Origin of the sequence: Kitasatospora sp. NPDC058046, from assembly GCF_042885595.1 — a bacterium.
Lineage (GTDB): Bacteria > Actinomycetota > Actinomycetes > Streptomycetales > Streptomycetaceae > Kitasatospora.
The window spans coordinates 270341-328011 of the sequence record NZ_JBHVRS010000005.1; the positions used below are offsets into that span (position 1 = coordinate 270341).

General features: G+C 74.0%; 48 protein-coding genes (2 of these 48 running past the window's edge). 21 read left to right on the top strand and 27 right to left on the bottom strand.

Going from position 1 to position 57671, the window contains the following annotated elements:
* Positions 1-197, top strand: the 3' end of a protein-coding gene (locus ACFVU7_RS13485; protein WP_388045098.1) for a heavy metal translocating P-type ATPase. Its footprint begins 2050 nt before the window's first position; only the last 197 of its 2247 coding nucleotides appear in the window; its start codon lies beyond the left edge, outside the window; it ends in the stop codon at positions 195-197.
* Positions 198-365: 168 nt separating this feature from the next.
* Positions 366-908 (top strand): hypothetical protein, encoded by a 543-nt coding sequence (locus tag ACFVU7_RS13490; RefSeq protein WP_388045099.1) that lies wholly within the window; start codon positions 366-368, stop codon positions 906-908.
* A gap of 46 nt (positions 909-954) precedes the next feature.
* Here the strand turns inward: ACFVU7_RS13490 and ACFVU7_RS13495 are convergent, their stop codons facing one another.
* Complete coding sequence (locus tag ACFVU7_RS13495) at positions 955-2751, bottom strand: hypothetical protein (protein WP_380744667.1); 1797 nt, start codon at positions 2749-2751, stop codon at positions 955-957.
* Between the two features lie 292 nt (positions 2752-3043).
* Here ACFVU7_RS13495 and ACFVU7_RS13500 point away from each other — a divergent pair, with 292 nt between their 5' ends.
* The 8 genes from ACFVU7_RS13500 (at position 3044) to ACFVU7_RS13535 (ending at position 14141) form a co-directional block, all read left to right on the top strand.
* Positions 3044-7240, top strand: coding sequence for a hypothetical protein (locus ACFVU7_RS13500; protein WP_388045100.1), 4197 nt, complete (start codon positions 3044-3046; stop codon positions 7238-7240).
* A 134-nt stretch (positions 7241-7374) separates the two neighbouring features.
* A complete protein-coding gene (locus tag ACFVU7_RS13505; RefSeq protein WP_049656716.1) occupies positions 7375-7797 on the top strand; it encodes a hypothetical protein in 423 nt (140 codons plus the stop codon).
* Complete coding sequence (locus ACFVU7_RS13510) at positions 7794-8570, top strand: nucleotide exchange factor GrpE (RefSeq protein ID WP_388045101.1); 777 nt, start codon at positions 7794-7796, stop codon at positions 8568-8570. Before ACFVU7_RS13505 ends, ACFVU7_RS13510 begins: the two co-directional genes overlap by 4 nt.
* A gap of 31 nt (positions 8571-8601) precedes the next feature.
* Positions 8602-11172, top strand: a complete 2571-nt coding sequence (locus ACFVU7_RS13515) for an Hsp70 family protein (protein ID WP_117487068.1) — start codon at positions 8602-8604, stop codon at positions 11170-11172.
* Complete coding sequence (locus tag ACFVU7_RS13520; RefSeq protein WP_388045102.1) at positions 11169-11534, top strand: hypothetical protein; 366 nt, start codon at positions 11169-11171, stop codon at positions 11532-11534. Before ACFVU7_RS13515 ends, ACFVU7_RS13520 begins: the two co-directional genes overlap by 4 nt.
* Positions 11535-11632: 98 nt before the next feature.
* Positions 11633-11872, top strand: coding sequence for a chaplin (locus ACFVU7_RS13525; RefSeq protein ID WP_079272115.1), 240 nt, complete (start codon positions 11633-11635; stop codon positions 11870-11872).
* Between the two features lie 141 nt (positions 11873-12013).
* Complete coding sequence (locus tag ACFVU7_RS13530) at positions 12014-13645, top strand: AMP-binding protein (RefSeq protein ID WP_388045103.1); 1632 nt, start codon at positions 12014-12016, stop codon at positions 13643-13645.
* 64 nt (positions 13646-13709) lie between these two features.
* Entirely contained in the window at positions 13710-14141 is a 432-nt protein-coding gene (locus tag ACFVU7_RS13535; RefSeq protein ID WP_049656735.1) for an SRPBCC family protein, read from the top strand.
* 78 nt (positions 14142-14219) lie between these two features.
* Here the strand turns inward: ACFVU7_RS13535 and ACFVU7_RS13540 are convergent, their stop codons facing one another.
* A complete protein-coding gene (locus tag ACFVU7_RS13540) occupies positions 14220-14621 on the bottom strand; it encodes a YccF domain-containing protein (RefSeq protein ID WP_388045104.1) in 402 nt (133 codons plus the stop codon).
* Between the two features lie 777 nt (positions 14622-15398).
* Between ACFVU7_RS13540 and ACFVU7_RS13545 the strand changes: the two genes are divergently transcribed.
* Positions 15399-16178 carry an AraC family transcriptional regulator gene (locus ACFVU7_RS13545; RefSeq protein ID WP_388045105.1) on the top strand — a complete coding sequence of 260 codons (780 nt, stop codon included), beginning with the start codon at positions 15399-15401 and terminating at the stop codon, positions 16176-16178.
* 223 nt (positions 16179-16401) lie between these two features.
* On the opposite strand, the gene ACFVU7_RS13550 is transcribed toward ACFVU7_RS13545, so the two are convergent.
* From ACFVU7_RS13550 to ACFVU7_RS13590, 9 genes are all read right to left on the bottom strand, one after another.
* Positions 16402-19161 carry an AAA family ATPase gene (locus ACFVU7_RS13550; protein ID WP_388045106.1) on the bottom strand — a complete coding sequence of 920 codons (2760 nt, stop codon included), beginning with the start codon at positions 19159-19161 and terminating at the stop codon, positions 16402-16404.
* Between the two features lie 214 nt (positions 19162-19375).
* Entirely contained in the window at positions 19376-20302 is a 927-nt protein-coding gene (locus ACFVU7_RS13555) for a ribosome-inactivating family protein (RefSeq protein WP_388045107.1), read from the bottom strand.
* Positions 20303-20734: 432 nt separating this feature from the next.
* Entirely contained in the window at positions 20735-21691 is a 957-nt protein-coding gene (locus ACFVU7_RS13560; protein WP_388045108.1) for a helix-turn-helix domain-containing protein, read from the bottom strand.
* 119 nt (positions 21692-21810) lie between these two features.
* Positions 21811-22629, bottom strand: coding sequence for a carbohydrate ABC transporter permease (locus ACFVU7_RS13565; protein ID WP_388045109.1), 819 nt, complete (start codon positions 22627-22629; stop codon positions 21811-21813).
* Positions 22630-22648: 19 nt separating this feature from the next.
* Positions 22649-23572 carry a carbohydrate ABC transporter permease gene (locus ACFVU7_RS13570; protein ID WP_388045110.1) on the bottom strand — a complete coding sequence of 308 codons (924 nt, stop codon included), beginning with the start codon at positions 23570-23572 and terminating at the stop codon, positions 22649-22651.
* A complete protein-coding gene (locus ACFVU7_RS13575; RefSeq protein WP_388045111.1) occupies positions 23544-24797 on the bottom strand; it encodes an extracellular solute-binding protein in 1254 nt (417 codons plus the stop codon). The genes ACFVU7_RS13570 and ACFVU7_RS13575 overlap by 29 nt, the downstream gene beginning before the upstream one ends.
* A 63-nt stretch (positions 24798-24860) precedes the next feature.
* The gene (locus tag ACFVU7_RS13580) at positions 24861-25598 is read right to left on the bottom strand and encodes an alpha/beta fold hydrolase (protein ID WP_388045112.1); all 738 of its coding nucleotides are present in this window, start codon (positions 25596-25598) and stop codon (positions 24861-24863) included.
* A 418-nt stretch (positions 25599-26016) separates the two neighbouring features.
* Positions 26017-28767, bottom strand: coding sequence for an AAA family ATPase (locus ACFVU7_RS13585; protein WP_388045113.1), 2751 nt, complete (start codon positions 28765-28767; stop codon positions 26017-26019).
* 139 nt (positions 28768-28906) lie between these two features.
* Complete coding sequence (locus ACFVU7_RS13590) at positions 28907-29365, bottom strand: SsgA family sporulation/cell division regulator (protein ID WP_388045114.1); 459 nt, start codon at positions 29363-29365, stop codon at positions 28907-28909.
* Positions 29366-30014: 649 nt separating this feature from the next.
* Between ACFVU7_RS13590 and ACFVU7_RS13595 the strand changes: the two genes are divergently transcribed.
* Complete coding sequence (locus ACFVU7_RS13595; protein WP_388045115.1) at positions 30015-30878, top strand: helix-turn-helix domain-containing protein; 864 nt, start codon at positions 30015-30017, stop codon at positions 30876-30878.
* Positions 30879-31159: 281 nt separating this feature from the next.
* On the opposite strand, the gene ACFVU7_RS13600 is transcribed toward ACFVU7_RS13595, so the two are convergent.
* Positions 31160-31996 (bottom strand): alpha/beta fold hydrolase, encoded by an 837-nt coding sequence (locus ACFVU7_RS13600; RefSeq protein ID WP_388045116.1) that lies wholly within the window; start codon positions 31994-31996, stop codon positions 31160-31162.
* Between the two features lie 251 nt (positions 31997-32247).
* Between ACFVU7_RS13600 and ACFVU7_RS13605 the strand changes: the two genes are divergently transcribed.
* A complete protein-coding gene (locus tag ACFVU7_RS13605) occupies positions 32248-32802 on the top strand; it encodes a Dps family protein (protein WP_388045117.1) in 555 nt (184 codons plus the stop codon).
* A 185-nt stretch (positions 32803-32987) separates the two neighbouring features.
* Here the strand turns inward: ACFVU7_RS13605 and ACFVU7_RS13610 are convergent, their stop codons facing one another.
* From ACFVU7_RS13610 to ACFVU7_RS13620, 3 genes are all read right to left on the bottom strand, one after another.
* Entirely contained in the window at positions 32988-33752 is a 765-nt protein-coding gene (locus ACFVU7_RS13610; RefSeq protein WP_388045118.1) for a GPR1/FUN34/YaaH family transporter, read from the bottom strand.
* 182 nt (positions 33753-33934) lie between these two features.
* Positions 33935-34417 (bottom strand): DoxX family protein, encoded by a 483-nt coding sequence (locus ACFVU7_RS13615; protein ID WP_380462156.1) that lies wholly within the window; start codon positions 34415-34417, stop codon positions 33935-33937.
* A 29-nt stretch (positions 34418-34446) separates the two neighbouring features.
* Positions 34447-35109 (bottom strand): hydrolase, encoded by a 663-nt coding sequence (locus tag ACFVU7_RS13620; RefSeq protein WP_388045119.1) that lies wholly within the window; start codon positions 35107-35109, stop codon positions 34447-34449.
* A 476-nt stretch (positions 35110-35585) separates the two neighbouring features.
* Between ACFVU7_RS13620 and ACFVU7_RS13625 the strand changes: the two genes are divergently transcribed.
* The 3 genes from ACFVU7_RS13625 (at position 35586) to ACFVU7_RS13635 (ending at position 39423) form a co-directional block, all read left to right on the top strand.
* Positions 35586-37466, top strand: coding sequence for an amidohydrolase (locus ACFVU7_RS13625; RefSeq protein ID WP_388045233.1), 1881 nt, complete (start codon positions 35586-35588; stop codon positions 37464-37466).
* Positions 37467-37562: 96 nt separating this feature from the next.
* Positions 37563-38264: a YoaK family protein gene (locus tag ACFVU7_RS13630; protein WP_388045120.1), complete on the top strand. Its 702-nt coding sequence runs from the start codon at positions 37563-37565 to the stop codon at positions 38262-38264.
* 181 nt (positions 38265-38445) lie between these two features.
* A complete protein-coding gene (locus ACFVU7_RS13635) occupies positions 38446-39423 on the top strand; it encodes a helix-turn-helix transcriptional regulator (RefSeq protein WP_049656999.1) in 978 nt (325 codons plus the stop codon).
* 64 nt (positions 39424-39487) lie between these two features.
* Here ACFVU7_RS13635 and ACFVU7_RS13640 read toward each other — a convergent pair whose 3' ends face one another.
* From ACFVU7_RS13640 to ACFVU7_RS13685, 10 genes are all read right to left on the bottom strand, one after another.
* A complete protein-coding gene (locus tag ACFVU7_RS13640) occupies positions 39488-40447 on the bottom strand; it encodes an aldo/keto reductase (protein ID WP_387966861.1) in 960 nt (319 codons plus the stop codon).
* Positions 40422-41480, bottom strand: a complete 1059-nt coding sequence (locus ACFVU7_RS13645) for a lysylphosphatidylglycerol synthase domain-containing protein (protein ID WP_388045121.1) — start codon at positions 41478-41480, stop codon at positions 40422-40424. Before ACFVU7_RS13645 ends, ACFVU7_RS13640 begins: the two co-directional genes overlap by 26 nt.
* The gene (locus ACFVU7_RS13650; protein ID WP_388045122.1) at positions 41477-42496 is read right to left on the bottom strand and encodes a glycosyltransferase family 2 protein; all 1020 of its coding nucleotides are present in this window, start codon (positions 42494-42496) and stop codon (positions 41477-41479) included. Before ACFVU7_RS13650 ends, ACFVU7_RS13645 begins: the two co-directional genes overlap by 4 nt.
* The gene (locus ACFVU7_RS13655; protein ID WP_388045123.1) at positions 42489-43652 is read right to left on the bottom strand and encodes an endonuclease/exonuclease/phosphatase family protein; all 1164 of its coding nucleotides are present in this window, start codon (positions 43650-43652) and stop codon (positions 42489-42491) included. Before ACFVU7_RS13655 ends, ACFVU7_RS13650 begins: the two co-directional genes overlap by 8 nt.
* On the bottom strand, positions 43646-44665 hold the full coding sequence (locus ACFVU7_RS13660; RefSeq protein ID WP_375877123.1) for a decaprenyl-phosphate phosphoribosyltransferase: 1020 nt from the start codon (positions 44663-44665) through the stop codon (positions 43646-43648). The genes ACFVU7_RS13655 and ACFVU7_RS13660 overlap by 7 nt, the downstream gene beginning before the upstream one ends.
* A gap of 20 nt (positions 44666-44685) precedes the next feature.
* Positions 44686-45783: an NAD-dependent epimerase/dehydratase family protein gene (locus ACFVU7_RS13665; RefSeq protein WP_388045124.1), complete on the bottom strand. Its 1098-nt coding sequence runs from the start codon at positions 45781-45783 to the stop codon at positions 44686-44688.
* Positions 45780-46850: a glycosyltransferase family A protein gene (locus ACFVU7_RS13670; protein ID WP_388045125.1), complete on the bottom strand. Its 1071-nt coding sequence runs from the start codon at positions 46848-46850 to the stop codon at positions 45780-45782. The genes ACFVU7_RS13665 and ACFVU7_RS13670 overlap by 4 nt, the downstream gene beginning before the upstream one ends.
* A gap of 11 nt (positions 46851-46861) precedes the next feature.
* Entirely contained in the window at positions 46862-48502 is a 1641-nt protein-coding gene (locus ACFVU7_RS13675) for a Rieske 2Fe-2S domain-containing protein (RefSeq protein ID WP_387823211.1), read from the bottom strand.
* 173 nt (positions 48503-48675) lie between these two features.
* Entirely contained in the window at positions 48676-48993 is a 318-nt protein-coding gene (locus tag ACFVU7_RS13680; RefSeq protein WP_387823214.1) for a hypothetical protein, read from the bottom strand.
* A 35-nt stretch (positions 48994-49028) separates the two neighbouring features.
* Positions 49029-49169, bottom strand: coding sequence for a hypothetical protein (locus ACFVU7_RS13685; protein ID WP_388045126.1), 141 nt, complete (start codon positions 49167-49169; stop codon positions 49029-49031).
* Between the two features lie 401 nt (positions 49170-49570).
* Between ACFVU7_RS13685 and ACFVU7_RS13690 the strand changes: the two genes are divergently transcribed.
* Positions 49571-50617 carry a VanZ family protein gene (locus ACFVU7_RS13690; protein ID WP_388045127.1) on the top strand — a complete coding sequence of 349 codons (1047 nt, stop codon included), beginning with the start codon at positions 49571-49573 and terminating at the stop codon, positions 50615-50617.
* A 37-nt stretch (positions 50618-50654) separates the two neighbouring features.
* Here the strand turns inward: ACFVU7_RS13690 and ACFVU7_RS13695 are convergent, their stop codons facing one another.
* Positions 50655-51728, bottom strand: coding sequence for a YncE family protein (locus ACFVU7_RS13695; protein WP_388045128.1), 1074 nt, complete (start codon positions 51726-51728; stop codon positions 50655-50657).
* Between the two features lie 135 nt (positions 51729-51863).
* On the opposite strand from ACFVU7_RS13695, the gene ACFVU7_RS13700 reads away from it, so the two are divergent.
* The 4 genes from ACFVU7_RS13700 (at position 51864) to ACFVU7_RS13715 (ending at position 57425) form a co-directional block, all read left to right on the top strand.
* Positions 51864-52757, top strand: a complete 894-nt coding sequence (locus ACFVU7_RS13700) for a LysR family transcriptional regulator (RefSeq protein ID WP_049657470.1) — start codon at positions 51864-51866, stop codon at positions 52755-52757.
* Positions 52758-52851: 94 nt separating this feature from the next.
* Entirely contained in the window at positions 52852-53364 is a 513-nt protein-coding gene (locus ACFVU7_RS13705) for a hypothetical protein (RefSeq protein ID WP_388045129.1), read from the top strand.
* A gap of 146 nt (positions 53365-53510) precedes the next feature.
* The gene (locus ACFVU7_RS13710) at positions 53511-55154 is read left to right on the top strand and encodes a multicopper oxidase family protein (RefSeq protein ID WP_388045130.1); all 1644 of its coding nucleotides are present in this window, start codon (positions 53511-53513) and stop codon (positions 55152-55154) included.
* A gap of 249 nt (positions 55155-55403) precedes the next feature.
* Positions 55404-57425, top strand: a complete 2022-nt coding sequence (locus tag ACFVU7_RS13715) for an amino acid transporter (RefSeq protein ID WP_375877115.1) — start codon at positions 55404-55406, stop codon at positions 57423-57425.
* Between the two features lie 136 nt (positions 57426-57561).
* Here the strand turns inward: ACFVU7_RS13715 and ACFVU7_RS13720 are convergent, their stop codons facing one another.
* Positions 57562-57671: the end of a transglycosylase family protein gene (locus ACFVU7_RS13720; protein WP_117487051.1), read on the bottom strand. It continues 508 nt past the right edge of the window; only the last 110 of its 618 coding nucleotides appear in the window; its start codon lies off the right edge, out of view; it ends in the stop codon at positions 57562-57564.

Sequence of the window (57671 nt, forward strand, 5' to 3'; positions counted from 1 at the left end):
CGGCGGACGCCATCCGGCTCTCCCGCCGCACCCTGGCCACCATCAAGAGCAACCTGTTCTGGGCCTTCGGCTACAACGTCGCCGCCCTGCCGCTGGCCGCGGCGGGTCTGCTCAACCCGATGATCGCGGGGGCCGCGATGGCCTTCTCCTCGGTCTTCGTGGTCGGCAACAGCCTCCGGCTGCGCCGCTTCCGCTGAGCAGCTGGGCAGCTGAGCCGCGGAGCCACCGAGCCGCTCCGCGCCACCGAGCCGCTCCGCACCGCCGGGCCGAGGCCCCGGAACCCCACCAGGGTTCCGGGGCCTCGGTGCGCGCCGCCGCAGACCCTGGCCGACCAGCGCGGATCACCCGCGACTAGAGTCCGACCCATGGACGAAGACACCGCGCTCTGGCACCGGATCGCCGACCTCCTGCCCGCCGACGCCGCCCAGGGCGTCAAGGACTGCCGGGCGGTCGGCGAGCAGGAGAGCGGGCTCGGCCTGCTGGTCGAGGGCCTGCTCGCCCGCCAGATCCCGATCGGCGGTACGGACCGGGCGCAGATCTCCGTGCTCACCGAGGAGTGGGGGGAGCGCGAGCGGCTCGCCCCCGGCCTGCTGCGCTGCCCGGGCGACGGCGCGCCCGCCCCGGTACGGCTGCTGGACGGCGAGCGCGACGAGGCCGAGGTGGTCACGGGCTGGAGCGAACCGGAGCTGGCCGACCTGGTCCTCGTCCCGTGGATCGGCTGCACCCGCTGCGGCCGGACCCTGCTGCGCGCCCACACCTGGGAGCCCTGGGACGACTTCTCGTACCACGCCGAGCGCTATGTGATCAGCACGCCGGACGGCCGCCGGGCGGAACGGATCCTCCCGCGGGACGCCGCCGGGGCGGCCTTCGCCGAGCTCCTCCACGGCTGCCCGGAAGCCACGGCCTGACCCCCTCCGACGAACTGCTCCAGGGCTGCCCGGAAGCGCACTGACGCTAACCCTCCTCCGGCAGCTCCACCGCCTGCCAGCGGTACGCCGCGTCCTCCTGCCACACCTGCAACTCGCCCTCCACCACCGCCGCCAGGCACAGCCGCCAGTCGTCGCCGATGGCCAGCGCGACCCGGGTGGCCGGGCGCAGCGTCGGCCGCCACCAGCGCGGCCGGCGGGACGCGCCGCCGGCCGGCAGCCGCAGCCGTACGCCGCCCGCTCCGGCCAGTGCGACGGTCGGGCCGCCGCGGTGGCCCACCATGGCGAGGCCGAGCGAGGGCTCGCCGTCGCCGATCTCCGTTCCGGCCTCCGTTCCCGCCCCGGCTGCCCCCGCCCCCGCGCCCAGCGTGTGCAGCTGGACGGAGCCGTCCGCCCGCAGCACGGCGGCCTGCGGTCCGGCGGAGGTGCGGGCCAGCGCCCCGGCGCGCAGCGGGCCGGCCGGGCCCACCGGGACGGGCGGTCGGGCGGCGCCGGGCCGCCAGCTCAGCAGCCGTTCGCGGTGCTCGACCAGCAGCAGCCAGCTGCCTGGCCGCTCCTCCTCGGCGGCGAGCACCCGGTCGGCCGGGCAGCCGGGGTGCTCCTGGCCGGTGAGGGTGCGTCCGGGCGCCCAGCGGTACGAGCGCAGCGCGCCGCCGACGGCCGCCCACACCGTCATCTCCCCGGCCGAACCGACCGCGCCCGCCAGGCCGTTGACCCCGCGCGCGGCCTCCCACCAGCCCGCGGCCGTACCGACCCACAGGGTGCCGCCGCGGTCCTCGGCGCAGACCACCAGCTCGCCCGGGTGTCCGGCCCAGCCAGCCGTCAACTCCCGTACGGCGGAGAGGCCCTGGCCTGCCGGGAGGGCCCGGCCGGGGCTGCCGGGCCCGGTCAGCGCGGTGCCGTCGGCGCCGCCGGTGACCACCAGCGGGCGCCCGGCCGGGTCGGGCAGCACGGCCAGGCCCGCGGTACGGGCCACCGGCCGGTGGGCGCGCAGCAGTTCACGGCCCCGGGCGGCCCACGGGCCGAGCGGGGCGGGGCGGCGGTCGGGGTCGCGGGCCAGCGGCTCGCAGGCCCAGCGCGCCAACTCCTCGCCGTAGCCCGCCGCCAGCAGTTCGGCGCGGGCCTGTTCGGCGGCCAGCCGGTGGTCCAGGCGGCCGTGGTCGGGCAGCAGCAGGGTGCGGGCGAGGGTGCCGACCGCGAACAGGTCCTTGGCGGTGGTCGGGAAGCCGCCGACCTGCTCGGCCTCCGGCGGGACGTGCCCGGGGGTGAACACCGCGACGGTCAGGGCGTGGTCCAGCGGGGCGAGGAAGGTCAGGTCGATCAGCTTGACCTGCCCCTGGCCGTCCACCAGGACGTTGGCGGGGGAGATGTCGCGGTGCACCCAGCGCTTGCGGTGCAGCTCGTCGACGATCCGGCAGAGCCGGGCCAGCACCTCGGCCACCGCCGGCGGGCCGCCGCGCTGGCCGCGCGCCCAGGTGTGCAGCGGCACGCCCTCGACCCAGGGCGAGATCTGGTAGCCCAGCAGCGCGCCGCCGGGCGGGGTGCCGGGCCGGTGCGGGGAGGGGCCGAGCAGGAAGCTGGGCACGACCAGGTCGGTGACGCCCAGCCGGTGCGCGTTGTGCGAGACGTCGTCCCAGCGGCCGAGCCAGCGCCGCACCTCGCCCGGGTCGCGCTCCAGCATGATCTTCGCGGCGACCAGTTCCTTGCGCCCGTTGTGCCCGGTGCGGACCGCCCGCCATACCTCGGCCTCGCCGCCCCGGTGGTGGAACTCCAGGAGTTCGTACTGCTCGGGGTCGAACTCCGGCCCGAACCGGAGCCCGGGCACCCAACGCGACTCCGACACTCGACCCCCGACGGTTGACCGCTGTTGACGCGCCGGTTCAGGTACCGCCGGCGCGCTGCTGGCTGTGCTGCCGTTCCGCTCCCGACGAGCTGCTGCTGTGCTGCTGTCGTACGGCTGCCGCGCTGCCCAGGATAGTGCGCTTTCCTGTTCGGCTGTCCGATCGAGGGCCTATTCTGATGGCGCCCGAGCAACATCACGACACGACGTCAACTCATGATCTCCAGAAGCCAGTTGGTCATGGGGTGGATGGTGTCCGAACCCAGGGGGACGGTGCATGGCGCTGTTAGCGGTGCTGCTGGTCGTGGTGGCGCTGGCCGGTGCGGCGGCCGCCGTCGTGCTGGCCCGCCGCCGTCGGGCCCTGGACGCCGCGACGGTGGCGAGGGAACTGGCCGCCGCCGCCGCCCGGCTCGCCGCCGGCCGGGACGCCCAGGCCCGCCGCCGCTACGCCCGGCTGGCCCGCCGACTCGCCGACGCACCCGGGGAGTTGGGCCCGCAGCGCGGCCTCGCCCTGCTCGGCCAGGCCGAGGCCACCGTCCCCACCGGCGACCAGGAGGCCACCCTCGCCCTGCACCGCGAGGCCTACCCGCTGCTCGCCGACCCGGCCCGGCAACTGCCCCGGTGGAGCCTGCGCCAGCTCGCCGAGGAGCGGCTGCGGGCCCCCGACGGCGACCTCGGCCCGCTGTTCGCCCACCTCCAGGCCACCGCCGCCGGCCCCGAGCCCGGCGCGGAGGCCGAGACCGTCGCCCGCACCGTCGACTGGCTCCAGCACCGCTGCCGCGACGGCGCCCCCGAGCAGCGCGAGGACACCACCGCCCGCGCCCTCGCCGCCCTGCCCGGCCGGGACTGGCCGGTGCTCGCCCGGGCCGCCCTGCTGCGCGCCACCGACCGGGCCGCCGAGGCCGAGGTCCTGCTCGCCGCCGCGGCCCCCTCCGGCAGCGCCGAACTCTGGTTCCGCTGGGGCGCCCAGCTCTACACCCTGCACCGCGACGAACCCGCCGTCGCCGCCTTCGACGAGGCGCTGCGCCGCGGCCCCGGCGAACCCTCCCCGTGGGGGCGCGGCCCGGCCCTGCGCACCGACGGCCTGCTCTTCCGCGGGCTGGCCCGCCAGCGCCTCGGCGCCACCGAGGCGGCCTGGGCCGACCTCGCGGCCGCCGCCGGCGAGAGCCCGACCGACCCCCGCCCCCGCTACGCCCTCGGCCGGCTCGCCCTGCTGCTCGGCGCCGACGAGCGGGCCCGGGAGCAGTTCACCGCCGCCCTGACCGTCCGGCCCGGCTTCGCCCCGGCCCGGTTCGGCCTCGCCCTGGTGCACGAGCGCGCCGAACGCCCCGCCGAGGCCGCCGCCGACTACCGGGCCGGCCTCGGCGCGGCCCCCGACTGGCGCCCCGCCCGGGTCCGGCTCGGCGCCGCCCTGCTCGCCGCCGGGCGGGCCGAGGAGGCCGAGCCGCTCCTGCGCGCCGAGGCCGACAGCGAGGCCGCCGCCGGGGCCGAATCCGGTACCCGGGCCGGCACCGAACCGGGCACCCGCTGGACCGCCGTCGCCGCCTTCCACCACGGCCTCGCCCTCGCCCGAACCGGCGACCCGGCCGGCGCCCTCGCCCGCTGGGAGGCGCTGGACGACGAGGACCTGCGCCCCCGCCGGGCCCTGGCCCGCGACCGGCTCGCCCGCACCCGGCTGGACGCCGACCCGACGGCCGCCCGCGAACTCTGGCAGCGGGCCACCGCCGAGCACCCGGAGGCCCCCGGCTACCGCGCCGCGCTGCGCGAAGCCGCCCTGCGCGAGGCCGCCCACCTGCTGGTCACCGGCCGCGACCACGCCGAACCGCGCCGCCGCGCCGCCGCCGCGCTCGCCCTCGCCGACACCCTGCCCGGCGCCCTCACCCACCGCCAGGCCCGGCTGCGCGCCGCCCTCGCCCTGGCCGAGGGCACCCCGGAGCCGGTCGCCGCCCTGCTCGACGCCGGCCACGGCCCGCGCGACCGCTACCACCTGGCCGCCGTCGCCCTGCTGGCCGGCCGCCCGGCCCGGACGATCGCCCTGCTCGGCCCGCCCGACCCGGCCGGCGACCCGGCGACCGCCCGGCTGCGCGCCCTGCTCGCCGAACGGGCCGGCAACTGGGCCGCCGCCCTGGACTGGTACCGGCACTTCCTCACCTCCGGCACGGCCGTGGCGGAGCCGGCCGGCGACTGCGCGCTCTGCGACCGCCCCGCCACCGGTACCTGCGGCGGCTGCGGCCGCGAGGCCTGCCCCGACCACCAGCACGCCCCCGAGGCCGCCGCCCCGCCCCGCTGTGTTCGCTGCTCCGCCCCCGCGCTGCGCGCCGTCCTCGACTGCGCCCGCCGGGCCGGCACCCCCGAGCAGGCCGAACCGGTGCTCGCCCGCTGGGCCGTGGCGCTCGGCGACGGCGCCGCGGCCGTGCCCGTCCGGACCGACCTCGCCCTGCTGCGCGCCGAACTCGGCCGCCTGGACGAGGCCCTGGCCGGGGTGCCCGCCGAGGCCGGGGCGGCCCGCGCGGCCGTCCTGGTCCGCCGGGCCGGCGCCGCCCTCGCCGCCGGTCGGCTCGGCCAGGCCGCCGTCGACCTGCGCCAGGCGCTCCAGCCCGTCCCCGGCGACGGGGTGCCGGGGCGCGAGGTGCCGGGCCGTGAGCGGGTGGCCGGCGCGCTCGCCCTGCTCGCCGAGCACGAGGCGCACCAGGCCGTCCTCGACGGCCGCCACCGCGAAGCCTGGGAGGCCTACCGCGAGCTGCTGCTCAGGGACCCGGCCCACCCCCGGGTGCTGCACGCGCTCGGCCTGGCCGGCTACCGGCTCGCGGCCGGTGCCTCCGATGCCGCCGAAACCGCCGACGGTCCCGACAGCCCAGGCGAGGAGGTCTGGGCCTGGACGATCGGCAGCCTCGTCGCCGCCCTGCACCAGCCCGAGCTGTGGGCCGAGTCCGCCCGGACCACCGGCCGCACCGCCGAGCCCCAGCGGCTGGCCGCCGCCCGCGCCGGACTGCTCGACCGCCTCCGCGACGACCTGCGCGCCCTGGACCGGGCCGCCGGGCGCAGCGGGGACGAGGTCACCGCCTGGACGCTGCGCCTCGGCCTGGAGACCCACTGCGCGGACGCGCTCGCCCAGGAGGACGTCCGGATCACCCTGCCAGGCCGCCCGGCCCGCCGCCTCGCGCTCGGCCCGACCCTCGACCGGCTGCTGCGCGCCGAGCCCGGAGCGGACGGCTGGGCCGAGGCCTTCGAGCAGGCCGTCCGGCCCTGGCGGCAGCGCCCGGCCGGCCCCGACGCGCCCGCTCCCACCCGGGCGCTCGGCCTGTTCGGCGAACTCGGCCCGCAGCGCTACCTGCAGCTCCAGGGCCGGCAGGCCGCCGCCGTCGCCGCCCTGGACGCGGTGCCCGAGCAGCGGCGCGGCGAGGACTGGCAGGAACTGCTCGGCGAGTCCCTGGTCAGCCAGGCCCGCGAGCACCACCGCAACCAGGACTGGCGCGAGGCCCTGGACAGCCTCTCCCGCGCCCGGGCCGTCCCCGGCGCCCGGCTGCCCGCCGACGCCGCCGCGATCGCCGCCGAGTCCGGGGTCCGGGCCGCCCGCGCGCTGCTCAAGAACAGCCTGGACGACCAGGCCGGAGCCGCCGAACTCCTGGAGAAGGCCCTGGCGTTGGCCCCCGACGACCCCGAGGTGCGGGGCGACCTCGGCGCCACCTACGCGCAGTGGGCACGCAAGATCAACAACGAGGACAAGGACTACTCCCGCGCCCTCGGGCTGCTGGAGAAGAGCCTGGAGCTGGTCCCCGGCGACCCGACCGCCCGGCACTTCCTGGAGGCCGCCCTCGGCAACCGGGCCGGCCAGCTCAGCCACCCCGACGCCACCGACGCGGAACTGGAGGAGGCCGCCGGCGCCTGGCGGGCGCTCGTCGAACTCAACCCCGACCCCGACCACCGGATCGGCCTGATCTTCGTCCTGCGCCAGCTCGCCCGCTCGGCCGCCTTCGCCGACGACCACCGCCGCGCCGTCGCCTGGATGGCCGAGGCGCTGCGCGCCGACCCGGAGTGGGAGGGCGGGGTCGAGCACGAGGCCCCGCGCCGGGTCTCGGTGCTGATCGCCAACCACGTGGTGGACGCGATGCAGGACAAGCCGTTCGCGGACCAGGCCGCGATGCTCGAGAGGGCCAGGTCCTACGACGACTCGACCGACATCCGCCGCCTGATGGTCAGCCTCTGGCGCGGCAAGGCCATCAGCCACTACGAGGCCCGCCGCTACCGGGCGGCGATCAAGCTGCTGGAGGAGGCGCTCGAACTGTCCGGCACCCAGGAGGACACCGACAAGCTGTGCCGCGAACTCGGCATCGTCTACGGCTCGTTCGCCGTCCAGCAGGCCAACGCCCGGAAACTGCGCGAGGCCAAGGAGCTGGCCCGCACGGCCGTCGAGTACAGCCCGGACGACCCTGAGCTGCACGCCATGCAGATGCGGATCAGGTCGCTCTACTGACGGCAACCGCACGGCAGTCGGGAGCGTCCTGGACCGTACGCCGCAGACCGCAGGCCGATCCCCGTCGCCCCGGGCCGTCACCCGAAGCGCCGACCGAACCGCCACCGCCACCGTGAGGAGAGAGACCTCCCGCCATGCCACTGCACGAACCGTCGCCGTACGAGGTCCTGGGCATCCCGCTCACGGCCGGCGTGCGCGAGATCAACCTCGCCGTCGGACCGGCGATGCGGGCCGGCCGGTACACCCGGCAGCAGATCCAGGAGGCCGCCGCGCTGCTGCGCAACCCGGACCGGCGCTTGGAGGCGGACCTCCAGCGGCCCCTCCCGCCGGAGCCGGTCGACCAGGCCGCCGAGCTGCTCGCCCCCGCACTCGTCGAGCCGCTCCTGGTGATCGAGCGCCCGCCGCTGCCGCCCGCCGCCCTGCCCGCCCTCCACCGGGCCGAGCTGGCCGCCGACTTCACCGAGCCCGCCCCCGGCGGCGCCGACCCCGAACCGCCCGTCCCCGCCCGCTACGCGGCGGACCTGTCCGTGCTGCCGCAGATCGAGGTCCCAGAATGACCGACGCACCCACCGACGCACCTGCCGAAGCCCTGGCCGATGGGCACCGGCCGTTGGAGATCCCGCCCGGCGTCGAGGACGTCGACCTGGAGCAGGCGTTCGGCCGACTGCTCTTCCGGGCGTCCCTGCTGGGGAGCAAGCTGACGGAGCAGAAGCAGGAAGCCCGGGCCGAGCAGCGCGAACTGCTGGGCATCCTGGTCGAGGTGGACGACGCGCTCGCCGCCCTCGGCCTGGACCGCGAGCTGGTGGCGCTCGGGCGCGGCGCCGGCCTGGAGGCCACCCGGCGCCGGCTGCTCGGGCAGCTCGCCAAGGCCAGGGTGCGGCCGATGCGGCTGGAGGGCATGACGGCCGACCCGGACCTGACCGAGATCGTGGGCACCGAGGCCCGGTCCGGGGTGGCGCCGGAGACGGTGGTGCGGACGGTGGTGACCGGGTTCTTCTGGGGGGACGAGGTGCTGCGCCGGGCCCAAGTGGTGGTCGCCGCACCGGAGTCGGAGCCGTACCCGGACCCGTACCCGGAGCCCGCGGTCGCCGAGCCGGAGGCGCCCGGGGCCGCCGGGGCCGCCGAGGCCGCCGAGACCGTCGAAGCCTTCGAGACAACGGAAGCCACCGAGGCCGTCAAGCCTGAGACACCCGAGACACCCGAGGCGGACGACGCACCCGAAGCCGCCACGCCGGTCACCCGGGCCCAGCCCAAGGCGGCCCCGCCCCGGGCCCGCCGCAGGGCCAAGGCCGTGGCCGAGCAGGCCAGGCAGATGAAGCGCAAGAAGTAGCCAGGACCACGAGGGGCAAGAGGGGAACGACATGTACCGCACACTCGGCATCGACCTGGGCACCACCAACTCCGTGGTCGCCCACCTGCGCCGGGGCGAGCCGGAGATCATCTTCAACCGGCAGAACCAGGAGGCGACGCCCTCCGTGGTCGGCAGCGGCCGCAAGGGCGAGCTGCTGGTGGGTTCCACCGCGCGCAGCCGGATCGCCGTCGACGGCGCCAACGTGATCCGCTCGGTCAAGCGCTTCATGGGCCGCAAGTTCAAGGACCCGCAGGTCCAGGCGGCCCTGAAGGAGGTGGACTACAAGGTCACCGCGGGCACCGACGGCGACGTCAACGTCTGGTTCAACGGCCGCTCGTACACCCCGATCGAGATCTCCGCGATCATCCTGCACCGCCTCAAGGAGGACGCCGAGCAGCGCTTCGGCGAGCCCTTCCACCGCGCCGTCATCACCGTCCCCGCGTACTTCGGCGAGCGGCAGGTCGCGGCCACCCAGGAGGCGGGCCGGATGGCGGGCCTGCACGTGCTGCGGATCATCAACGAGCCGACCGCCGCCGCCCTCGCCTACGGGATCACCTCCGAGGCGGGCGAGGAGGGGAAGACCGTCCTGGTCTACGACCTCGGCGGCGGCACCTTCGACATCTCCATCCTGCTGCTGGTGCCTGGCTCGGTCTCGGTGCTCGGCATCGAGGGCGACAACCTGCTCGGCGGCGACGACTTCGACCGGGGGATCACCACCGCGCTGCTGGAGGACATCCGCGAGGAGTACGGCGCGGAGTACCAGCCCGACCTGCGCGACCGTCCGAAGATCGCCGCCACCGCCGAGACCATCAAGATCGAGCTCTCCCATCAGGAGTCCTCCGAGGTCATCCTGCCGGGCCTGGGCGCCGGACAGCTGGTGCTGGAGACGGAGTTCGAGCGGGCCCGCTTCGAGGAGCTGATCGAGGCCCGGATCGAGCGCACCATCGAGCTGACCCACAAGGCCATCATGCAGGCCAACCTGACCGTCGGGGACATCGACGAGGTGGTGCTGGTCGGCGGCTCGACCGCGATCCCGCTGGTCGCCCGCCGGCTCGGCGAGGTCTTCGGCCCCCGCCGGATCCGGCGCGGCGTCAACCCGATGCAGTGCGTGGCGCTCGGCGCGGCCGTGCAGTCCGCGCTGGTCGGCGAGGTGGAGTGCCCCGAGTGCCGGGCCCCCGGCGACCTGTCCGCCTCCAACTGCGCCAACTGCGCCGCCGGCCTGCTCGGCGGCGACCGGGTCTCCTGCCCGACCTGCCACCTCCCGGTCGACGCCGGGGCGGCCTCCTGCCCCAAGTGCGAGCAGGCGCTGGACGGTTCGGGCGGCGGCGGGACGGTCCCGCGGCAGGCCACCCGGGCCACCGCCGTGGTGCACGGCGGCAACTGCCCGCGCTGCGGCACCCCGGCCGCCCCCGGCGTCACCGCCTGCGAGCTGTGCGGCGAGCCGCTCAACTCGGCCGCCCCGGGCCACACCAGGGTGGCCACCACCGCCGCCGAGGACGTCGGCCTGCGCTGCGCCTCCTGTGGCCTGGTGAACCCGCCGGGCTGCGAGGTCTGCCCGGGCTGCGGCGAACTGGCGCAGGTCACCAACCCGTTCGACATCACCCCGAAGAACCTCGGCATCGAGCTGAACGACGGCCGCCTCGCCGTCATCATCCCCAAGAACACCAGCTACCCGACGAGTTCGCCGGTCAGCCGGGAGTTCGTGGTCTCCGGCAGCGGCCGGCAGCGGCTGGAGGTCGCGGTCTACGAGGGCGAGCACGAGATCGCCCAGCAGAACGAGCTGATCGGCCACCTCACCCTGCGGCTGCCCGAGGGCCTGGGCGGCCGTACCCCGGTGGAGGTCGCCTTCGGCCTCGACCGGGACCGCACCATCACGCTGTCGGTGCGGATCCAGGGCGGCGCCGAGAAGACCGTCAAGCTGGAGCGGGTCACCCTCGACCCGGAGCTGAAGGTGCAGGTGGAGGAGCAGCAGCGGCAGATCGAGTCCTTCACCGACCGCTGGGGCGGCGAGCTGACCGAGGCCGAGATGCGCGAGGCGCAGCGGCTGATGGACACCCTGGACGACCTGGCGGCCGGGCAGACCCGCGGCCAGTCGGTGGACGCGGCGCTGGAGCGGGCCCAGCAGCAGCTCAAGGCCCAGCGCTGGGTGCGCGGCTCCGAGGCGTACCTGAGCCTGTTCATCCACTACTGCGAGAAGCTCCTCGACCCGAGCGACCTGGACCGGCTGCGGTCGGTGGCCGCCGAGCTGCGGCTGCGCCGGGAGGCCGCCGACTGGGACGGCGCGGTGCGCTCGGCCCGCAAGGCGGACGAGCTGTGCGACTCGCTCGGGCACACCATGCGGATGCTGACCATGTGCAACATCTACGTGACCCAGAGCATGGTCTCGCCCGCCCTGGCCCAGCTGATCATGGCCGAGCTGCGCGGCCTGGACGAGGCCGTGGAGGCGCCCAACATGGCGGACGTGAACACCCACATGTCGAACCTGCTGGCCCTGTACGCGCAGGCGCAGCGGGAGCTGGGCAGCGAGCCGGCCCAGGAGTCGCTCGGCCCGGTCCGGCCGGAGGAGGCGGGGCCGCGATGAGCGCCGTGGACGCCGTGGACGCCGTGTCCGTCCCGGGCGCCGGGGGCGCTGTCGCGGCCCTTGAGGCCCCGCCGGTGCCGTGCCCGCTGTGCAGGGTTCCGGCGGACCCGGTGACCCTGCGCTGCCCGTCCTGCCGGGAGGACCTGTCCGTGCTGTTCCGGCTGCGTTACGCCGGACGGATCGACTACAACCGCGCACTGGAGGCCCTGGCGGCCGGGGAGGGGCCGCTCGCCCTCGGGCTGCTGCACCGCGCGGTGGCGGCCGAGCCGGGCCTTCGTCCGGCCCGGGACCTGCTGGAATCGCTCGGTGGCGCCGGCCCCGAGGCCGGGGAGCCGGTGGGTCGGGAGGGCGACACGCCCTAGACGGGCGAATCCGGCGTGCGGAGGAGCGCATCCCTTGTGATCGTGGGCGAGGTGTGATCGTCACACTTCGACCCGCTCTGCTCACAAGGAGTGACGCAATGCGTATGCGTACCACCTTCGCCGCCACCGCCCTCGCCGCGGTGACGGTCCTCGCCGGGGCCGGCACCGCGTCCGCCGGCGACGCCACCGCCAACGGGGCCGCCATCGGTTCGCCCGGCATCCTGTCCGGCAACGTGATCCAGGTCCCGATCAACCTGGAGGCCAACGTCTGCGGGAACTCGATCGACATCATCGGGCTCCTCAACCCGGCGTTCGGCAACACCTGCATCAACAAGTGACCCCGCGCGCTGGGGCCGTCCGTCGACCGTGACGGGCGGCCCCAGCGCCGTGTCCGTACCCCCGTTCGGGGGTGGCGGCGCGGGGCCGGCGCCCGCGACCATGGACCCCGTCCCGCACCGCCGTCCCCAGGGAGCCCGCCCGTGCCGACCACGCCGACCCCGCGCAGCTACGCCTCCGGCACCTCGGACGTCCCGCTGCTCGGCGACACCATCGGGGAGAACCTCGACCGCGCGGTGCGCGCCTTCCCCGGGCGCGACGCCCTGGTCGACCGGGCCACCGCCCGCCGTTGGACGTACGCCGAACTCGCCGCCGACGTCGACGCCCTGGCGCTCGGCCTGCTGGAACTCGGGATCGCGAAGGGGGACCGGGTCGGCATCTGGGCCCCCAACTGCGCCGAGTGGACGCTCACCCAGTACGCCACCGCCAAGCTCGGCGCGATCCTGGTCACGGTCAACCCGGCCTACCGCGCCCACGAGTTGGAGTACGTGCTGAACCAGGCCGGCATCCGGCTACTGGTCGCCGCCGAGCGCTTCAAGACCTCCGACTATGCCGGGATGATCTCTGAAGTGCGGCCCCGCTGTCCGGAGTTGGAGCACGTCCTGCTGCTCGGCGGCCCCGACTGGGACGCGGTGACCGCCGCCGGACGGCGCGCCGACCCGGCCCGACTCGCCGAACGGCAGGGCGAGTTGGCCCCCGACGACCCGATCAACATCCAGTACACCTCCGGGACGACCGGCTTCCCCAAGGGCGCGACGCTCTCCCACCACAACATCCTCAACAACGGATACTTCGTCGGGGAGTTGCTCGCCTACACCGAGCAGGACCGGATCTGCATCCCGGTCCCGTTCTACCACTGCTTCGGCATGGTGATGGGCAATCTCGCCGCCACCTCGCACGGCGCCTGCGTGGTCATCCCCGCCCCCTCCTTCGAGCCCGGCGCCACCCTGGCCGCCGTCGCCGCCGAGCGCTGCACCTCGCTGTACGGCGTGCCGACCATGTTCATCGCCGAGCTGGCCGACCCGGACTTCGAGCGCTACGACCTCGGCAGCCTGCGCACCGGCATCATGGCCGGCTCGCCCTGCCCGAGCGAGGTGATGAAGGAGGTCATCGGGCGGATGGGCATGGCGCAGGTCTCCATCTGCTACGGCATGACCGAGACCTCGCCGGTCTCCACCCAGACCCGGGTCGACGACCCGGTCGAGCGGAGGGTCGCCACGGTGGGCCGGGTCGGCCCGCACCTGGAGGTCAAGGTGGTCGACCCGGCCACCGGTCGGACCGTCCCGCGCGGCGAAACCGGCGAGCTCTGCACCCGCGGCTACTCCGTCATGCTCGGCTACTGGGGCGAGCCGGAGCGCACCGCCGAGGCCGTCGACGCCGCCCGCTGGATGCACACCGGGGACCTCGCGGTGATGGACGAGGACGGCTACCTCGCCATCACCGGCCGGATCAAGGACATGGTGATCCGCGGCGGCGAGAACCTCTACCCGCGCGAGATCGAGGAGTTCCTCCACACCCACCCGGACATCCTCGACGTCCAGGTCATCGGCGTCCCCGACGCCAAGTACGGGGAGGAGCTGATGGCCTGGATCCGGATGCGGGAGGGCGCCGAGCCGCTCACCGCCGAGGCCGTCCGCGGGTACTGCGCCGGCCGGCTCGCCCACGTCAAGATCCCGCGCTACGTGCACGTGGTCGAGGAGTTCCCGATGACGGTCACCGGGAAGATCCGCAAGGTCGAGATGCGGGCGCAGGCCCAGCGGATCCTGGGGCTCTGACCGGGGCGCGCCTCCGCCCGGGCGAGTCCGGGGAGCGCGTCGGCCCGCCCGGCGGGAGAGTGTGATCATGCTCGACGTCACAGTGGAACGCCTGATCCCCCTCCCGCCCGCCACGGTCGCCGCCTACGCGATGGACTGGCGCCACGACTCCGAGTGGACCCGGGGCATCCGCAGCGCCACCCTCACCCGGGAGGCCGACACCGGCGGCTTCGGCGCGGGCGCCGAGGTCACCCGGACCGCGCACTTCCTGGGCCGGTCCTTCTCGTACGTGCTGCGCGTGTCGCGCCACGACCCGCCGACGGTGCTCGACATGGTCTCCGTCGCCGGGCCGATGCCCATGCGCGTCACCTACACCTTCGAGCCCACCCGGACCGGCACCTTCGCCCGCATCCGGGTCCGCGGCGGCCTCCGCCTGGCCGGCCCGCTGATGTCCCGCCCGGTGCGGTCCGCCCTCACCGCGGACCTGCGCGCCCTGGAGTCCCGCCTCGGCCGCTGACGCTCGCCCCCCCCGTGCGCGAACGCGGACGGCCGGCGAGGGTTGCTGCCCTTCGCCGGCCGTCGAGGTCCGTTCCGGTTACCGCGCGCCCCACTCCCGGTCCGTCGGCACGATCTCGCGGCCGAGCGGCATCAGCGAGATCGGGATCATCTTCAGGTTGGCCCACCCGAAGGGGATGCCGATGATCGACAGGAACAGCGGGATGCTGGTGATCAGGTGCCCGATCGCCAGCCACCAGCCGGCGAAGACCAGCCAGATCACGTTCCCGACGCACGACGCCGGCCCGGCGTCCGGCCGCTCCACCGCCGTCCGCCCGAACGGCCACAGGATGAAGCCGGCGATCCGGAAGGAGGCGATCCCGAACGGGATGGTAATGATCAGTACGCAGCAGATGATTCCGGCGAGCACGTAGGCAAGAGCCATCCAAATGCCGCAGAAAATCAACCAGATGACATTGAGGATGAACTTCACTGCACTCATGCTCGGTACCTTCTCACGGCTGATGACGTTGCACTGCAACCGTGCCATGCCCGCCGGTGCGCGTGTCTACGCCCTTAGGGGTCGTTCCTCAGGGACCGGTCCGGGTGGCAGTCCCAGCGGCTGCCGCCTCGGGAGACGGTGACGGACCGCACGACCGCGTGGCCCCTGGCGATGAGGCGGCGCGCGAGCCCTCGCCGGGTAGGGCTTCGCGTGCCGCACCCGGTCTTCCCGCCGGGGACCCTCTCCGGCCGGGGCCCGGCCGCGGTCGGCGCAGGGCCGTCGGAGTTCGTCGTGGCTCCGGTCCCCGTTGTCGGCCTGGGGGACGCCCGAGGAGTTCGGCAGGAGTCGGCCCACAAGGCTGGAACCCGAACCTGCCAACCCGCGCCGGAACGCCGAGCCTCGCCGCCGCACGTCCACCACCGTGCGGGACCCGCACAGCCGAGGACGCTGACGGTCGAGTCGGTGCGGGCCGGTGAGTTCGCGAAGGGCCACGACGGCGTCGGGCCGGCTGCCGTCGGGGGGCGCGCCCGCCAGGCGGCCGGGCGCATCGTCGTGTCGACGGTCATGTGACGCATGCCTGTGCGCAAGGCTCCCTGCCACAGTGAGGTGCATGAGGCCGCCTGCGGCGGCATGTCCTGACGCCGGGAACGGCCGTGTGCCCTGCCCGCCGTCGCACTCGCTCGCGACCGAGCCGTCGAGGCGGGTGCCGGCCTCGACCGCGCGATGGATGCGCGGGTCCTGCTGCTTTCCGGGCCGTGATTCGACGGGAGAAACTCGATGACGACGATGTCCTGGCACACCCAGGCCGTCTCCCCGATGCCTCTGAGGAATGAGGAGTTCCTCCATCTGGCACTGACCATCGACGCTTCGGTGATGATCAGCAGGGATGGTGACGAGATCCCCTTGAAGGCGGGCGACCTGGTTTTCTGTGATCCGGGCCGGTCTCGCTCCCCGAGGTTCGCCGATGGCGGCCGGATCGCCTTCCTTCGCCTGCCCCGTTGCCTTCTGGAGCTGTCGGAAACGGACTGCGACCGCCTCACGGGAATGGTCTCGGGAGGCGGCAGCGGCTTGGGTGCACTGGTGTCGAGTTGTCTGGCCGAGCTCACCAGCGGGGGGCGGGACCACAGGCCCGAGACCCTCCACCGGCTCACCCGCACCACCGTGGATCTGCTCGTCGTCCTTGTCATGGAACTTCTCCAGACGGAGGGAGGAGACCTTTCGACGGTTCCCCGTGGCGAACTGCTCGCGCAGATCCAGAACCACATCGAGAAGCACCTGACGGATCCGGACCTGTCGCCGTATTCGATCGCCCGCGCCCACCACATATCGGTCCGCTACCTGCACAAGATCTTCCAGCACGAGGGCATCACGGTGGGTCAGTGGCTGCGGCAGCGCCGGTTGGAATCCTGCAGGAACGACCTGAGGCGCACACCGAACCGCAGGATCGCCGTCTCGGCGGTGGCGAACCGTTGGGGCTTCGTCAGCGCATCGCACTTCAGCCGCATTTTCCGGGAGGAGTACGGCATGAGCCCCAGCGAATGGCAGGCCCTGTCGTGACCACGGACCGTCGCCGCGGGTGCGGGCCGCAAACGTCCTGGCAGGAGCCCCGATCGGCGTGTGCGCTGTGGGGGCGGGCGTGTGCACTTCTGGCACAGCGCCCCACGTCCGGCGACATAGCGTGGCAACAAGGTACGGCTCCGATGCCCTCCTGAGGGTCGGACGCCATCACGCCTGCCGCCGACATTCTTCGCGCCGTCCTCCACAACGTCTGACGGGGTCGCTATTCGCCGCCGAGGTCGGTCAGGTGGAGCCGGCCGCGGGAGGTGATGTCGAGTTTCTGGAAGATGCTGCGCAGGTGCTGGCCCACCGTGCGGTGGGAGATGAACAGTCGGGTTCCGATCTCGCGGTTGGTCATCCCGGTCGCCGCCATCCTGGCGATCTGGAGTTCCTGCGGGGTGAGGGTGTCCGCGGTGGACGGTGCGGCCCGGCGGACGGCTTCGCCCGCCGCGCGCAGTTCGGACCGCGCGTCCTGGGCGAAGACGGTGGCACCCAGCGCGTCGAAGCTCTCCACGGCCGCCCGCAGGGGCCGTCGGGCCTCCAGGATGCGGCGCCGGCGGCGCAGCCATCGACCGTAGGACAGCTGCAACTGTGCTCGGTGGAAAGGCCAGTTGACCAGCGTCCTGTCGTCAAGGGCCTGTACGTAGGAGGCCTCCGTCAGGTCGGGGGCGACGACCAGGGGCCGGGTGCGGGTGACCATGGCCTTCAGGAGCGGGGCGGTCGTCTTCTCGGCCAGCGCGCTGAGCCGGGCGTGATGGTGCGCGGCCTCGTCGGTGTGGTCGGTGCGGACCGCGGCCTCGATGAGGTCCGCGGCGCCGAAGAGGCCCAGGACCGGGTGGTAGGTGATGTCGGCCGGATCCAGCACCCGCGTCAACTGCTCGTAGGCGTCGTTGTACAGCTTGTCGGCCATGGCGTGACGCCCCTTGGCGAACTGGGCGAATCCGAGCATCGAGTGCGCTCCGGCGGAGAGCAGTTCCGCCTCGGCCCCCCGGATGAGTTCGTCCGCGGTGTCGGACTCCCCGCGTTCGCTCGCCAGGGTGGCCAGTACGAGGTCGGCGGCGCACGCCCACAGGGATCGGCCGGTGTCGCGGGAGAGCCGCCGGGACTCGTCCGCCGCGGTGTGCGCCAGCCGGTGTTTGCCGAGGTGGAGCGCGGCCCAGGCCTGGCACACCAGGGCTTCGCCGAGCAGTCCCAGGCGTCCCTGCCGGCGCAGGCCGTCGACGGCGGCGTCATGGTAGGGCCAGGACAGGTCGAGCGCCCAGATCCCGGTGAGCGACGAGCCCAGGGCGTGCTGTTCGGCCGGGTCGTCCACGGCCCCCGGGGCGATCCGGGTGGTCGTGTCGATGATCCGGGCCGCTTGACCGACGGGGTCGCCCAGGGCGGCGACGGACAGGGCCATCGGGTCGCTGTCGTGCCGCTGCAGCCGCCGTGCCGCCTGGACGAAGAGGTCGCGGGTCTCCTGCGTCGGGTTGTCGTGCCAGCACCTGATGGACAGGGGCCACAGCGCGTTGAGCGCGAGTGCGGCGCCCTCACTGTCGGTGCCGGCCAGCTGGTCCGCCACGTCGGCGAATGCCCTCACCCGCTCGGGCCCGAGCCAGCTCTCGTGGTTCAGCACCTCGCTCCACAGGGTGAGGCGCAGCCTCTCCGCGGTCCGGAGCTCCGCGGACTGTGCCTCGGCGAGCTGCCGGCGTGCCGTGGCGGCCTCGCCGAGTTCGAAGTTGATCTCTGCCGCGCGCAGGAGGAGCCGGCCCCGGTGGGTGTGGGGGAGGCTGCGGAGGGCGGCCTGCCGCAGCGCCTCGGCCGCGGCCCGCGGGGCGCCCCGGGTCAGTGCTCTGAGGGCGGCCTGTTCGAGGTCGAGTGCCACGTCGTCGTTGGCCCCGGGGGTCGCGGCCGCACGGTGCCAGGCCCTGCGTTCGGGCTGCCCCGCCATGGCCTTCGCCAGTGCCGCGTGCGCGCTCAGCCGACGGGACGGGTTGGCGGCATGGTAGAGGGCCGAGCGGACCAGGGGGTGGCGGAAGTGCACCTCGTGCCCGCGGAGCTCGAGCAGCCCCGCGTCGACGGCGGGCTCCAGGGCGGTGACCGAGAGGTCGCCGCCGACCAGGACCTTCGCGCTCTCGATGATCTCCGCGAGGTCGGCGCCGTCGTCGGCGGCGGCGACCAGCAGGACGGTCCGGGTGAGCTCGGGCAGGTCCGAGGCGCGGGCGAGGAAGGACCGCTCCAGGCGGCGGGTGGTCGGCACCAGCGGCAGCAGTGCCGGCGGGACGCTCCCGTCCCCGCGCGGCACCGTCGGCAGTTCGACCAGGGCCAGCGGATTGCCGGCGGCCTCGGCCAGGATCCGTTGACCGAGGGAAGGGTCGATCCCGGGCGTGCGTGCCCGCAGGAGCGCCGCCGCCGCGTCGTCGTCGAGCCGGTGGAGCTGCATCTCGGTCAGGCCGGCGTCGTTCAGCACGCTCTCCTGGCCCTCGCGGACGGCCGTGAGCAGGGCGACCCGCTCGCCTTCGAGCCGTCGGGCGACGAAGGCGAGCACCTCGCTGCTCGCCCGGTCGATCCACTGCACGTCGTCGATCAGCAGGACGACGGGGGCTTCGTCGGCGAGGCTGCTGATCAGCTCCAACGAGGCCAGCCCCACGGAGAACATCCCCGGCGCGGCGCCGTCGTTCATGCCGAAGGCCGCGTACAGGGCCTGCCGCTGGGGCTCCAGGAGGGACGGAGCGTGGTCGGGCAGGACCGGAGCGAGCAGCTGGTGCAGTCCGGCGTAGGGAACGGAGGCTTCGGACTGCACGCCGAGTGCCGACAGGACCCGGCCGCCACGGGCGAGGGCGGCTTCCCGGGCCGCGCCGAGGAGGGCGGTCTTCCCGATGCCGGCCTCGCCGCGCAGCAGCAGGGCGTCGCCGGCCCCGTCGAAGCAGCGGGAGAGGAAGTCGGACAGGAACCGCAGTTCGCCGTCACGCCCGTACAACACGTCCCCGTCCGGAGTCACCACCGCGAGAGCGTCGGCTCACTCGGGTGCGGATGACTTCACCCCGGGGACCAGCGTCCCGACATGCCTTCACTCGGCTGAGAACAACCCTCGCCTTACGGCCCGAAGGTAACATAACCCCAGGTCAAGGAAGGAACCGTGCCCGCCGGAGCTCCACCCGGTCGTGGACCGCGGTACGGATGGAGGCGGCGGGCGGGTCGACAGGCCGGCGGGCCTGTCAGAGTTCGTCGTGGTTCCAGTCCCCGTTGTCGGTGTGGGGGCCGCCCATGGTCATCTGCACGTACCGGCGCAGGGTGCCGAGGTTGTCGACCCATCCGACGGTCGGAACCTCGACCGCGGTCGCGTTCTGACCCGACGAGACACGGGTGTAGAAGCGGGACAGGGCGTCCCAGTTGTTCTCCAGCGCCTGCTGCTGGATCGGCAGGGTCCGCACGCTCCAGTCGGTCATCGCCGCGCGGAAGGTGCCCTCGACGTCGTTGAACCGGGCGGCCTCGGACAGGGTCTGGATCATCAGGCTCAGTGACCGGGCGGTCGCCTGGCGCTGTTCCCAAGGGTTGGTCACGATCGCCAGCTGCAGGATGGAGCCCCGCACGTCGCGCCAGCTGATGGGCGTGTTCTCCCGGTTCCGGTTGGCCGCCCCGGCCAGCGAGTTGTAGTTCGAGCCGAAGTTCAGGGTCTGGACGTTGTGGCTGACCGGCGGCGCCGGGGCGGTGGTCTCCGAGATCCGAGCCTGCAGGGCACCGTTGAGGTCGCCGAACTGGTAGGTGTCGCCGTGCTCGTTGGAGAAGCCCCACACGTAGAGGTTGGAGGGGTTGATCCAGATGTCGGTGCGGTGGCGCTGGTCGTGGTCGTCGAGTGCGCTCAGCGAGACCTGGACGAGACCGACGTCCTCGAGCTGGGTCTCCTGCACGTTGTAACCCGCCACCGCCGCCCGCAGGCTGCCCAGGAAGTTGGAGTACCGCATCCGCTCGTTGTCGCTGGGGCTGTCCGACAGGTCGAACCACACGTGGGACATGTGGCGCCACTCGGTGCGGGCCTCGGCGGTTCCGGCCGCGCCGAGCACGCCGGTGAGCGCCATGCCCAGGCCCACGCCTGCCAGGAGGACCGAACGGAGCCGTGCGCGGACGGTGGTGTGCCTCTTCATCGTCTTCTCTCTCGCTTGCCGGACCCACGGACTGACGGTCCGTCCGGTCCGGGAGCGGCGCCGTTCGGGCGCCGCGGTTCTTCTTCCGGACAGCACTGTGCCACGCGGCGGGGCGCGCCCGGGGCGGGTCGATCGGCCCGTACGGGCGGCCTTCGGCCGGACGGGCCGGGCGTCCGGCCGGGTCGACGGTGGGGATGCGGGGGAGCGCCACGGCGCGGCGCTTCGGCCGTCAACTCGCTTGGTGTCAAAGGTATATGACGTACAGTCAAGTCCTTTCGACGTGAGGGAGGTGGGGCGGAAGTCCGGGTCCGTCGTTCGGAGAGAACACCCACGCCCGAACGCGCGCGTTCGGCATCGGGCCTCCGGAGAGGTGCAGAGTCGGCACAGTGATGGGCACTGACGGTCAAGCCCGGTGGAGCGGCCGGCGGGGGGTCACCGTGCCGGGTTGTTGCCGAGCTGCCAGTCCCTGGGGGGCATGCCGTAGGCGGCGCGGAAGGCGCGGCTGAAGTGGCTGGAGTTGGCGAAGCCCCAGCGGCGGGCGATGCCCGCGATGCCGAGTTCCGCGGCGACCGGGCGCAGGAGGTCGCGGCTGCAGCGCTCCAGGCGTTGGGCGCGGATCCAGCTGCTGACCGTGGTGCCTTCGAGGTGGAAGAGCTTGTGGAGGAACCGGACCGACATGAAGTTGGCCTCCGCGATGGTGGACGGGCGGAGGTCCGGGTCGTGGAGGTTGCGCAGGATGTGGTCCTTGACCCGTTCCAGGGAGGCCGTACTCCGCGGGGCCTGCCGGCGGGAGCGGACGGAGCGGTCGTCGACGAGGAGGGCCAGCAGGTCGAGTGCGGTGGTCGCGGCCCGGCGGCCGACGGCCTCGTCCAGGACCCGCGCCTCGCGCGCCATCCGGGAGAGGTAGGTGGCGACCAGGGCGGCGCTGCCCTCGGCGCCGCTGAAGGAGGTGGCGGTCAGTGCCCGGAGGTCCCGTTCCGAGACGTCCAGTTCCGCGCGGGGGAAGTGGAAGGAGGTGAAGACGAACCCCTCCTCGATCTTCTTGCGGAAGACCCGGGAGGTGTCGGTGAAGGAGAACTCGCCCGGCCGGATGACGGACTCCCTGCCGTCCTGCTCCTTGAGTGCCCTGCCGCGCTCCTGCAGGCTGAGGATCAGCGACGGGGGACCGTCGTCGGCGAGCATGCGCCGGGTGCGCGTCACCACCTGCGGCCCCGCCTGGACCCGCAGTATCCGGATCGGGCCGAGTTGGTGGCCGACGATCGCCCCGGGCGACGGAACCTCCTCCAGGAGGTCCACGGCCATCGGCACGAAGGCGTGGGACACCGCCTCGTGCCAGCTCTCCGCCCGGTCGGAGGCGGACAGTCGCGCGGTGGAGAGAGATGCGGGCACCGGGTTCCTCTCGGGTCGGTCGGCCACCGGTGGCCCCGTCCACCGCTGCGCCGTCCGGACCACCATGCCAGCGGGCCCGGGGCGGGACATCGCGTGAACCTAGTAGATCGGGGGTGGCCTCACTTCTCGGCCGCACCGGTGGCGGCGCCGGTGACGTGGCGCTGGGCGGCGACGAGCAGGACGGCGGCGGGCACGGAGGCCAGGACGGCGGTGGCCATGACGGCGTTCCAGCGGTCGGTGTGGGCGCCGAGGTACTGGTAGACGCCCAGGGTGATCGGCCGGACGGTGTCCGTGGTGGTCAGGGTGAGGGCGAAGAGGAAGTCGCTCCAGGCGAGGAGGAAGGTGAAGACGCCGGCCGTGATCAGCGCGTTCCGGCTCAACGGGAGCACCACGGAGCGGAAGACGCGCAGTCGGCCGGCGCCGTCCACCCGCGCGGCGTCGACGATCTCCTCGGGGATGCTCCGCATGAACGAGTGCAGGACAAGGATCGCGAAGGGGACGCCGGCGGTGGAGTCGGCGAGGACCAGCCCGAGGCGGGAGTTCAGGAGCCCCAGGTCGTTGTAGGCGCCGTAGAGCGCGTTGGCCACCACGATGCCCGGCACCGCCTGGGTGGTCAGGACGCCCAGGAGCACGACCCTGGTGCCGCGCAGGCGGAACCGGGCCAGCGCGTGGGCCGCCGGTGCGGCGAGCAGCAGGCTGAGCAGCGCGCTGCCGAGGGCCACCGTGAGGCTGGTGACGAGGTTGCGCCCCTGGTCGCGCAGTGCGGTGGCGTATCCGCCGAGGTCCGGGTGGAGCGGGAACCAACCTCCGCGCAGGGTGTTGCCGGCCGGCTGGAGGGAGGCGTTCACCATCCAGTAGACGGGGAACAGCATCAGCGCGAGCAGGACGATCCCGACGAGGGTGGACAGCGGGCCGCCACGGCCGGGTGGGCGTTTCACGGGAGCGACTCTCCGACGGTCAGACGGTCCGGGCGCGACGGTCGGCGCGCAGGTGGAGGACGGCGAACGCCAGCGAGAGGACGATGAGCAGGTTGCCCATCGCCGCGCCGCGCCCGAAGTCGAACTGCCGGAAGGACAGTTCGTAGGCCTGGGTGGCGATGGTCTCGGTGGCGCCGGCCGGCCCGCCGCCCGTGACCACCAGGATGACGTCCAGGGCCTTGACGGTGTAGACGACGCCCAGCACGAGCACCACGCGGACCACCGGCCGCAGCAGCGGCCAGGTGATGTGGCGGAACGAGGCCAGCGGACCGGCGCCGTCCAGCCTCGCCGCCTCGTACAGGTGCGGAGGGATGTCCTGCAGACCGCCGTACAGGATCGCGGTGTTGAAGGGGACGCCGACCCAGATGTTGACCAGGACCACCGACAGCAGCGCCTGGGAGGTGCCGGTGAGCCAGGGAACGCCGGACGACGTGAGGTGGAGGCCGCGCAGCACCGTGTTGACGACTCCGGTGTCGGGCTCGAGCATCCACTTCCAGACGGTTCCGGAGGCGACCAGCGGCAGCAGCCACGGCAGGAGCAGGAGTGACCGCAGCACGCCGCCGAGCGGGAAGCGGCGCCGGAAGAACAGGGCGAAGGCCAGGCCGAGGGCGAACTGCCCCAGGACCGAGCCCGCCGTGAACACGGCCGTGGTCAGCAGGGTCCGGGGGAAGGCGGAGGAGGAGAGGACCGCCGCGTAGTTCCGCAGGCCCGTGAACGGGGCGTCACCGGTGTAGAAGCTCGTGACGGTGTACTGCTGGAAGCCCGTCACGAGGTTGTCGACGATCGGGTAGCCGAAGAACAGCAGCAGGTACGCCGCGGCGGGCGCGATGAAGAGCCACCGGGTCCATCGCTCCCCGCGCCGGACCGGCGACGGGTCAGCGGCCCGCGGCGGTCTGCTGCGCATGGCCGAGGGCTTCCTCCGGTGTCTGTTCGCCTGTCAGCGCGGACTGGATCGCGGTGTAGATCCCCGTCGCCGCCCTGGGCCACTCGACGCCGAGCTCGCTGGTACGGGCGCGCGCCGCCGTCACGCTCTGGGCGAAGGCGGCCACCGACGGGTTCTCCTCGGCGTGCTGTGCGGCCACCGCGGTGCGGGAGGGCACGGTGTGGTGATCCCGGGCCACGGTGAGCATGTTCGAGGGGGAGTTCAGGCAGGCGAGGACCTGGGCGGCCTTCTCCTGCCGGGCCTTGGAGGGGTTCTGCGGCACCGTCCATACCTCTCCGCCGAGCGGGGTGACCAGGGTCTGCCCCGGACGGGGGACGGGTACGGGTGCCACTCCCCAGTGCAGGCCCGCATCCTGTTCCAGGGCGGGGACGCGCCACGGGCCGTTGATCATCATGGCCGTCCGTCCGGCGATGAACTGGTCGTGGACGTCGGCCTGGGTCCAGTTCAGCACCGACTTCGACATGGACCCGCTCTTCACCAGGTCGACCCAGAGCTGGAGCGCCTGCGCGGCCTCGGGAGTGTCCAACCGCCGCTCGTCACCGCCGTTGGACCACAGGAAGGGCAGGAACTGCCAGGTGCCCTCGAAGGTGGCGTTCGCGTCGACCGCCATGCCGTAGCGCCCGGGACGGGTCAGCGCGGCCGCGGCGGCCTTCAGTTCGTCCCAGGTCCGCGGGACGGCGAGGCCGGCCTCGGCGAGCATGTCCTTGTTGTAGATCAGGGCGACGGTGCTGACGTTGGGGGCCAGCCCGTACAGCCTGCCCTGGTAGCTGCCCGCGGACGCGATGCCCGGGGCGAAGCCGTCGGCGTCGATGCCGTAGCCGTCCAGCGGGGTCAGCGCGCCGGCCCGGGCGATCTGCTGCAGGTCGGGGTTGTCGAGCATCAGCAGGTCGGGGAGGGTCCGCGAGGACGCCTGCTGCAGGACCTTGGGGATCAGGGACGCCCCCGGGACGCTCGTCTGCTCGACCCGGACCCCGACCGTCCGCCCGCACGCGGTGAGCAGGTCGCCCCACTGGGCGTGCTCGGTCCGGTCGGTGTAGTAGTCGAGCGCGGTGATGGCGGTGACCTCGCCCCCGGCTTGCCCGGAGCCGGTGGGGCCACCGCACCCGGTGACGGCCGGCACCAGGAGGAGGAGCCCGGTCAGGAGGGCGGCGATCCGCCGGGCCGACGATCTGGCCGGTGAGATCATGCTGGTGCCTTTGCCGGGTGCTCGGGGGCGGGGTCCGATCGGACTCCTCCGTTCGAACGAACATTAAACACCCCCCGGAGTACCCGTGGCGTGCCCGGTGGCCTCCCGGATCATCGCCACCACGGCTTCGGGCCGCGAGAGCGGGAGGGCGTGCGAGGCGTCCAGCACGTACTCGGTGGCCGCCATGCGCTGGGCCATGAAGCGCTGGGCGGCGGGGTTGAGCATCCGGTCGGCGGTCGCGATGGCGTACCAGGACGGCTTGTCCGCCCAGGCCGGCGAGCCCGACCGGTCGGTCAGCGCGCCGCGGGCCATCGGGCGTTGTGCCGCGGCGAGCGCCTGCCCGGCCGCGGGTGACAGGTCGTCGGCGTACAGCTGCCGGAACCGTTCCGGGTGGATGGACACCTCGCTGCCGGCCCCGGAGGGGAGGGTGGTGGTGACGGTCGCGTCGGCCAGCGGGGAGGGGGCGAAGCGGTCGGTGATGTCCAGCACGCACTCGCCGGCGTCGAGGCCGAACGCGGCGGCGTAGCACAGGGCCACCACCTGGTCGGAGTCGTCGGCCGCCTGGGTGATGACCGCGCCGCCGTACCCGTGGCCGACCAGGACGACGGGGGTGCCGAGCCGGCGCAGCAGGCTCCGGACGCACGCGGCGTCCTGCGCCAGGCCGCGCAGCGGGTTGGCGGGGGCATGCACCGTCAGACCGGCGGCGCGCAGCGGCCCGATGACCTCCGACCAGGTCGAGGCGTCGGTGAACGCCCCGTGCACCAGGACGACGGTCGGTGGAACGGGGGTGGGTCTGTGCATGCCGATGGCCTTCGACTGGGCGGCGGAGCGGGACAGGGGGAGTCCCAGCCAAGCCGGTCCGGCCGTGGCGGGGCATCGCGTGAACGTACCAAGGAGGCGTGCCGAGCCCTGGCGGACCGTCCGGCGGCCGAGCGCGGGCTGCTCGACGATCCCGGGCGACGACCGGGACGGCCTGTGCGCTCTCGGGCGAACGGCGGTGCGCGGTCGGACGAACCCGGCGGCGGGGCGGCTCTAGCCTCGTGCCGCGAGTGACCTGAGCGACCACTACTCCGGAGACGCCGAGAAGACCGTGCCGAAACGACTCAGCTCCGCCCCGCCGACCCCGGCCCCGTCTCCAGGGGCCGCGACGGCGCCCGGGGCGGCCCACCGGCTCCCGCCGCGACGCCGCCCCCGCTGTCCGTGACCCACCTGATGCCCCTCAGGCCTCGGGGAGGGACGCGACCAGGTTGGCGAGCTGGACCCGGGAGCCGATGGAGAGCTTGCGGAACACGGACGTCAGATGGGTGTTGACGGTGTGCGGGGACACCACCAGCACGTCGGCGGCCGACCTGTTGGTGTGGCCCTGGGCGACGAGGCGGGCGACCTTCTCCTCCGAGGCCGTGAGGGCACCCCAGCCCTGGACGGGGCGCCGCACGGTCGCCGTCCGGCGGGTGTCGGCCCCGTCGCCCTCCAGGACGCGTCGGACCTGCGCCGCCGCGGCGTGGGCGCCCGACTCGGCGAACGCGTCCCGCGCCTGCGCCAGCGCGGCCACCGCCCGGCGTCGTCGCCCCGCGGCAAGGAGGGCCCGGCCGAGATCGGCGTGGGCGGCGGCCCGGGTCAGCGGGCGGGGGCTCGCCCCGAGCAGGTCCACGGCCTGTTCGAGCACGGCGGGGTCGTTCCGTACGAGCCCGCGGGCCTGTGCCGCGACGCCGGTGGCGGTGGGCACGGACGGGTTGCGTCCGGCGTGGGCCTCGGCCTGCGCGGTCAGGTCCTCGGCGAGCCGCTGCTCCCCGCCGCGCAGGGACATCCGGACCGCGGCGTCGACCCAGTCGCGCAGCAGCCGCCACCGCATGAAGGGCCCCTGCTCCTGCACCCGGCGGATCCGGTCGACGGCGAGTGCGACGTCCCCGTCGGCCTCGGCGTGGACGGCCTCCAGGAAGCGCACCGCGGCCGTGTTGCCCGGGTTCGGCTTGACGGCCAGGTGCTCCCGGGCGGCGAGCAGGTGTTCCCCGGCCGCCTCCCGGTCGCCGCGCAGCAGGGCGATCCGGGAGCGGATCACCCGGCCGTTCAGCTGCTGGACGGGCACCCGAACCTCGTCCTCCAGACGCTCCATGGTCACGAAGCCGGCCTCGGCGTCGTCGAGCCGGCCGAGCCCCAGGTCGTGCTGGCCCTGGGCCCACAGCAGCATGGCCTGACGCACGGCACCGCCCCGGTCCGCCGCCCGCAGGAGCAGGCGCTCGGCGGAGGCGAAGTCGTCCATGTGCACGTGTGCGACGACCTCCTCGGGGAGGAAGGCGGAGTCGATGGCGCTCAGCGCGGCGAAGCGCTCCAGTGCGACGGTGTTGTCCCCCGCGTTCAGCGCGATCTCGCCCAGCCCCGACAGGGCCAGTACGTGGGCCTCCCGGTCGCCGATCTCGGTGGCGGTGCGCAGCGCGGTCTCGCCGGCCTCCCGTGCCGCGGCCAGGTCGCGGCCCCGGGACAGGGCCAGGGCGCGCAGGGCGGCCAGCCGTGCGCAGATCTCCGGGGCGGAGCCGCCGGCGGCGAGCGCGGCCTCGGCCCGGCGGCGCAGCTCGTCGGCGAGGTCCATGGTCCACAGCGCCCCTCCCAGGGCGGACTGGAGCCGGCCGAAGGTCTCCAGTGGCGGCCGGTCGGCCAACAGCCGGTCACCGGTCTCCAGCGCCTCGCGGTCGCGGCCGGCCCGGGTCAGGCACAGGATCGTCTGCTCGCCCACCTCGAACCTCAACGCCCCTGCCGCCGGGGTCAGTTCGAGGGCGCGCAGCATCAGGTCGGCCGCCGGGCCGGGGGTGACCGCCAGCACGTCGTCGGCCGCTCGCCGCAGCAGCGCCACGGCCTCCTCGTCCCCGGGCACGGCGCCCCGGAGGATGTGCGGCACGGCGTCGGCCGGCTGTCGACCCGCGGCGACCAGGCGGTGGGCGGCCTCGCGGTGCAGGGCCTTGCGGACCGACGGCGGGATGTCGGCGTAGACCGCCTGGCGCAGCAGATCGTGCCGGAAGACCAGGTGGTCGCCGTCGTCGTCCAGGAGCTCGGCGCGCACCGCCTCCTCGAGCGCCGGGAGCAGGGCGGCGGCCGGGCGGTCGCAGAGCACGGCGGCGTCGTCGAAGCCGAACCGGCGGCCCAGCACCGCGCCCATCTGGAGGAAGCACAGCGTCTCGGGCCGCAGGGACCGGAGCCTGCCGCGCACGCCGACCACGAGCCGGGAGGGTACGACGTCCTGCGCGGCGTCGGCGGCCCGCAGTCCGGCCAGCATCTCGACCGCCAGGAACGGGTTGCCGCCGGCGCCGTCGAGCAGGTCCCGCACCCACGGGTCGACCGCCGGCCCGAGCGTGTCGTCGGTCAGTTGGCCGATGGCCGCGCCGGACAGCGGGCCCAGGGACACCGTGACCGTCGGAAGGTCGCCGGCGGCGGCCGCCGCCACGATCTCCTCCGCCGGGCCCGCGGGCTCGCGGCGCCCGGTCAGCATCCACAGGACCGGCGAGGTCCGCAGGCGGGCCGGCAACTGCTGGAGGGCGAACCGGCTCAGTGCGTCGGCCCACTGCACGTCGTCCAGACCGATCAGCACCGGGGCGTCGGCGGCCCGGGCCTCGATCGCCTCCGCCAGGCGCTCCACGAGCCAGATCCGCTGGTCGTGGTTGCGGGCGAGATCGGCGAGGTCGTCGCCGGACAGCAGCGGCCGGTCGCCCTGCAGGATGCTGGCCGCCAACGACGAGAACGGCACGATGTGGTGCAGCTCGTCGGCCTTGCCGAGGCCCACGGAGAACCCCGCCGCGGCGGCCCGGGAGACGGCCTCGGCGAGCAGGGTGGTCTTGCCGATGCCCGGTTCCCCCTGGATCAGGGCCAGTCCGCCACTGCCGGTGCCGGCCACCGAGGTGACCAGCGCCTGGAGCCGTGCGAGCTCGGCCTCGCGGCCGCGCAGACCGCGATGGGACAGCGGACCGCCTGACCCTGCCATTCGAGCTTCTTCCCGTCCACCCACGCCGACCGGAGTCGGGTTCCGGCCGTGCCGTCGTCCCGAGCTTCTGCCCCAGGCGCTACCAGAGGGTACGCGGTGGCGGTCGGCCGCTGCGCCGCAGGTGGCGGCAGCGGGACCCTCAGCCGGTGCGGCCGGGCAGCACGGCGTCCCAGTCGATCGCGTCGGCCTCGGTGCCCGGGGGGACGAGGGCGAAGGTCTCCCGGCGGAGCCAGCGCCGCACCTGACGGGACGGGAGGTCGATCAGGACGACCTCGTCGCCGTTGCGGAGCATGACGCGCAGGGCCGCCCGGCCGTGGCAGGTGCAGGGGGGCCAGATCCGGACGTCGCCGTGGCCGGCCGGCCGCTGCAGTCCCTCCCAGAGGAGGTCGCGGGAGAACAGCCAGACGCCAGCCTCGGCGGCCGGCCCGAGGAACTCGAGCGCGACGGCGATCGGGTCGTCGCTGCGGTAGCCCAGGCGCACGGGGACGTCGAGGGACTGGTGCTCGCCCAGGACGAGTCGGGCGTCGAGGAGGACCTCGGTGCAGGCGGCCTCCGGGCGGGGCTGGGAGGAGCCGGGCAGCGACTGGTGGGCAGGCATGGGTTCTCCTGGGGCGGTGTCGGTGTCGGTGTCGGTGTCGGCGCGGGTGCCGGGGCGGGTGCCCGCGCCGGTGCGCGAGAGGTGGGGCGGGACCGGGCGGGGCGGCGCAGTGGTCCGGCCCCGGGCCCCGGAGCCGCCGTGGACCCGGGGTGGCGGATCCGCCGTTCAGGCTAGGAAAGGGGGTCGGCGGGGATGTTCCGGTGGTGCACGGCGACGTGACGGCCCGTGCACCTTCCCGGCCGTCCGACGGCCGGGAAGCGGGTTCGTCGTGGCCCTGCCCGTTGGAGGGGAGCGGTGCGGTCAGGCGGTTCCACCGATCGCCGCCGCTCCGCTCCCGACGGTCGAACTTCGTTGCCCTGCATGCTCTTTGGTCTTCCGCCCGAGGCGCCGTCAAGGCCTCCCGGAGGATTGGAGGGCACTCGGGATGGGCGCCGTCCGGGTCGCCGGAGCCGCTGGAAGCCCGGTTTGTTGAATGTTTGTCCAGTCGTTCCGCTCCTTGTATGAATGGCGTCAGAAGAACGTCCCCTCCTGAGCGTCCCGTTGCCCGGCGCCGCCGCCCCATCGTGCGGCGAGCCGCCCTCGCCGGCATTCGCACAGCACCACTTCCAACCGGTCGGAGTCCCCCGTGAACCAGTCGGGTCCCTCGCCCATGCTCGAAACCCCGGCGCCCGAAGCCGAAACCCACCTGCTCGATCAGGCCGCCCGCGGCGGCGGCAACGGCTGCATCGACATCCTCTCCCCGCCGCCCGGGACCGATCCCGAGGACTGCCTCTACGTCGCCCTGCACGTCCACGGCGCGGCCTCCGTCCGACGCGGCGATGCCAGCACCGTGCTGGCTCCGGGGGACCTGCTGATCAGCGCCACCCCGCACCCGGCGGGCCTGTTGCGGGACTCCGATTGCCGGATGGTCCGCTTCCGCGTCCCCTGCTTCTACCTGGGCGTCCGGCAGGGCGATGTCCGGCGCGCGGGCGGGCTGATGGCGCGGGGGAACGAGGGGATCGGTTCGCTCGCGTCCCGGTTCCTCCACACCCTGGCCACCCGGACGCGGGCCCACCGGGCCCGGCCGGACCACCACCTCGCGCTCAGCGCCTCCGACATCGTCGCCATCCTGGTGACCGAGCTGCTCGACCGGGAGGACCCGGAACACCCCAACGGCGCGGCCGAGCTGCTGTCCCGGATCCGCGTCCACATCGAGCAGAACCTCGCCGACCCGAACCTCTCGCCCGGATCGATCGCCCGCTCGCAGCACATCTCGGTGCGCTACCTCCACAAGCTCTTCCAGCAGGACGGGATGACCGTGGGTCAGTGGGTGCGACGGCGCCGGCTGGACGCCTGCCGTCGGGAGCTGGGGCGCCCGTCCCGTCGGCAGGCCAGTGTGTCCGCCGTCGCGCACCGCTGGGGCTTCGTCAGCCACTCCCACTTCAGCCGGGCGTTCCGCGAGGCCTTCGGAATCTCGCCCCGTGAGTGGCAGGCCTACGCCACCGGGGCCGGGGGCGGCCACCACGCCTCCTGATCGCGACACCGTGCACATGGCGCCGCACCGCCGGTCCTGGTGAGGACGGGCGGTGCGGCGCCGGGCACGGTACGGGGGTCAGCGGTCGGTGTGGATCTCCGCGACGTGGCCGCCCGGGAACCGGACCATCGCGACATGGTGCGCGCCCGGCGCCCGTGGGAAACGGGCGCCGGGCGCGGGTCAGTGGTCGGTACCGCCGTCGCCGGCCGGGCCTGGGACCGGCGACGGCGGTACCGACGACGGGGCGGACGGCCGCGGCCGGGGGAGGGCGGCCGTCCGGGTCACTTCGCGAGGAAGGCGAGCAGCGCGGTGTTGACCTCTTCGGCGTGGGTCCACAGCAGGCCGTGCGGCGCGCCCTCGATCTCCACGTACTCGGCGGAGGGCAGCGCGCGGTGGAACGGCCGGGCCGTGTTCTCCACCGGCAGGATGCGGTCGCCGGTGCCGTGCAGGATCAGGGCGGGGACGTCGATGCGGGGGATGTCGGCGCGGAAGTCCGTGTACCAGGTGGTCGGGGCGGCCGAGGCGGCGAAGGACCCGCCGCTCGCCGCGACGTCCCAGCTGTTGCGGACGGCCTCCTCGCTGATCCGGCTGCCGAGGTTCTCGTCCAGGTTGTAGAAGTCCTGGTAGAAGGCGGTGTAGTAGGCGTACCGGTCGGCCTTCACGGCGGCGACGACGCCGTCGAAGAAGTCCTTCGTGGCGGCGCCGTCCGGGTTGTCGTCGGTCTTCAGCAGGAACGGCTCCAGGGAGGCCAGGAAGGCGACCTTGGCGATGCGGGCCGAACCGTAGGTGGACACGTACCGGGCGACCTCGCCGGTGCCCATCGAGAAGCCGACCAGCACGGCGTCCCGCAGGTCGAGGGTCTCCAGCACGGTGTTGAGGTCGGCGGCGAAGGTGTCGTAGTCGTAGCCGGTGGTCGGCTGCGAGGACTGGCCGAAGCCGCGCCGGTCGTACGTGACGACCCGGTAGCCGGCGGCCAGCAGCTCGGCGCTCTGCCGCTCCCAGGAGTGTCCGCTCAGCGGGAAGCCGTGGATCAGGACGACCGGCTGCCCGGTGCCGTGGTCCTCGTAGTAGAGGTCGATGGAGGCGGAGTTCTCCTGGCCAACGGTGATGAACGGCATGGTCTTTCCTGTCTCTAGGTCAGCGGATGGCTGCGATGGGGCTCACGCTAGGGGCGGCTGTCACCGGCCGGTTGCCTCGGAGAGCACCCGGTGTCGCCCGAGAGCGCTCCGGGTGCGCCGGGCGATTCACACCGGCCCGAATCCTTTGCGGGTGCGCGGAAGGAACGCAGGCGGTGCGCCGTCGGGACAGGCCGAGGGCCCGCGCGTTCCTAACCTGATCCCCGAACCATCCGGCCATTCCCAGGAGCACCATGAGCAGCCAGCCACACCTTCACCAACACGCGGCGGAGATCCAGGAGTTCGGCACCGTCACCCAGTTGCCGATCGCGCTCTCCCACGACGCCCGGCAGTACTCGTGCCAGCGGCTCAACCGCGTCCTCGCGGACACCCAGTTCCTGTACTCGCTGTACAAGAAGTGCCACTGGGGCATGCGCGGGCCGACCGCCTACCAGCTGCACCTGCTCTTCGACAAGCACGCCCGGGAGCAGCTGGAGCTGGTCGACGCGCTCGCCGAACGGGTGCAGACGCTCGGCGGCGTCGCCGTGGGCGACCCCCGGCACGCCGCGCTGATCACCGGGGTGCCGCGCCCGCCGGACGGCGCGGAGGACGTGCACTCGATGCTCTCGCGCCTGCTCGACGCCCACGAGACCATCCTCGCCGACGTCCGCGACGCCGCCACCCGCACGGCGGGGCTCGGGGACGACGGCACCCAGGACCTCCTGGTCTCCCAGATCATCCGCACCGGCGAGACCCAGGTCTGGTTCCTCGCCGAGCACCTGGTCGTCACCCCCGAGACCGGGGCGTGACCGCGGGCCGGGTCCGTTCGTCGGCGGGCCCGGCACTTTTCCATGCCGTCCACCGGCTCCGGGGCCGTGGACTCCGCGGGCCGTGGACGAAACGCGATTCGGCTGTGCTCGTACCCGGTCCTCGGGTACGAGCACAGCCGAATCGCGTCCCGCCGGCGGATCCGGGCGGTCGGACGGGCCGCCGGCTACAGGGTCCGGCGCACACCCGCCTGCTGTTCCAGCCGGTTCAGCTGGTCGGCCAGTCCCGCGTGCATGGCGTCCCGCACGGGACCGCTGCGTCCGATCCACAGGGCCTCCCGGCCGCGAAGCTCCTCCAGCATCAGGGCGTAGGCGGCGTACATCGCGACCGCCGCGAGGAGCATGCCGAGTGCCCCGGCGGCGTGGCCCAGCCAGGCCGCGCCCGAGAGGCCGTAGACGCCGGCGACGAAGTAGCGCGGCACGGCGACCAGCAGGAGCAGCCACAGCACCTTCTTCGGCTTGGCCACCGATGCCATCAGCGCGGCGAAGATTGTGAACACCAGGTTCATCACGCCGAGCACCTGCGCCCCGCCGTGGGCGTCCGTCGACGTGACCAGGCCGTTGGCCAGCCAGGCGCCGGCGAATCCGCCCATCAGCGTCGCCGCGATGACGTCACGCGCGCCGAACGCGAGGATGCTGACCAGGAGTTGGAGCACGAAGGCGGAGAAGACCGTGAGCGCCACGGCCTGCCGGTTCGCACCGTCGATCAGACCGAGCTGGAGACTGCTGGTCACGACGGAGGAGATGGCCACCGTGAAGAAGCCCAGGGGCATCGGCGAGGCGATGGGCCGCAGGGTGATCCGTGTCATCGCGTGTGCGTCCGGCTCGGCTCCGGTGCCGGCCACCGTCTCCGTGCCCGTGGGCGTCTCGATCCCGGCCACCCTCGGGTCCGGTTCGCGCACCCGCTCGTCCTCTCTCGACGCCACCACCATGATTTCGCTCCTTGCTCTCGGTACTTCGTGTCCTCGGGGCGACCACCGCCTCGGCGGTCGCCCGTTTTGCTCTGTGACTTCGGCTGCGACGTCCGCCTCAGCCGCGCGTCGGTGCACCGGCGGTCCCGGGCCCCTGGGCGGTTGCGCCGCCAGGGGCCCGGGACCGCTCGGTCGCGGCCGCCTCAGGCGCGGTGCAGGGCGAGCCGGGTGGCCAGGCCGCCGCCCACCCCGGCGACCACGGCCGCGGGCAGCCACCACAGCGGCCAGTGCGCCAGGCCGAGGGCGCCGTCGACCGACCACTGGCCGGGGCCGGTCGCGGTCAGCGCCGCGCCGATGACGATCAGGACGAACGGGAACTCGTACCCGTCGTGCTGCACCCACAGCCCGTGCGGCCACTTGACCGTCAGGGCGACCGTCATCACGCCCATGAGGCCCGCGCCGGCCAGCGGGGTGAGCAGACCGGCGGCCAGCATCAGTCCGGCCCCGATCTGGGTGCCGCCGGCGGACAGCGCGGTGAGCTTGCCGCCGCGGAAGCCGTCGCCCCGGAACTCGGCGCTGCCGCCCTCCAGGCCGCCGCCACCGAGGTGGAAGCTGATCTTCTGGACGCCGTGGCCCGCGATCAGCAGGCCGGCGACCAGGCGCAGCAGGAGAAGGCCGGTGTTCATGTCGGACTCCGTTGGTTCGGTGCGGTCCGTCAGCCGGCGGCGTGCGGGTCGATCATGGAGTGGGCGTAGACCAGGCCCAGGCCGTAGGCCCCGCCGTGCTCCATGACCAGCTCGGTCACCGGGACGTAGGTCTCGGCGCGGGCCCAGTCGCGCTGGAGCTCCAGCAGGACCTGGATCCAGGTGACGGGCACGGCGCCGGCGGCGGTCATCCGCTGCAGGGCGTGCTCGTGGGCCAGCGGGCTGACGCCGCCGGAGGCATCGGCGACGACGTAGACCTCGTAGCCCTGGCCCAGCGCGGAGAGGGCCGGCAGGACGAGGCAGACCTCGGTCCACAGGCCGGACAGGATGATCTTGGTGCGGCCGGTGGCCTTGACCGCCTCGACCAGGGCCTCGTCCTCCCAGGCGTTCATGCTGGTGCGGTCGATGATCTCCTGGTCGGGGAACACCGCCTTGAGCTGCGGGAGGATCGGGCCGGAGAAGGACTCGGCGGCGACGGTGGACAGCACCGTCGGAACGCCGAAGATCTTCGCGGCCTTCGCCAGGCCGACCGTGGCGTTGATGATCGCGGTGCGGTCGCCGCTGCCGGTGCCGAAGAACATCTGCGGCTGGTGGTCGACGAACAGCATCATCGCGTTGTCGGGGGTCAGCAGGTCCGGGCTCGGGGCGGCGTGGACGTTGGCGAAGTCGACCATTGGTCTTCTCTTTCCTTGGGAACTCGATTAATTGACACCGCATCAGGCGATCGTCCCGGATCGCCGGGGTGCCTCGTCCGACGACGCTAGTGCGGGCCGCCCCCGGTGTTCTGCCCGCTGTGCGCCCGGGACTGTCCTGACAACGCACGGCAGGCCGGGGCGAGCCGGTCGAGCGCTTCAGTGCGCTGCGGGGCCACTGGTCATGCGCTGCGGAAGTCCTTCGCGCACCGCCGGCTGCCTAGGTTTCGCCGGGTGGCCCCGTCGGGCCGCGAGCAGCCAGCGGAAAGGCGGCAGCCCATGCAGTTCGGGATGTTCAGCGTCGGCCACGTGACAGTCGACCCGACCGCGGGACGGGCGCCGACCGAGCGCGAGCGCCCGGCAGTGTCTCCCTCCGCGCTCGGATTCCACTGACCCCGCGCACACCCGCGACCCCCACCACCGAACACCACCCAACGAAGGGACCTCCCTTGTCCACCATGCCCGTCGCCGGAATCCGCCCCGGTGCTCCCGAGCAGCCCGCCGACCTCGTCGTGCGCAACGCCAAGGTGCACACCAACGACCCGCGCCGCCCGCAGGCCACCGCCTTGGCCGTCCGGGACGGACTGATCCAGGCGGTCGGCGACGACGCGGACGTCGCCCCGCTGGTCGGCCCCGGTACCCGGGTGGTCGACGCGCTCGGCCGCCGGGCCGTCCCCGGCCTCAACGACGCGCACCTGCACGTCATCCGCGGCGGCCTCAACTACGTGCTGGAGCTGCGCTGGGACGGCGTCCCGACGCTGCGCGAGGCGCTCGCCATGCTCCGACTGCAGGCCGAGCGCACCCCGCCCGGCCAGTGGGTGCGGGTGGTCGGCGGATGGTCCGCGGACCAGTTCGCCGAGCGTCGGCTGCCCACCCTGGAGGAGCTCAACGCGGCGGCACCCGACACCCCCGTCTTCGTGCTGCACCTCTACCAGTCGGCGCTGCTCAACCGTGCCGCGCTGCGCGCCGCGGGCTTCACCCGGGACACCCCCGACCCGACCGGCGGCCAGATCGTGCGCGGCCACGACGGAGAACCGACCGGCCTGCTGATCGCCGCCCCGGGCGCCCTGCTGCTCTACTCCACCCTGGCCAAGGCCCCGACGCTGGACGAGGCCGACCGGATCGGCTCCACCCGGCACTTCCTGCGCGAGCTGAACCGCTTCGGCCTCACCTCCGCGATCGACGCCGCCGGCGGCTTCCAGAGCTTCCCCGAGAACTACGGCACCGTCATGGAACTCGCCCGTCGGGGCGAACTGAGCCTGCGCATCGCCTACCACCTCTTCCCGCAGACCGCCGGGCAGGAGCTGGACGACCTCACCCGCTGGGTCAACACCGTGCGCCCGGGGGAGGGTGACGCCTGGCTGCGCCTCAACGGAGCGGGGGAGAACCTCACCTGGGCCGCCGCCGACTTCGAGAACTTCACCGAACCCAGGCCGCAACTCGGCTCCTACGAGACGGAGTTCGAGAAGGCCGTCCGGCTGCTGACGGAGCACGGCTGGGGCTTCCGGCTGCACGCCACCTACGACGAGACGATCCGCCGCGACCTCGCGGTCTTCGAGAAGCTCGCCGCCGAGGGCCTCTTCCCGCAGGGCGGCCGCTGGCTCTTCGACCACGCGGAGACCGTCAGTCCGGACAGCCTCGACCGGATCGCGGCCCTGGGCGGCGCGATCTCGGTGCAGAACCGCCTCTCCTTCCAGGGCGAGGCCTTCGTCTCCCGCTACGGCGCCCCCGCCGCCGCCGAGGCGCCGCCGCTGCGCGCCATGCTGGACCGCGGCCTCACCGTCGCCGCGGGCACCGACGCCACCCGGGTCTCCTCCTACAACCCCTGGGTCTCCCTGCACTGGCTGGTCTCCGGCCGGGCCGTCTCCGGGCGGCGCCTCGCGGCCGAGCACAACCGGCTCAGCCGCGAACAGGCCCTGGAGCTCTACACCCTCGGCGGGGCCCGCCTCACCGGTGAGGAAGAGGTCAAGGGCCGTCTGGCGGTGGGGAGCTACGCCGACCTCGCGCTGCTCAGCGCCGACTACTTCACCGTGCCCGAGGCCGACATCCCGCACATCGAGTCCGTCCTCACCGTCGTCGGCGGGCGGATCGTCCATGCCGCCGCGGAACACCAGGGCCTGGCCCCCGGCCTGCCCGCGGTGACGCCCTCCTGGAGCCCGGTCACCCGCTTCGGCGGCTACCACGCCACCCCCGCCCCCGGCCTGGCCGCCGGGGTCCGCCAGGCCGAAGGCGTGCTGGAGGCCGTGGCCGCCTCCGGCGAGCAGCACGCCTGGCGCGCGGCGCGCGGTCTCGCGCTGCCCGGACAGGCACAGGTGCCGTTGGACCCCTGCTTCTTCTGATCGGGAGCCGGACCAGCCAGGGGCACCGCCGGAGCGCGGCGGTGCCCCCGGCCGCATTTCCCGCCCGTCATCCCCCCGCCGGACCGAGGAGCCGTCGTGACCACGCCCGCAGCCGATTCCCGCACCACCACCCCACCACCCGGACCACAGATCCACGACCGCCACCCGCTCGCCCTGGCCCTCTTCGGCCTCACCCTGGTCAGCGGCCTCATCGACGCCGTCAGCTACCTCGGCCTCGGCCACGTCTTCACGGCGAACATGACCGGCAACGTCGTCGTCATCGCCTTCGCCCTCGCCGGAGCGCCCGGCTTCTCCGTGACCGGTTCCCTGACCTCCCTCGCCGCCTTCCTCCTCGGCGCCCTCCTGGCAGGTCGGCTCGCCACCCGGCCCCCCGGACCCCGGCGCGCTGCCCGGCTGGGCACGGTCTTCGCCCTGGAAGCCGCGCTCTACGGCGTCGCCGCCGCCGTCGTCTTCGTCCGGGGCACGGACGGGCCCGCGCAGTACGTCGTGATCGCCCTGCTCGCCCTGGCGATGGGCATCCGCAACGGCACCGTCCGCAGCCTCGGCGTGCCGGACCTCACCACCACCGTGCTGACCCTCACCCTGACCGGTCTGGCCGCCGATTCCCGCCTCGCCGGGGGCGCCGCCGCCCGCCAGCGCAGGAAGATCCTCTCCGTCGTCACCATGCTCGCCGGCGCCGCCCCCGGAGCCGTCCTCGTCCTGCACGGACAGACCGCCTGGGCGCTGGTCGCCAGCGCCGTCCTCGCCGGCGGCACCCTGCTGGTCCACCGCGACTGACGCCGTGAACCCACGGGCGGCCGTGTCCACGCCCCTGAGGGGTGCTCCTCGGGGGCGTGGGGCGGTGGCCGGGTTCCCGGGGCGGGGCGGTGGGCATCCGAGAAATATTGGTATAGACCTAGTCGGCTAGCTGGCTTAGCCTCCCTGTGGTGACGAGCGGGACCATACGGGGGTATCTGCTGTGCTTGAGGTGCTGGGCATCGAACCGTCGGCGGAGGCGGTGTACCGGCTGATCGTGGAGGAGCCGGGGTTCCGGGTCGTCGACATGGCCGAGCGGTTGGGGTGGAGTGAGGAACGGGTGCGGGTCGCGTTGAACCGGTTGGCCGAGCTGGACCTGGTGAACCTGGAGGACGGCTGCCGGGACGCGGTGCCGTTCAACCCGGACGTCGGGTTCGGGTTCCTGCTCTCGCGGGCGACCGCGGACCTCAGCCGGCGCCAGCGGCAGATCGAGTCCGCCGAGCAGGCGGTGACGGCGCTGAGCGCCCGGTTCAACGCCAACCGGGCCTCGCGGTACGAGGTCATCCACCGGCTGGAGGGGCTGGACATGGTCCGCAAGCGGCTGGAGGACCTGGCCTCCACCGCCGAGCGCGAGTGCCTGTCGCTGCTGCCCGGCGGCGCCCAGCTGCCGGACACCATGGACGCCAGCGAGCCGCTGGACCGGCAGGCGCTGGAACGCGGGGTGCGGATCAGGAGCGTCTACCAGGAGAGCTTCCGCAACGACCCGGCGACGCTGGAGTACGTCCGCTGGTTCACCCGGCTCGGCGGGCAGGCCTGCACGGTGCCCTTCCTGCCGCTGCTGCTGGTGGTGGTGGACCGGGAGACCGCGCTGGTGCCGATCGACCCGCAGGACGGCCGCGCGGGCGCGCTGGAGGTGCGGACCCCGGGGGTGGTGAGCGCGCTGGCCCTGCTGTTCGAGGAGTTCTGGGCGGCGGGCACGCCGTTCGGCCAGGACCCGCGCCGCAACGAGCACGATCTGACGCCCCAGGAACGGGAGTTGCTGCTCCTGCTGAGCATCGGCTGCACCGACGAGGTGGCCTCGCGGCGGCTCGGGCTGTCGCTGCGCACGGTGCGTCGGATGAGCTCCCAGCTGATGAACCGGCTGGGCGCGCGCAGCCGGTTCGAGGCGGGGGTGCGCGCCGCGAAGGAGGGCTGGCTCTGACCGACGGGCACGGGGCCGGGGCCTGTCCCGCACGACAGGCCCCGACGGCTGGAGGGAGGTCCGGTCAGGCCGCGGTGTCCAGCCGTCGGCGCTGCTCCTCGTCGAGGACGAGGTCCAACGCGCCCAGGCTCTCCTCCAGTTGGGCGACGGAGCTGGCGCCGACCACCGGGACGGTCGGGACGGGGTGGCCGATCAGCCAGGCCAGCACCACCTGGTTGACGGTGGCGCCGGTCTCCTCGGCCACCTCCGCCAGTACGGCCAGCCGGGCCTTCGTCTCCGGCCGCTCGTACTCCGCGCGCAGCGGGCGGTCCGGGCGGCAGTACGAGCCGCCGAGCAGCGGGGAGTAGGCGAGCAGCGCCATCGACGGCCGCGCCGCGAGGTACGAGAGCAGGGCCTCGTCGGCGTGCTTCTGGACGCCGAAGTCCGCGTCGGGCCTCGGCCGCAGGTAGCTGTGGCGCTGCTGGACGCACCGGTAGCCGGGCCAACCCCGGTCGGCGGCAAGGTCGTTGGCGTCGGCCAGCTGGGCGGCGCTGTGGTTGCTGCACCCGAGGGCGGTGACCTTGCCGTCGGCGACCAGCCCGGCGAAGGCGCCCATGGTCTCCTCGACCGGTGTGGCCGGGTCGGCCACGTGCGCGTAGTACAGGTCCAGCCGGTCGGTGCCGAGGCGGCGCAGGCTGCCCTCCGCCGCCTCCCGCACCGCGCGGGCGGACAGGCCCTCGATGTGCTCGGGGAAGGGCAGTCCGGGCACCGGGCGGGCGCCGAGCTTGGTGGCGAGCACCAGGTCGTCGCGGTTGCCGCGGCGGGCCGTCCAGCGGCCGAGCAGCTCCTCGCTCTCGTAACCGTTCGCGCCGGGCGCCCAGAAGGCGTAGTTGTTCGAGGTGTCGATGAACGTCCCACCGGCTTCCGTGAACCGGTCGAGGATCGCCGTCGAGGTCTCCTCGTCGACGGTGGTGCCGAAGGTCATCGCGCCGAGACAGAGCACGCTGGCCGACTGGCCGTCAACTCCGAGGCTGCGGTACCGCATCAGTCTTCCCTCCAGGGGGATCGGCAGTGGTGTCGCCGGGCGCGGCCGGGGCAGTGCCCCGCCGCGACCTGGTCACCAGAATCATTACCCCGGCGGTGCCCAGTTCGGCCACTGTGCAGACCAGCCGGGAGACGATCGCGGCCGCGCCGGCCGTGGAGACCGGCACGACCGTCGACAGCGACAGCACCAGGACCATCTCCCGGGCGCCCAGGCCGTCCGGGAGGACGATCGTCAGCGTGCCCGCGACGGTGGCGAGCGCGAACCCCCCGACGCAGGCCGCCAGCGAGCGGCCGGGCGGCCCGCCCAGGGCGACCACGATCAGCCACAGGTGCAGGCCGGCCGAGAACCAGGACAGCAGGGCCAGGGCGAGCGAAACCCGCACCGCGCGGGGCGAGTTGCGCCCGGACGGCGGCGGCCGGCGGAACAGCCGGGCGCCGTGCTCCACCGCCGCGCCGATCAGGCCCGGACGGACCACGAAGCAGAGCAGCACCAGGACCGGCAGGGCCAGCCACCAGGTGTTGCCGCCGAGCACGGCGGGCGCGATGCCGAGCGCGGCGAGGCAGGCGGTCAGCATGGTGATGCCCAGGCTGACCACATAGGTGGTGACCATCCGTCCGGCCGTGGCCCCGTACTCGGCGCCCAGCTGGATGTGCGCGAGCAGCCCGAACACCGGGGTCGGGAGGAACTTGCCGAGCAGCCCGCAGAAGAAGATCCGGGCGCTGCCGAACAGCCCGACGGGCGGCCCCAGGTCGTCCAGGACGGCCCGCCAGGACAGCAGGCCGAGCAGCAGCCCGCCGACGTTCGTCAGTACGGACACCGCCAGCAGGGCCAGGGACCAGCCGTCCGCCATCCTGGTCACCAGGCTCCAGGCGTCGTTGCGGGCCACCGCGACCAGGCCCGCGACGCCGGCGACCAGCAGGACGGCGGTCAGCAGCCGCCGCCGGCCCCGCGGCGGGCCGGCCGGACCGCCCCCGGACGCGTCCGCTGTAACACCGTCCGCCGTGAGGCCGTCCTTCGTGACGCCGTCCGTCATGACGCTGGGTGCCGCGGCCGCCGGAAGCCGCGTTCGGTGAGCGCCCGTACCGCGCCCCGGGCGACGCCCGCCACCAGCGCGGTGTGCAGCAGGAAGTGGTAGCCGACGAACACCGGGTAGTACCGCAGCCCCTGGTCGCGCACCACGAACCGGGCCAGCCCCGGGTCCGCCACCGCGAACCAGGCCACGCCCAGCGCCGGGAGGACGGCCGCCTTGGGCGTGAGCAGCAGCAGCGGCAGGCTCCCCCAGGTGGCGGCGGTGGCCAGTACGCCCGGCATCCGGTTCGCCTTGAGCGCCCCGGGGCTGAAGCGGTGGGCGCCGGCGAACGCCACCAGCAGCTGCGAGCGCCGGTACTGCTCGCCGAGCAGCGCGCCCAGCCGCTCCACGTCGTCGTGCTGGCCGGTGATGCGCTCGGTCAGCAGGATCGGGTACTTCGCCGCCAGCCGCTCGCTGTACTCCACGTCCTCCGACTCCCGCAGGGTCTCGTCCAGCGGGCCGATCTCCTCGTACACCTCCCGCCGGATGGCGCACATGGCGAAGAAGACGGTGCGCACCCGGCCGGTGGCCCGCCGGCGCCACCAGTACTCGTGCAGGACGCGGTAGCGCTCGACCGGGCCGTCGTCGAACAGCGCCCGCTTGCCGACCACCCCGTGGACGCAGCCGAGGTCGGGCTGCTCCGTCAGCAGGGCCACGGCGTTCGCGACCGCGTCCGGGTCCAGCGCGATGTCGGAGTCCAGGAAGAACAGGATCTCCCCGGTGCTCTCGGCCGCCCCGCGGTTGCGGGCGACGGACACCCCGCCGTTGCGCTGGGTGATCAGCCGGACGGGGTAGCGCCGGACGATCTCCGGGGAGCGGTCCGAGCTGCCGTCGTCGACGACGAGCACCTCGTGCACGGGGTAGGTCTGCGCGAGGGCGGACTCGACGACTGCCGCGATGGTCTTCTCGTAGTTGTAGTTGGGGATGATCACCGACACCGTTGGTCGTGCCTCGGCCGTGCGTGCGTCCGGATCAGCCATGTGTGCCTCCCGTTGCGGGCCCGGTGATCCAGGCGTCCTGGCGGAGATGGTCGGATGTGCCCTCGGGGCTGCTCAGCGAGTAGCGGTGGGTCCGGGAGCCGTGTGCGGTGAACGCCCAGTCGAAGCGCCACCAGTCGTGCCAGCTGCCGGCGTCCCAGGACATCGGCAGGATCGTGTCGCCCGCGTCCGCCGCGTCCTGGGTGAGGCCGCGCAGCTCGTTGAGGTCGCCCATGCCGGCGTTGGTGTTGAAGTCGCCGGCGATGAACAGGGGGTCGGGGTTGGCCCGGACGTCCCGGACCAGCCCGTCGAACTGCTGCCGGCGCTCCCGCTGCCGGCGGTGCACGTCGGCCGGGAAGTCCTGCGGGGGCATCCCGTAGGCGACCGGTACGAGCATGTGGACGTTGTAGAAGGACATCACCGAGCCGTTCACCGCGAGGTCGGTGCGCAGTACCTTGGCCCCGGCGAAGACGCGCGACCAGTCGCCCTCCCCGCGCGCCCGCAGCTCCTGGTCCGGGCCGACCGGCGGCTGCGCCACCACGGGGAACCGGGAGAGGGTCACCAACTCGCCCCGGGTGACCACCTGGTAGCCCGGGAACTCGCGCTTCAGCCGGGCGGTGTCGTCCACCTCGCGGGCGCCGTCGGCGCCGGCCGCGTCGTCCCAGTGCAGGTACTCCTGGAGCAGGTACACGTCGGCGTTCTGGGCCTTGAGGTAGGCGTAGAACCGGTCCGGGTCCACGTCGGAGCCCCAGTACTCGGTGTTCTGCGCGACGACGTGGATCGCGCCGGGCGGCACCGTCCGGTCGGCCGTCGCCGCGGCCAGCGTCAGCCCCGACTGGTCCAGCCCGACGGCGAGCGAGAGCACGCCCATGACGGCGGGCCAGCGCACCCGGCCGCGGCCGCGGCGCAGCCGGACGGCGAGCGCGGCCAGCAGCACCAGCAGCGGGACGCCGAGCAGGACCGGGGGCGGGGCGGCCCCCGGGACGACCCAGAACCAGGCCCGGCCGGTCAGGGCCTCCTGGAGCGCGCAGAACAGCAGCCACCCGGCGCTCACCGCGGCCAGCAGTCGGACCGGCCAGGTGGCGGCCCGGTCGGCGAGGAACCAGGACCGTCGGGGCCGGGGGAGCGCGAAGCGCCCGGGCTGAGGGGCCGTCACCATGACTGCACCGCCAGCAGGAGTCCGAAGCCGGTCAGCCACAGTCCGCCGACGGCGAGCATGGTCCGGTCCGTGAAGAGGGTCCGGGTCGGTTCGCCGCCGCCCTCGCTGACCAGCAGGATCTGCAGGTAGCGGGCGATCGCGAAGACCGCCAGCGGGGTGGAGAGCAGGATCCGCAGCTGGCGCATGCCGCCGGCCGCGGCGTCGCTCTGCAGGAAGGACACGTAGGCGAGCACGGTCACCGAGGCGGCGAAGGTGACCATGCTGTTCAGGAACGGGACGGAGTAGGCGCGCAGGGCCGGCCGGTGTAGCTCCGAGGGCCCGCCCTGCACCGAGGTCAGCTCGTGCCGGCGCTTGCCGAAGCCGAGCAGGATGCAGACCGAGAAGACGCAGAGCAGGAACCAGGAGGAGATCGGGACGGAGGCCGCCATCGCGCCGGCGCAGACCCGCAGCACGAAGCCGGTGGCGATGACGAAGACGTCGACCACCGAGACGTGCTTGAGGACGAAGCTGTACAGGATGTTGGTGACCGCGTAGACGAGCACGGGGACGGCGGCGGCCCCCGCGGCCGCCGAGCCGGCCAGCAGGGCGAGGTAGAGGACGGCGCCGAGCACGATCGCGACCGGGACCGGGACGGCCCCGGAGGCGATCGGGCGGTGGCGTTTGACCGGGTGGCGGCGGTCCCGCTCCCGGTCGGCGAGGTCGTTGACGACGTAGGTGGCCGAGGACGCGAGGACGAACAGGACCAGGACGGGCAGGGCGTCGGCGACGGCCGGCCACGGCGAGGCGCCGGACGCCAGCAGGGGCAGTACCAGGACGACCGCGTTCTTCGGCCACTGGAACGGTCTGACGAGCCGGAGCAGGCCGCGCACCAGCGAGCCGCGCCGGGGCTCCCCGGGCAGCCCGGACCCGCCGGGCTCCTCGGGCAGGTCGGCGGGCGGGGGGCCGGTGGCCCCGTCGGGCGGATGCACCGGCGGGCCGACGAGGCCCTTTCGGTACTCGCTCGCAGTACTCACTTCCGTTCCCTTCGCTGCTGTCAGAAGAGGACCTTGACCGTGCGCAGGGCACCCTCGCGCCAGCGGTCGGAGTGCGTCCGGCCGGTGGTGCCGGCCACGGCGGACCGGTTCGCGCGGTACCAGGTGAAGCTGCGCTCGATGGCGGTCGCGTTGGAGTGGCGGGGGGTGAAACCGAGCACCTCGCGGGCGTCGGTGATGTCGACGCAGGAGTCCCGGGTGAGCTTCTGGACGAGGCGTCCGTAGACCGGGGACAGCCGCAGCGCGGCCAGCGTCCGCAGGGCGGCCTTCGCCGGGCCGAGCGGCAGCGGGACGACCCGCTTGCCGTGGCCGGCGAGGTCCAGGACGACCTGGCAGTCCTCGCGGAACGAGCCGTACTCGGCCGCGCCGACGTTGAACTCCCGGTTGACCCGCTCGCCCGGCAGGGTCAGCACCGCGGTCACCAGGTCGCAGAGGTCCTCGACGTCCAGCATCTGGTTGAGGGTGTGGCCGCCGCCGAGGACGGGGAAGCCCCGGCCGTCGAGCGCCCAGTCGAAGAGCATCGCGAAGACACCCAGCCGGCCCGGGCCGATGAAGGTCTTCGGGCGCAGGACGGGCACGCACATGCCCCGGTCGCGGTAGTCGGCGCACAGCCGCTCGGCCGCGATCTTCGCGGCGTTGTACGGGTCGACCGGGACCAGCGGGTGGGTCTCCGGGGTCGGCGTGCGCTCCGGCAGGCCGTACACCGCGGTGGAGGAGATGTGCAGCACCCGGTCGGTCCCGGCCCGCCGGGCGGCGTCCAGGACGGTGCGGGTGCCGTCGACGTCCACCGAGCGGATCTCGGCCGCCGGGTGGCTCGGCAGGGCGGCGGCGCCGTGCACCACCACGTCCGCCTCGGCCGCCAGCCGGCCGAGCAGGGTGCGGTCCCGGACGTCGCCGACCACCGCCTCCACGGAGGGCAGGGCGGCGAGTCCGGGCGGCAGCGGGCGGCGGTCGAGGGCGACCACCCGGTGGACGGGCGAGCTGCCGAGCCGTCGGACCAGGGCGCTGCCGAGGAAGCCGGCCGCGCCGGTGAGCAGCACGCGCTGGGGGCGGGCGGTGGGGCGGGGGCCGTCGGCGGCCCCGGGGCTGTCGGTGGTCACGGGCGGCCTGCCGGCGGGGCGGTCGGGTCGGGGGCACCGGCGAGCGGCGGACGGGCGGCGCCCGCTGGCGGCACCTGGCGCCGGTACAGCCGCCGGAACCGCGGGCTCAGCAGCCACTGGCCGGCCCCGACCGCCGCGCCCGCCGTCACCGCGGTGCCCGCCGCGAAGTGCAGGGCGGTGTACGCGACCGCCGTCGGTACCCCGCGCTCGCGGACCAGGAAGGCGTGGAAGCCGCGGTCGGCGAGCACGGCGCCGGCCGCCAGGGCGGCGGTGGCCGGCAGAGTCCGGCGGGACACCAGGGCCAGCGGCAGCGAGGCCACCGCGCCGGCCGCGGCGAGCGCGGCGACGGCCCGGGAGCGGGTCTCGAACCCGCGCATGAAGCCCCGGTGGTCCACGTAGAGAGGCACCCGCAGGCGCGCCCGGCGGAACAGCTTGCGGACCAGCCCGGACAGCCGCTCCTCGTCGTTGTGCCGCCCGACCACCGCGGAGCTGAGCTCGATCCGGTGGGTGGCCGACAGCCGTACGCCGAAGTCGATCTCCTCGGTCTGGCGCAGGGCCGGGTTGAGCCCGCCGGAGTCCAGGAACAGTGATCGGCGGATGGCCGCCAGGGCCGAGAACCAGGGGGTGACGGTGCCCTCGGAGCTGATCCGCCAGTAGTACGACTGGAGGATCCGGTAGTCCCCGACCCGGGTGGTCGGCAGCAGCGGCTCCTTGGCGGTGATGCCGCACACCGACCCGGTCTCCGGGTCGGCGGCGAGGCGCTCCACCGCGGCGGCGACCGAGGTCGGGGAGAGGCCGACGTCGGCGTCCAGGAAGAACACGATCTCGCCGCGGGCCTCCCGGGCACCGCGGTTGCGGGTCTCGGCGGGCCCCGCGTTGCGCTCCTGGCGGACCAGTCGGCACGGGTACTTCTCCGCCACCAGGGCGGAGTCGTCGGTGCTGGCGTCGTCGACCACGACGATCTCGAGGTTGGGGTAGGTCTGGGCGGTCACCGCGTCCAGGCAGGCGGGCAGTGTGCGGGCGTCGTTGTAGAGCGGGATGACCACCGACACCAGGGGAAGGGTCATGTCTGTCCTGTTCAGGCCGCGGGGATCTCGGGCAGGTCCGGGTCATCGTCGGACGGGTTGACCCGCGCCTCGCTGATGATCTTCCGGTCGTCACTGGTCAGGCAGCGGCCGGTGGCCAGGTCGAACTCCCAGTCGTGCAGGCGGCAGGTGAGGATGCCGTCCCGGTGGGAGCCGAACCGGACCAGGTCCGCCTTGAGGTGGGGGCAGAGCCGCTGGACGACGTGGTCGCCGGCCCGGGCGCGCTCCTCGGTCTGGCTCAACTCCGCGTAGTAGCCCTCGACATAGGCCATCCGCTCGGTCGAGAGAGAGGCGAAGAAGGTGGTCACGAACTCGTTGAAGGGCCCCTTGCGGGCGGCCTTGAAGCGGCAGGACAGGAACAGCTCGTTCGCCCAGTCGGGGCAGCGCTCGGCGACCATCCGCTCCACCAGCGGCCGGGGCAGCTCGAAGCGGTAGCGGCACTCCTCGCCCGCCCAGCGGGCCACCCGGCGGTCCAGGAAGTCGAACAGGATCTGCTCGGTGGGTGCGGCCCCGGCTCCGGTCCCGCCGTCGGCCCCCTCCTCGGCTCCGGTCGCGTCCGGGGTGTCCACCACCTCGACCAGGACCCGGCCGTTGATGCCCTCGCAGGTGCGGTCGGCGTACTGCAGCAGCGGCTCCACCCACTCCCGCAGGCCGGTCAGCAGGTCGGTGCGGGTGGTCGGCCAGCCGGCCTTCTCCGCGCGGATCCGGTCGGCCCGGCGGGCCTGGTACTCGCGCAGGTAGCCGGTGCGGTCGTCGCGGATCCGGGCGACCGTCCGCTCGTCGACCTGCTCCAGCCGGCAGCTGCGGTCCGGGCCCAACTCGGCCACGGTGCCCGGCAGGAGGAGGTGGGTGTTGGTCACCCCGCGCTCGCGGAGGAAGTCGAGGAAGACCCACTGGTCGGGGAAGATGTTGGCGTCGTCGCCGTCCAGGTCGTTGAGGTGGAAGAGCTCCTCGTCCAGGAAGCAGGGCGGCCCGGCGAACGGGAAGACGTGCTCGGCGCCGTACTGCTCGACGTAGTTCAGGGCGCGGGCCATGCCGTTGCGGCGCTTGCGGCGGCCGACGGTCTGCTTCATCCGGGCGGGGAAGTCGTACACCATCGGGTACCAGATCGCCCCGGAGTACTGGAGGAAGTGCCCGGCGAGCGGCCCGAAGGACCTGATCCGGGGCTCGTCGACCGGGCGGGCGTCGTTCTGGTTGAGGATCCGGGTGCCGTTGTCGTCGATGAGGATCGCGGAGTCGCCGATCGGGCCGTCGGTCGGCGAGGTGAGGGCGTTGACCATCACCTGGACGCCGCCGTCCAGTTGCGTCGGTTCGAGGTCCCGGGTCTGGACGAAGTGGCGGAAGCCGAGGTCCTCCAGGGACGTCCGCAGGTCGCGGACCGGGTAGTCCGGCAGCAGCACCACGGTGTCCTTGGACATCCGGGTCCGCAGCCACTCGGCGTCGAAGTGGTCGTGGTGGAGGTGGGAGACGTACAGGTACTCCGCGGTGTGCAGTTGGGCGGTGTCCATCGCCTCGTTGTCGGGGAACGGGAACCACGAGGCGAAGAACGCCGGATTGAACCAGGGGTCGCAGAGGATGCGCCCGGCACTGGTCTCCACGAGCAGGCCGGCGTGGCCGACGGATGTGATGCGCATGAGTCTCCAATGGCGGTCGAGCGACTTCAGGAGGAGGCGGCCGGGGAGAGGCAACGGCCGTGGGGGGAGCCACCGTTGGGGGAGCGGCCGCGGTGCCGTCCGGGCGGGCGTCAGTGGCCGTCCGTGGGCCCTGTCGGCGGTCGTGGGCGGGCGTCGGCGGCCGTTAGTGGCCGTCAGTGGGCGTCGCGCCGCGGGCCGGCGGGCCGGTCGAGCACGTTGAAGTCCGCGACGGCGAACCGGGCGAGCGCCGTCGGGCCGGCGACGGCCCGGTGGGCGATCGCGATGGCGCGGCCGACGGCGTCGGTCAGGTCGCAGCCGGCGAGGTAGAAGGTCAACCGGACACCCCGGGGGGTGATGTGGACGTGGAGGTGCTCGACGCCGTCGCGGGCGGACGTGACGCTGTCCAGGGCCGAGAGCACGGCCCCGACGGTCGGCCGGGCGCCCGCCGACCCGCCTGTCGCGGCGGTCAGCAGCACGCCGACGAGGTGCACCGGAAGTCCTGGGAGCTCTGGGGGGAACCGGCCGGTCAGCCCCAGGAGAAGCCGCTGCCCACCGCGGCCGGGAAGGCCTGCGGGAGCGGGCGGAAGGGAAGCGGGGCGACCGGCGCGGTGGCGAGCCCGGTCGTCGTCGGGCGTACGGGGCCGCGGGAACGCGCGGAGGTGAACATGGGGAAGTCCTCCGAATCCTGGGGGGTTTCGGGCCGCTCTCGTTCGTCCGCGGCCTCGGTGGTCCCAAGATTCGCACGGGCCCCGGTGCGCTCACACGGGTTCAGGGTGACACCAAACGCGTGGCAGCTTCAGGCCAGGAAGGGGACGTCGCGCCGACCCCGGATGAGCTGCGCGGCAGTCGACTTGGCAGGTTTCGGTCAGGCGGAAGGTGTCAGCCCGCCGCCGTCCCGCGTTCCGCGATGCGGACAGCCGGCGGCCGCCCCCGGGAGGGAATACGTGCAGGTCCCTCGCGTGGACGGCTCGGTCTCGCGAGGGACCTGAGGGTGGGTCCGGGGCCGGAGCAGGCCGGTGCCACGGCTGGGGTAGCGTTCCTTTGCCTACCCTTGACCCGGAAGACCTGATGATCGAAGCAAGCTACTCGGCCGTCCCCGCCCTCCTGCTCGTGTTCGCCGTCCTCGGGTCGGCGCTCGCCCTCGGAACCGCCCGGTGGGCCCGCCGGAGAGGCATGGCGGTCCCGACGGCGGTGCTGTGGGGACTGAGCCTGGCGGGCGAGCTGGCGGTGACGCTGACACCGACGGCCACCGGGTACTCGGGGCCGCCGAGTTGCACGATCGGGCCCGGCATGTGGGCCGACGCGACGGCGCAGCAGGGGCTGATGAACATCGCGCTCTACCTGCCACCGGCGTTCTTCGGCGTGCTGCTCTTCCGACGGCCGGTCACCGTGCTCGCGGGCTGCGCGGTGCTGTCCGCCGTCACCGAGGTCGTCCAGACCCTGCTCGGGACCGGACGCGCCTGCGACGCTGCGGACTTCGTCGACAACGCGGCCGGCGCGCTGCTGGGGACGCTGCTCGCCGCCGGCTGGCTGCTGGTTCGGCGGCGCGGGCTGCCCCGGCTGCGCCGGGACCTGGTCCACGGGCTGGTGCTGGGCGCCGTCGGGCTGGCGGGGGCGGGGCTGGTGGTCCACGTCGGGATCCGGACGTACCGGGACTCGCCGGGCCTCTTCGCCCCGCCGTCCGACGACATCGCGACGGCGCAGCGGGTGGCGGAGGGCGTGTTCGGCCCGCGCACGCTGGTGGACACCACCACGACCACCGCCGACCCCGGGCTCACCCAGCAGATCATGGACGTCAGCACCGACCGCGGCGACCTCCGGATCGAGCAGCCCAGCGGCCGCCTGCTCGCCGTCGCCGCCGCCACGCCCTCAGCCGACGCGGCCGGCTCGCCCACCCTCACCCCGGAGCAGGTCGTCGCCGCCGGCCGGGCCTTCGCCGACACCTGGTTCGCCGACCGGATCGCCGGTCTGACCCCGACCGTCACCCCCGCCGGCCCGAACGGTGCTGCCCGCACGCTTGGTTACCGCCGCGAGGGTACGGCCGCCGGGCAGCCGGCGGTGCGCCTCGACCTGACCGTGGGTGCCGACGGCCGCATCCTGACAGCTTCCTCGTAGTCCCTGGTCCTCGAACTCCCGTGGTCCGTCCCGGGGTTCAGGCGGGGCTGGGCAGGTACGCCAGGCCGTGCGCGCCCGCCTCGCCGAGCCGGGGGACCTCCAGCCGGGCCACCTGCTCCAGCGCCTCCAGGTCGATGACGTCGACGGTGGAGGAGACGGCGCAGGAGACGTAGGCGAGGCGGCCGTCGGGGGAGGAGGTGACGGTGAGCGGGAAGAGGCCCACCTCGACCGAGCCGAGCCGCTGGTGACCGTCGGCGGCGAAGACCGTGAGACGGCCGGGGAGTTGGCGCCCCAGGGGCGAGCCGGCCTCGGGGACGCTGCGCACCTCGCCGGCCAGCAGCCTGCCGGTCGGGGTGAGGTGGACCGGCAGGGCCGGGGAGTCCGTCGGGAGGACGTCCGTGACGGACGCGGTCGCGACGTCGATGACACGGATGCCGGGGGTCGGGGCGGGCGTGGCGGTGGTCGAGAAGTACGGGCCGGCGACGTAGACCCGGGCGCCGTCGGGGGAGACGGCCAGGCCCTCGCTGCCGGGGACCTCGACCTTGGCGGTCAGCACGCCCCGGTCGAGGTCCACGACCGAGACGAAGGGTGCCTCCTTGTTGGTGGCGAAGCCGGTCCGGCCGTCCGGGGTGATGGCGAACCAGTGCGGACCGGGCGCCTCGGTGTCGATCCGGCCGAGCGGGCGGCGGGTCCCGGTGTCGATGACCACGACGCCGCCGGGCCGGTCCGGGCCGCCCTCCACGCTGACGTACAGCCGGCCGCGGGCGGTGTCCAGGGCCAGCCCGTGCGGGCCGTGTTCGGGGGCGAGGTCGACCACGTCGACGACCCGCCGGGTGTCGGCGTCGATGACGGTCACCTCGGTGCGGCGGCCGCTGTTGGCGCCGTAGTAGCCCGAGCGGTAGGCGCTGGTGCACCAGAGCAGCCGCCGGGTCGGGTCGAAGCAGAGCTCGTGCGGTTCGGCGAGGACCCGGACGGTGTCGAGGTGCCGGTCGGTGGCGGCGTCGAAGAACAGGACGTCCGAGCCGCTCTGGCTGACGACGGCGAGGACGTCGCCGGAGCGGTCGGTGCGGTCGGCACGCTCGGTGCGGTCGGTGCGGGAGGGCTGCGACATGAGGACTCCTCGGGGAGGGCTTCGCGGTCTCGCGGTCGTTTCCACTGTCGTCGGCAGCCACGGCGGGAGCTATGCAAGGATCGGCATCGGATAGTTGCCCAGGATGCAAAGACCCAGGTCAGGAGCGTGTGACCGATGGATCTCAATCTGCTGCGGGCGCTGGACGCCCTGCTCCAGGAGAACAGCGTGACCCGCGCCGCCGAGCGGCTCGGCACCTCGCCGGCGGCCGTCAGCCGGATGCTGGCCCGGCTGCGCCGCGCCGTCGAGGACCCGCTGCTGGTGCGCGCCGGGCAGGGCCTCGTCCCGACCCCGCGGGCGCTCGAACTGCGGGAGGAGGTCGGCGCGTTGCTGCGCGGCTGCGACAGCGTGCTGCGTCCCGGCGCCGGCTTCGACCCCGTCCACCTCGACCGCACCTTCACGCTGCAGGCCGGTGAACTGATGCTGGTACGGACGGCGGGCGCCCTCGTCGAGCGGGTCCGGGCGGAGGCCCCGCGGGTGGACGTGGTCTTCCTGCCGGAGGCGCTGGAGGACGGGCCGGCGCTGCGGCAGGGGCTGGTGGACGTCGAGCTGGGCGTGCTCGGCCACCTGGACACGGAGGTCCGCACCCGGCAGCTCCTCCGCGTTCCCCTGGTCGGCCTCGCCCGGGCGGGCCATCCGCTGTTCGACGGCCGCCGGATCACCGCCCGCCGGTTCGCCGCCGCCGACCACATCGGCGTCTCCCGGCGTGGCAAGCGGCTCGGCCCGATCGACGCCGGGCTCGCCGAACTCGGGCTCCGGCGCCGGGTGGCGGTGGTCGTGCCCAGCCACACCGGCGCGATGCTGCTCGCCCGGGACAGCGACCTGGTCACCCTCGTCCCCGAGGACTGGCTGCCGGACACCGTCGCCGCGCTGGGCCTGCGCACCTTCCCGATCCCGCTGGAACTCGCCCCGCTGGAGCTGGGGATGGCCTGGCACCCGCGCAACTCGGCCGATCCGGGGCACCGCTGGTTCCGCGAGCACGTGGCGGCCGCGGTGCTGGGGCGGGAGTAGCTCCCCGCGGGGGTGCGCCCCGGCTCGGTCCGCGGTGTGCGGCCGGGATACCCTGCCGGGGTACATGGCGGCGGCTGGGGACAGGAGGCGGAGGATGGTGCGGTCACGGCCGTTCGGTCCGCCGGTGCCGTGGGCGCCGCGCCTGCTGCTGCTCGCCGCGCTGCTGTTCGGCATCGTGACGATGCACACGCTCGGCCATCCGGGCGGCGGGCACGGTGGTTCCGGCGGGTACGGCGGACACGGTGGTTCCGGCGGGCACGAGGGAGCGGGGACGCACGCCTCGGCCGTGCACCCGGCGCACCCCGCGGCCGCCGTCCACCACGGCCCGGCCGCCGCGCCCATGGAGGCCGCCTCCGCCGTCGACCCCGCCATCTCGGCCGCCTCCGCCGTCGACCCGACCATCGCCGGCGGCATGGACCCGATGGCGGTCTGCCTCGCCGTCCTGGCCGGCTGGACCCTGGTGCTGCTCCTCGCCGGCCCGCTGCTGCGCCGCAGCGGCGACGCCGCCGCCGAGGTACGGGCCCGACTGCTGCGGGCCGTCCGCGCGCTGCCCCCGCCCGGGGGCGGGCGGATACTCCTCACCCGGCTTTCGGTGCTGCGCCAGTAGGCGCGCGCCCGCCGTCCCGTGCCCGCGCCCGCTCTGGAGCGCCCGCGCGCACGTCCACGCGCCCGCTCGCGCCCCGCAGCGCCCGCGCACGGAACGGCCGACGCGACGTCCTGCACACCCACACACCGCACGAGGTGCACTCCGCCATGCGTACACCCACCCGTCGTACCGTCCTCGGCGCCGCGCTCGCCGCCGCCGGGACCGGCCTGCTCACCGCCTGTTCCTCCGGCTCCATGAAGGGCATGGACCACGGGTCCATGAACCACGGCCCCACGAGCGGCACGACCGGAGCCGCCGCCCCGGCCGGCTACCTCGCCCCGAACGGCCCCGAGGTCGCCGCCGCCGAGGCCCGGCGCAGTCCCGGCCCGGAGCGGAAGGTCGCGCTCACCGCCACCGAGACCACCCTGGACCTCGGCGGCCGCACCGTCCGCAGCTGGGCGTACGGCGACCGTCTGCCCGGCCAGGAGGTGCGCGCCACCCTCGGCGACACGCTCGCCGTCACCCTCGCCAACCACCTGCCGCAGCCCACCACGCTGCACTGGCACGGCCTCGCGCTGCGCAACGACATGGACGGCGTGCCGGGCGTGACCCAGGCCGACGTCCGGCCCGGCGCCTCCTTCGAGTACCGCTTCGCGCTCGCCCACCCGGGCACGTACTGGTTCCACCCGCACTCCGGCGTCCAGCAGGACCGCGGCCTGTACGCCCCGCTGATCGTCGAGGACCCCAGGGAGCCGCTGGCCTACGACAAGGAGTGGGTCGTCGTCCTGGACGACTGGGTGGACGGCGTCGACGGCAGCACCCCGGACGCCGTCCTCGCCGAACTCGCCCGGGGCATGGGCGGGATGGACCACTCGGGTGGCTCCGGCCACGACATGCGGGGGATGACGGGGATGCCGGGCCACGACATGGCGGGGATGACTGGGACGGGCAGCGCCCCGGGCGGCACCCCGAACGCCGCCGGCCCGTCCCGGATGCTGATGGGCGCTCAGAGCCCGCTGCTGGGAGGCGACGCCGGTGACGTCGCGTACCCGTTCCACCTGGTCAACGGCCGGCTCGCGACCGCGCCCGAGACCTTCATTGCCAAGCCCGGCGACCGGATCCGGATCCGGCTGGTCAACGCGGGCGGCGACACCGCCTACCGGGTCGCCCTCGGCGGCCACGAGCTGACCGTCACCCACACCGACGGCTTCCCGGTCGAACCGGCCACCACCCAGGCGCTGCTGCTCGGCATGGGCGAGCGCTACGACGTGCTGGTGACCGCCAAGGACGGCGCCTTCCCGCTCACCGCGCTGGCCGAGGGCAAGAACGCCACCGCCCTGGCCGTGCTGCGCACCGGCGGCGGCGCCGCGCCCGACGCCGCCGTCCGCCCGGCCGAGCTGGACGGCCGGCTGGTCACCGCGGGGCAGCTCAGGGCCGCCCCGGACGTCCGGCTGCCGGCCAGGACGCCGGACCGCACGGTGAGGCTGGAGCTCACCGGCGGGATGGCGAAGGCCGACTGGGCGTTCAACGGCCGCCGGTACGACCCGGCGCAGCGCTACCCGGTGGCGGCGGGCGAGCGGGTGCGGCTGGAGTTCCGCAACAGCACCGCCATGTGGCACCCCGTCCACCTGCACGGTCACAGTTTCGCGCTGCCCGGGGACGGCCCGCGAAAGGACACCGCGGTGGTGCTGCCGGGCACGACCCTGGCCGTCGACTTCGACGCCGACAACCCGGGCCTGTGGATGGTGCACTGCCACAACGTCTACCACGCGGAGACGGGCATGATGACCGTCCTCGGCTACCGGGCCTGATCGCGGACTCCCCCCCCGCGCGAAAGTGCCCGGGTTCCACCCCGAAAGGACCCCGAACCGCTCCGCCGGTTCGGGGTCCCGCCGTCTCCGGCACCCGGCGCACTCCGGCGTGCCACCGGCACCGACCTGCGGCGTCATGACGATTTCTTAACGCGGCCCGGTAGCGGATCCTTAACGCCGGTCGCATAGCCTGACGCACTGCCGTCGCCCGACGGCGTTTTTACGGGGTCTTTAAACAAGAGGTGCAAGGTGGTTTCGTCGGGTTCGACGGAGACGGCGGAGTCGGACGCGCCGTCGGCGCGAATACGCCTCCGCAGCTGGCTGCTGGAGGACGTGACCGCGGAGAAGCCCGCGCGGCAGTCCGCCGACGAGGGCGCCCCGGAGGCGCCGACCGGGGGCGCGGCGGCGGGGGACTCCGCCGCGCACGGCACGCCCGCCGGCCAGCGCTGGTGGCGGGTGATGTGCCTGACCGGCCTGGACTACTTCTCGACGCTCGGCTACCAGCCGGGCATCGCCGCCCTGGCCGCGGGCGTGCTGTCGCCGATCGCCACCATCGTGCTGGTGGTGGTCACCCTGCTGGGCGCGCTGCCGGTCTACCGGCGGGTGGCCAAGGAGAGCCCGCGCGGCGAGGGCTCGATCGCGATGCTGGAGCGGCTGCTGTCGTTCTGGAAGGGCAAGCTGTTCGTCCTCGCGCTGCTCGGCTTCGCGGCCACGGACTTCCTGATCACCATCACGCTGTCCGCCGCCGACGCGAGCGCGCACCTGGTGGAGAACCCGCACCTGACCGGCTTCCTCGGCGGCAAGCAGGTGGTGATCACGCTGGTCCTGGTGGCCCTGCTCGGCGCGGTCTTCCTCAAGGGCTTCAGCGAGGCGATCGGCCTGGCGGTGTTCCTGGTCGGGACGTACCTGGTGCTGAACGTGGTCGTGGTGGCCGTCGGCCTCTGGAAGATCGTCTCGGCGCCGCACGTGGTCACCGACTGGACGGACGCGCTGACCGCCCAGCACGGCAACCCGATCGTCATGGTCGGCGTGGCCCTGGTGACCTTCCCGAAGCTGGCGCTCGGCCTGTCCGGCTTCGAGACCGGCGTCGCCGTGATGCCGCACATCAAGGGCGACCCCGACGACACCGAGGCGAACCCGGCCGGCCGGATCCGCGGCACCCGCAAGCTGCTGACCACCGCCGCCGTGATCATGAGCTGCTTCCTGATCGCCACCAGCTTCATCACCACGCTGCTCATCCCGGCCGACCAGTTCAAGGCCGGCGGCGACGCCAACGGCCGCGCCCTGGCGTACCTGGCCCACGAGTACCTCGGCGGCGCCTTCGGCAGCGTCTACGACCTCTCCACCATCGCGATCCTCTGGTTCGCCGGCGCCTCCGCCATGGCGGGCATGCTCAACCTGCTGCCCCGCTACCTGCCGCGCTACGGCATGGCCCCGCACTGGGCCCGCGCGGTGCGGCCGATGGTGATCGTGCTGACCCTGATCGGCTTCCTGGTCACCTGGATCTTCGACGCCGACGTGGACGCCCAGGGCGGCGCGTACGCGACCGGCGTGCTGGTGCTGATCAGCTCCGCCGCCATCGCGGTGACCATCGCCGCGCACAAGAAGCGCGAGCGCGGCTGGACCGTCGCCTTCGCGGTCATCGCGGCGATCTTCCTCTACACCACCGTGCTGAACTGCCTGGAGCGGCCGGACGGCCTGAAGATCGGCGCCTGCTTCATCGCCGGGATCGTCCTGGTCTCGCTGCTCTCCCGGCTGCGCCGCGCCTTCGAGCTGCGCGTCACCAGCGTCGCCCTGGACGACGTGGCGGAACGTTTCATCAGGGACTACGCCCACCGGCCGCTGCGGCTGATCGCCAACGAGCCGAACAGCCGGGACCTCGCCGAGTACCGCGACAAGATCCACCAGATCCGCGCCGACAACGACATCCCCGGCGAGGACGACCTGGTCTTCGTCGAGGTGACCGTCCGCGACGCCTCCGACTTCGAGGCCGCGCTGACCGTGCGCGGCGAGGTGCTGCACGGCCGCTACCGGGTGCTCACCCTGGAGAGCTCCAGCATCCCGAACGCGCTCGCCGCGCTGGCGCTCAACATCCGGGACCGCACCGGGCAGCAGCCGCACCTCTACTTCGAGTGGACCGAGGGCAGCCCCTTCGCCCAGTTCCTGCGGTTCTTCCTGTTCGGACAGGGCGAGGTCGCCCCCGTCACCCGCGAGGTGCTGCGCGAGGCCGAGCCGGACCGCTCGCGCCGCCCGCGCGTCCACGTCGGCTGACGGCCTGCTTCCGCTGCGAGGCCCGTACGCTGCGGCCCCTACGCCCCGGCCCGTCCGCCCCGGCCCGTCCGGGGCGGAACGACGGACCGCCGCCCGCGCCTGGGCGGGCGCGGGCGGCGGTCGGGTTCGACCGGTCCTAGGAGGGGAGTTCGAGGACCAGTCCGGGATGGATGAGGTCCGGGTCCTCGCCGACCGCGTCGCGGTTGAGCTCGTAGAGCGCCGGCCAGCCGCCGGGGACGCGCAGGG

Bases quoted from the DNA above. Each gene is read 5' to 3' on its own strand.
- ACFVU7_RS13490 (WP_388045099.1), top strand. From the start codon at position 366: ATGGACGAAGACACCGCGCTCTGGCACCGGATCGCCGACCTCCTGCCC.
- ACFVU7_RS13500 (WP_388045100.1), top strand. From the start codon at position 3,044: ATGGCGCTGTTAGCGGTGCTGCTGGTCGTGGTGGCGCTGGCCGGTGCG.
- ACFVU7_RS13505 (WP_049656716.1), top strand. From the start codon at position 7,375: ATGCCACTGCACGAACCGTCGCCGTACGAGGTCCTGGGCATCCCGCTC.
- ACFVU7_RS13510 (WP_388045101.1), top strand. From the start codon at position 7,794: ATGACCGACGCACCCACCGACGCACCTGCCGAAGCCCTGGCCGATGGG.
- ACFVU7_RS13515 (WP_117487068.1), top strand. From the start codon at position 8,602: ATGTACCGCACACTCGGCATCGACCTGGGCACCACCAACTCCGTGGTC.
- ACFVU7_RS13520 (WP_388045102.1), top strand. From the start codon at position 11,169: ATGAGCGCCGTGGACGCCGTGGACGCCGTGTCCGTCCCGGGCGCCGGG.
- ACFVU7_RS13525 (WP_079272115.1), top strand. From the start codon at position 11,633: ATGCGTATGCGTACCACCTTCGCCGCCACCGCCCTCGCCGCGGTGACG.
- ACFVU7_RS13540 (WP_388045104.1), bottom strand. From the start codon at position 14,621: ATGAGTGCAGTGAAGTTCATCCTCAATGTCATCTGGTTGATTTTCTGC.
- ACFVU7_RS13545 (WP_388045105.1), top strand. From the start codon at position 15,399: ATGACGACGATGTCCTGGCACACCCAGGCCGTCTCCCCGATGCCTCTG.
- ACFVU7_RS13555 (WP_388045107.1), bottom strand. From the start codon at position 20,302: ATGAAGAGGCACACCACCGTCCGCGCACGGCTCCGTTCGGTCCTCCTG.
- ACFVU7_RS13570 (WP_388045110.1), bottom strand. From the start codon at position 23,572: ATGCGCAGCAGACCGCCGCGGGCCGCTGACCCGTCGCCGGTCCGGCGC.
- ACFVU7_RS13575 (WP_388045111.1), bottom strand. From the start codon at position 24,797: ATGATCTCACCGGCCAGATCGTCGGCCCGGCGGATCGCCGCCCTCCTG.
- ACFVU7_RS13580 (WP_388045112.1), bottom strand. From the start codon at position 25,598: ATGCACAGACCCACCCCCGTTCCACCGACCGTCGTCCTGGTGCACGGG.
- ACFVU7_RS13585 (WP_388045113.1), bottom strand. From the start codon at position 28,767: ATGGCAGGGTCAGGCGGTCCGCTGTCCCATCGCGGTCTGCGCGGCCGC.
- ACFVU7_RS13590 (WP_388045114.1), bottom strand. From the start codon at position 29,365: ATGCCTGCCCACCAGTCGCTGCCCGGCTCCTCCCAGCCCCGCCCGGAG.
- ACFVU7_RS13595 (WP_388045115.1), top strand. From the start codon at position 30,015: ATGCTCGAAACCCCGGCGCCCGAAGCCGAAACCCACCTGCTCGATCAG.
- ACFVU7_RS13600 (WP_388045116.1), bottom strand. From the start codon at position 31,996: ATGCCGTTCATCACCGTTGGCCAGGAGAACTCCGCCTCCATCGACCTC.
- ACFVU7_RS13605 (WP_388045117.1), top strand. From the start codon at position 32,248: ATGAGCAGCCAGCCACACCTTCACCAACACGCGGCGGAGATCCAGGAG.
- ACFVU7_RS13610 (WP_388045118.1), bottom strand. From the start codon at position 33,752: ATGGTGGTGGCGTCGAGAGAGGACGAGCGGGTGCGCGAACCGGACCCG.
- ACFVU7_RS13615 (WP_380462156.1), bottom strand. From the start codon at position 34,417: ATGAACACCGGCCTTCTCCTGCTGCGCCTGGTCGCCGGCCTGCTGATC.
- ACFVU7_RS13620 (WP_388045119.1), bottom strand. From the start codon at position 35,109: ATGGTCGACTTCGCCAACGTCCACGCCGCCCCGAGCCCGGACCTGCTG.
- ACFVU7_RS13625 (WP_388045233.1), top strand. From the start codon at position 35,586: ATGCCCGTCGCCGGAATCCGCCCCGGTGCTCCCGAGCAGCCCGCCGAC.
- ACFVU7_RS13640 (WP_387966861.1), bottom strand. From the start codon at position 40,447: ATGCGGTACCGCAGCCTCGGAGTTGACGGCCAGTCGGCCAGCGTGCTC.
- ACFVU7_RS13645 (WP_388045121.1), bottom strand. From the start codon at position 41,480: ATGACGGACGGCGTCACGAAGGACGGCCTCACGGCGGACGGTGTTACA.
- ACFVU7_RS13650 (WP_388045122.1), bottom strand. From the start codon at position 42,496: ATGGCTGATCCGGACGCACGCACGGCCGAGGCACGACCAACGGTGTCG.
- ACFVU7_RS13655 (WP_388045123.1), bottom strand. From the start codon at position 43,652: ATGGTGACGGCCCCTCAGCCCGGGCGCTTCGCGCTCCCCCGGCCCCGA.
- ACFVU7_RS13670 (WP_388045125.1), bottom strand. From the start codon at position 46,850: ATGACCCTTCCCCTGGTGTCGGTGGTCATCCCGCTCTACAACGACGCC.
- ACFVU7_RS13675 (WP_387823211.1), bottom strand. From the start codon at position 48,502: ATGCGCATCACATCCGTCGGCCACGCCGGCCTGCTCGTGGAGACCAGT.
- ACFVU7_RS13685 (WP_388045126.1), bottom strand. From the start codon at position 49,169: ATGTTCACCTCCGCGCGTTCCCGCGGCCCCGTACGCCCGACGACGACC.
- ACFVU7_RS13690 (WP_388045127.1), top strand. From the start codon at position 49,571: ATGATCGAAGCAAGCTACTCGGCCGTCCCCGCCCTCCTGCTCGTGTTC.
- ACFVU7_RS13695 (WP_388045128.1), bottom strand. From the start codon at position 51,728: ATGTCGCAGCCCTCCCGCACCGACCGCACCGAGCGTGCCGACCGCACC.
- ACFVU7_RS13700 (WP_049657470.1), top strand. From the start codon at position 51,864: ATGGATCTCAATCTGCTGCGGGCGCTGGACGCCCTGCTCCAGGAGAAC.
- ACFVU7_RS13705 (WP_388045129.1), top strand. From the start codon at position 52,852: ATGGTGCGGTCACGGCCGTTCGGTCCGCCGGTGCCGTGGGCGCCGCGC.
- ACFVU7_RS13710 (WP_388045130.1), top strand. From the start codon at position 53,511: ATGCGTACACCCACCCGTCGTACCGTCCTCGGCGCCGCGCTCGCCGCC.